The 56,702-nt window shown below is 64.3% G+C and carries 52 protein-coding genes (1 of these 52 running past the window's edge); 24 read left to right on the top strand and 28 right to left on the bottom strand.

The features are described from left to right. The first annotated feature begins 528 nt into the window (after positions 1-528). Positions 529-777 (top strand): high-potential iron-sulfur protein, encoded by a 249-nt coding sequence (locus ACZXDY_RS08735; RefSeq protein ID WP_464345199.1) that lies wholly within the window; start codon positions 529-531, stop codon positions 775-777. Between the two features lie 167 nt (positions 778-944). Here the strand turns inward: ACZXDY_RS08735 and ACZXDY_RS08740 are convergent, their stop codons facing one another. Then, a complete protein-coding gene (locus tag ACZXDY_RS08740; RefSeq protein WP_464345200.1) occupies positions 945-2,390 on the bottom strand; it encodes a helix-turn-helix domain-containing protein in 1,446 nt (481 codons plus the stop codon). 200 nt (positions 2,391-2,590) lie between these two features. Between ACZXDY_RS08740 and ACZXDY_RS08745 the strand changes: the two genes are divergently transcribed. From ACZXDY_RS08745 to ACZXDY_RS08755, 3 genes are all read left to right on the top strand, one after another. Further along, complete coding sequence (locus tag ACZXDY_RS08745) at positions 2,591-4,228, top strand: isocitrate lyase (RefSeq protein ID WP_464345201.1); 1,638 nt, start codon at positions 2,591-2,593, stop codon at positions 4,226-4,228. A gap of 25 nt (positions 4,229-4,253) precedes the next feature. Further along, entirely contained in the window at positions 4,254-4,463 is a 210-nt protein-coding gene (locus ACZXDY_RS08750; protein ID WP_028167478.1) for a DUF4170 domain-containing protein, read from the top strand. A gap of 211 nt (positions 4,464-4,674) precedes the next feature. Next, on the top strand, positions 4,675-5,232 hold the full coding sequence (locus tag ACZXDY_RS08755) for a hypothetical protein (protein ID WP_464345202.1): 558 nt from the start codon (positions 4,675-4,677) through the stop codon (positions 5,230-5,232). Positions 5,233-5,237: 5 nt separating this feature from the next. Here the strand turns inward: ACZXDY_RS08755 and ACZXDY_RS08760 are convergent, their stop codons facing one another. Continuing rightward, positions 5,238-6,125: a metallophosphoesterase family protein gene (locus ACZXDY_RS08760; RefSeq protein WP_208821660.1), complete on the bottom strand. Its 888-nt coding sequence runs from the start codon at positions 6,123-6,125 to the stop codon at positions 5,238-5,240. Between the two features lie 145 nt (positions 6,126-6,270). Here ACZXDY_RS08760 and ACZXDY_RS08765 point away from each other — a divergent pair, with 145 nt between their 5' ends. From ACZXDY_RS08765 to ACZXDY_RS08780, 4 genes are read left to right on the top strand one after another with little or no spacing between them, the layout of a single operon-like run. Beyond that, positions 6,271-6,747: an NUDIX domain-containing protein gene (locus ACZXDY_RS08765; protein ID WP_464345277.1), complete on the top strand. Its 477-nt coding sequence runs from the start codon at positions 6,271-6,273 to the stop codon at positions 6,745-6,747. A 57-nt stretch (positions 6,748-6,804) separates the two neighbouring features. Beyond that, entirely contained in the window at positions 6,805-7,950 is a 1,146-nt protein-coding gene (locus ACZXDY_RS08770) for a hypothetical protein (protein ID WP_464345203.1), read from the top strand. A gap of 17 nt (positions 7,951-7,967) precedes the next feature. After that, positions 7,968-8,927 (top strand): glycosyltransferase family 2 protein, encoded by a 960-nt coding sequence (locus ACZXDY_RS08775; RefSeq protein WP_464345204.1) that lies wholly within the window; start codon positions 7,968-7,970, stop codon positions 8,925-8,927. Between the two features lie 48 nt (positions 8,928-8,975). Continuing rightward, positions 8,976-9,488, top strand: a complete 513-nt coding sequence (locus tag ACZXDY_RS08780; protein WP_028167472.1) for a GNAT family N-acetyltransferase — start codon at positions 8,976-8,978, stop codon at positions 9,486-9,488. 58 nt (positions 9,489-9,546) lie between these two features. Here the strand turns inward: ACZXDY_RS08780 and ACZXDY_RS08785 are convergent, their stop codons facing one another. The 6 genes from ACZXDY_RS08785 to ACZXDY_RS08810 all read right to left on the bottom strand — a co-directional run bounded on the left by ACZXDY_RS08785 (position 9,547) and on the right by ACZXDY_RS08810 (position 19,654). Next, on the bottom strand, positions 9,547-11,928 hold the full coding sequence (locus ACZXDY_RS08785) for a TonB-dependent receptor (protein ID WP_028167471.1): 2,382 nt from the start codon (positions 11,926-11,928) through the stop codon (positions 9,547-9,549). Positions 11,929-12,030: 102 nt separating this feature from the next. Beyond that, a complete protein-coding gene (locus tag ACZXDY_RS08790; protein WP_464345205.1) occupies positions 12,031-12,444 on the bottom strand; it encodes a DUF2946 family protein in 414 nt (137 codons plus the stop codon). A 275-nt stretch (positions 12,445-12,719) separates the two neighbouring features. After that, positions 12,720-14,783, bottom strand: a complete 2,064-nt coding sequence (locus tag ACZXDY_RS08795) for a hypothetical protein (RefSeq protein WP_464345206.1) — start codon at positions 14,781-14,783, stop codon at positions 12,720-12,722. A gap of 133 nt (positions 14,784-14,916) precedes the next feature. Further along, positions 14,917-17,721 carry a DUF4159 domain-containing protein gene (locus tag ACZXDY_RS08800; protein ID WP_464345207.1) on the bottom strand — a complete coding sequence of 935 codons (2,805 nt, stop codon included), beginning with the start codon at positions 17,719-17,721 and terminating at the stop codon, positions 14,917-14,919. Then, positions 17,718-18,659 (bottom strand): DUF58 domain-containing protein, encoded by a 942-nt coding sequence (locus ACZXDY_RS08805; RefSeq protein ID WP_464345208.1) that lies wholly within the window; start codon positions 18,657-18,659, stop codon positions 17,718-17,720. The genes ACZXDY_RS08800 and ACZXDY_RS08805 overlap by 4 nt, the downstream gene beginning before the upstream one ends. Beyond that, a complete protein-coding gene (locus ACZXDY_RS08810; protein ID WP_028167466.1) occupies positions 18,659-19,654 on the bottom strand; it encodes an AAA family ATPase in 996 nt (331 codons plus the stop codon). The genes ACZXDY_RS08805 and ACZXDY_RS08810 overlap by 1 nt, the downstream gene beginning before the upstream one ends. A 234-nt stretch (positions 19,655-19,888) precedes the next feature. On the opposite strand from ACZXDY_RS08810, the gene ACZXDY_RS08815 reads away from it, so the two are divergent. The 5 genes from ACZXDY_RS08815 to ACZXDY_RS08835 are packed head-to-tail and all read left to right on the top strand — an operon-like array spanning position 19,889 to position 23,439. Further along, a complete protein-coding gene (locus ACZXDY_RS08815) occupies positions 19,889-20,503 on the top strand; it encodes a DUF1285 domain-containing protein (RefSeq protein WP_464345209.1) in 615 nt (204 codons plus the stop codon). Positions 20,504-20,511: 8 nt separating this feature from the next. Further along, the gene (locus ACZXDY_RS08820) at positions 20,512-21,171 is read left to right on the top strand and encodes a CoA pyrophosphatase (RefSeq protein ID WP_409334758.1); all 660 of its coding nucleotides are present in this window, start codon (positions 20,512-20,514) and stop codon (positions 21,169-21,171) included. After that, entirely contained in the window at positions 21,168-21,431 is a 264-nt protein-coding gene (locus tag ACZXDY_RS08825; RefSeq protein WP_456646215.1) for a DUF6111 family protein, read from the top strand. Before ACZXDY_RS08820 ends, ACZXDY_RS08825 begins: the two co-directional genes overlap by 4 nt. Next, entirely contained in the window at positions 21,428-22,684 is a 1,257-nt protein-coding gene (locus ACZXDY_RS08830; RefSeq protein ID WP_464345210.1) for a CCA tRNA nucleotidyltransferase, read from the top strand. The genes ACZXDY_RS08825 and ACZXDY_RS08830 overlap by 4 nt, the downstream gene beginning before the upstream one ends. Next, positions 22,681-23,439, top strand: a complete 759-nt coding sequence (locus ACZXDY_RS08835; RefSeq protein WP_464345211.1) for a TSUP family transporter — start codon at positions 22,681-22,683, stop codon at positions 23,437-23,439. Before ACZXDY_RS08830 ends, ACZXDY_RS08835 begins: the two co-directional genes overlap by 4 nt. 151 nt (positions 23,440-23,590) lie before the next feature. Here the strand turns inward: ACZXDY_RS08835 and ACZXDY_RS08840 are convergent, their stop codons facing one another. The 6 genes from ACZXDY_RS08840 to ACZXDY_RS08865 all read right to left on the bottom strand — a co-directional run bounded on the left by ACZXDY_RS08840 (position 23,591) and on the right by ACZXDY_RS08865 (position 27,094). Beyond that, entirely contained in the window at positions 23,591-23,848 is a 258-nt protein-coding gene (locus ACZXDY_RS08840) for a YodC family protein (RefSeq protein WP_464345212.1), read from the bottom strand. A gap of 129 nt (positions 23,849-23,977) precedes the next feature. After that, the gene (locus ACZXDY_RS08845; protein WP_464345213.1) at positions 23,978-24,715 is read right to left on the bottom strand and encodes an HAD family hydrolase; all 738 of its coding nucleotides are present in this window, start codon (positions 24,713-24,715) and stop codon (positions 23,978-23,980) included. 7 nt (positions 24,716-24,722) lie between these two features. Beyond that, a complete protein-coding gene (gene hemF, locus ACZXDY_RS08850) occupies positions 24,723-25,610 on the bottom strand; it encodes an oxygen-dependent coproporphyrinogen oxidase (protein WP_028167458.1) in 888 nt (295 codons plus the stop codon). Positions 25,611-25,612: 2 nt separating this feature from the next. Continuing rightward, positions 25,613-25,978 (bottom strand): 6-pyruvoyl trahydropterin synthase family protein, encoded by a 366-nt coding sequence (locus ACZXDY_RS08855; RefSeq protein WP_028167457.1) that lies wholly within the window; start codon positions 25,976-25,978, stop codon positions 25,613-25,615. Between the two features lie 16 nt (positions 25,979-25,994). Beyond that, positions 25,995-26,627: a 7-carboxy-7-deazaguanine synthase gene (queE, locus tag ACZXDY_RS08860; protein WP_208821703.1), complete on the bottom strand. Its 633-nt coding sequence runs from the start codon at positions 26,625-26,627 to the stop codon at positions 25,995-25,997. Then, positions 26,624-27,094: a tRNA (cytidine(34)-2'-O)-methyltransferase gene (locus ACZXDY_RS08865; RefSeq protein WP_464345214.1), complete on the bottom strand. Its 471-nt coding sequence runs from the start codon at positions 27,092-27,094 to the stop codon at positions 26,624-26,626. Before ACZXDY_RS08865 ends, queE begins: the two co-directional genes overlap by 4 nt. A gap of 276 nt (positions 27,095-27,370) precedes the next feature. Between ACZXDY_RS08865 and petA the strand changes: the two genes are divergently transcribed. From petA to ACZXDY_RS08885, 4 genes are all read left to right on the top strand, one after another. After that, entirely contained in the window at positions 27,371-27,901 is a 531-nt protein-coding gene (gene petA / locus ACZXDY_RS08870) for a ubiquinol-cytochrome c reductase iron-sulfur subunit (protein ID WP_028167454.1), read from the top strand. Positions 27,902-27,962: 61 nt separating this feature from the next. Continuing rightward, complete coding sequence (locus ACZXDY_RS08875; protein ID WP_464345215.1) at positions 27,963-30,035, top strand: cytochrome c1; 2,073 nt, start codon at positions 27,963-27,965, stop codon at positions 30,033-30,035. 125 nt (positions 30,036-30,160) lie between these two features. Beyond that, positions 30,161-30,835, top strand: a complete 675-nt coding sequence (locus tag ACZXDY_RS08880) for a dienelactone hydrolase family protein (protein ID WP_464345278.1) — start codon at positions 30,161-30,163, stop codon at positions 30,833-30,835. An 89-nt stretch (positions 30,836-30,924) separates the two neighbouring features. Then, complete coding sequence (locus tag ACZXDY_RS08885; RefSeq protein WP_464345216.1) at positions 30,925-31,824, top strand: NAD-dependent epimerase/dehydratase family protein; 900 nt, start codon at positions 30,925-30,927, stop codon at positions 31,822-31,824. A gap of 21 nt (positions 31,825-31,845) precedes the next feature. Here the strand turns inward: ACZXDY_RS08885 and ACZXDY_RS08890 are convergent, their stop codons facing one another. Further along, entirely contained in the window at positions 31,846-32,850 is a 1,005-nt protein-coding gene (locus ACZXDY_RS08890) for a VOC family protein (protein WP_464345217.1), read from the bottom strand. Positions 32,851-33,175: 325 nt separating this feature from the next. On the opposite strand from ACZXDY_RS08890, the gene ACZXDY_RS08895 reads away from it, so the two are divergent. Beyond that, positions 33,176-35,341 carry an anthranilate synthase component I gene (locus tag ACZXDY_RS08895; RefSeq protein ID WP_464345218.1) on the top strand — a complete coding sequence of 722 codons (2,166 nt, stop codon included), beginning with the start codon at positions 33,176-33,178 and terminating at the stop codon, positions 35,339-35,341. Between the two features lie 117 nt (positions 35,342-35,458). Next, positions 35,459-35,998, top strand: coding sequence for an adenine phosphoribosyltransferase (locus tag ACZXDY_RS08900; protein WP_028167448.1), 540 nt, complete (start codon positions 35,459-35,461; stop codon positions 35,996-35,998). Between the two features lie 135 nt (positions 35,999-36,133). Here ACZXDY_RS08900 and ACZXDY_RS08905 read toward each other — a convergent pair whose 3' ends face one another. The 8 genes from ACZXDY_RS08905 to ACZXDY_RS08940 all read right to left on the bottom strand — a co-directional run bounded on the left by ACZXDY_RS08905 (position 36,134) and on the right by ACZXDY_RS08940 (position 45,830). Beyond that, positions 36,134-36,802: a P-loop NTPase family protein gene (locus ACZXDY_RS08905; protein WP_464345219.1), complete on the bottom strand. Its 669-nt coding sequence runs from the start codon at positions 36,800-36,802 to the stop codon at positions 36,134-36,136. Between the two features lie 60 nt (positions 36,803-36,862). Then, positions 36,863-37,612 (bottom strand): P-loop NTPase family protein, encoded by a 750-nt coding sequence (locus tag ACZXDY_RS08910; RefSeq protein WP_464345220.1) that lies wholly within the window; start codon positions 37,610-37,612, stop codon positions 36,863-36,865. Between the two features lie 167 nt (positions 37,613-37,779). After that, positions 37,780-38,994, bottom strand: a complete 1,215-nt coding sequence (locus ACZXDY_RS08915) for a M48 family metallopeptidase (RefSeq protein WP_464345221.1) — start codon at positions 38,992-38,994, stop codon at positions 37,780-37,782. Between the two features lie 149 nt (positions 38,995-39,143). Beyond that, positions 39,144-39,704, bottom strand: a complete 561-nt coding sequence (locus ACZXDY_RS08920; protein WP_028167444.1) for a LemA family protein — start codon at positions 39,702-39,704, stop codon at positions 39,144-39,146. Between the two features lie 110 nt (positions 39,705-39,814). Continuing rightward, on the bottom strand, positions 39,815-40,783 hold the full coding sequence (locus ACZXDY_RS08925; RefSeq protein ID WP_464345222.1) for a small ribosomal subunit Rsm22 family protein: 969 nt from the start codon (positions 40,781-40,783) through the stop codon (positions 39,815-39,817). A gap of 127 nt (positions 40,784-40,910) precedes the next feature. Beyond that, positions 40,911-44,372, bottom strand: coding sequence for a chromosome segregation protein SMC (gene smc / locus ACZXDY_RS08930; protein WP_464345223.1), 3,462 nt, complete (start codon positions 44,370-44,372; stop codon positions 40,911-40,913). A 202-nt stretch (positions 44,373-44,574) separates the two neighbouring features. Further along, complete coding sequence (locus ACZXDY_RS08935; RefSeq protein WP_028167441.1) at positions 44,575-45,231, bottom strand: DsbA family protein; 657 nt, start codon at positions 45,229-45,231, stop codon at positions 44,575-44,577. A 119-nt stretch (positions 45,232-45,350) separates the two neighbouring features. After that, entirely contained in the window at positions 45,351-45,830 is a 480-nt protein-coding gene (locus ACZXDY_RS08940; RefSeq protein ID WP_464345224.1) for a DUF721 domain-containing protein, read from the bottom strand. 129 nt (positions 45,831-45,959) lie between these two features. On the opposite strand from ACZXDY_RS08940, the gene mutY reads away from it, so the two are divergent. From mutY to ACZXDY_RS08955, 3 genes are all read left to right on the top strand, one after another. Beyond that, positions 45,960-47,057: an A/G-specific adenine glycosylase gene (gene mutY, locus ACZXDY_RS08945; protein WP_464345225.1), complete on the top strand. Its 1,098-nt coding sequence runs from the start codon at positions 45,960-45,962 to the stop codon at positions 47,055-47,057. A gap of 61 nt (positions 47,058-47,118) precedes the next feature. Continuing rightward, complete coding sequence (locus ACZXDY_RS08950) at positions 47,119-47,535, top strand: PaaI family thioesterase (protein ID WP_464345226.1); 417 nt, start codon at positions 47,119-47,121, stop codon at positions 47,533-47,535. A gap of 77 nt (positions 47,536-47,612) precedes the next feature. Beyond that, a complete protein-coding gene (locus tag ACZXDY_RS08955) occupies positions 47,613-48,230 on the top strand; it encodes a glutathione S-transferase family protein (protein WP_464345227.1) in 618 nt (205 codons plus the stop codon). Between the two features lie 741 nt (positions 48,231-48,971). Here the strand turns inward: ACZXDY_RS08955 and ACZXDY_RS08960 are convergent. Next, positions 48,972-49,886, bottom strand: a complete 915-nt coding sequence (locus ACZXDY_RS08960) for a LysR family transcriptional regulator (RefSeq protein WP_464345279.1) — start codon at positions 49,884-49,886, stop codon at positions 48,972-48,974. A 94-nt stretch (positions 49,887-49,980) separates the two neighbouring features. On the opposite strand from ACZXDY_RS08960, the gene ACZXDY_RS08965 reads away from it, so the two are divergent. Next, entirely contained in the window at positions 49,981-50,424 is a 444-nt protein-coding gene (locus ACZXDY_RS08965; protein ID WP_464345228.1) for a nuclear transport factor 2 family protein, read from the top strand. A 129-nt stretch (positions 50,425-50,553) separates the two neighbouring features. Here ACZXDY_RS08965 and ACZXDY_RS08970 read toward each other — a convergent pair whose 3' ends face one another. Then, positions 50,554-51,417 carry a tetratricopeptide repeat protein gene (locus ACZXDY_RS08970; RefSeq protein WP_130225620.1) on the bottom strand — a complete coding sequence of 288 codons (864 nt, stop codon included), beginning with the start codon at positions 51,415-51,417 and terminating at the stop codon, positions 50,554-50,556. 112 nt (positions 51,418-51,529) lie between these two features. Beyond that, positions 51,530-52,189 carry a FecR family protein gene (locus tag ACZXDY_RS08975; RefSeq protein WP_464345229.1) on the bottom strand — a complete coding sequence of 220 codons (660 nt, stop codon included), beginning with the start codon at positions 52,187-52,189 and terminating at the stop codon, positions 51,530-51,532. Positions 52,190-52,633: 444 nt separating this feature from the next. On the opposite strand from ACZXDY_RS08975, the gene ACZXDY_RS08980 reads away from it, so the two are divergent. Then, the gene (locus tag ACZXDY_RS08980) at positions 52,634-55,675 is read left to right on the top strand and encodes a VCBS domain-containing protein (RefSeq protein ID WP_464345230.1); all 3,042 of its coding nucleotides are present in this window, start codon (positions 52,634-52,636) and stop codon (positions 55,673-55,675) included. 100 nt (positions 55,676-55,775) lie between these two features. Here the strand turns inward: ACZXDY_RS08980 and ACZXDY_RS08985 are convergent, their stop codons facing one another. Continuing rightward, positions 55,776-56,462, bottom strand: a complete 687-nt coding sequence (locus tag ACZXDY_RS08985; protein ID WP_464345231.1) for a glutathione S-transferase family protein — start codon at positions 56,460-56,462, stop codon at positions 55,776-55,778. A 135-nt stretch (positions 56,463-56,597) separates the two neighbouring features. Continuing rightward, positions 56,598-56,702, bottom strand: the final stretch of a protein-coding gene (locus ACZXDY_RS08990; RefSeq protein ID WP_130225611.1) for a hypothetical protein. The gene runs 222 nt beyond the window's last position; the window shows 105 of its 327 coding nt (coding positions 223-327); the start codon falls outside the window, past its right edge; its stop codon occupies positions 56,598-56,600.

Here is a 56,702-nt window from a genome sequence, read left to right on the forward strand (position 1 = left end):
GGTTGAACCTGTGGTCCTACCCCCGTGCTTTTTGTTGCACGGGACCCATGGGTGCAACCGGCACCCGGCTTTCCCTGTGCCCTCTGCTATCGAGGAGGGTAACGGTCACGCAAACCTCGGGCGCATCGCGCCGCGAGAACGCGGACTTATATCCTCACGCCACACTCCACCGTCATGCCCCCGAAGGCGGGGCATCCAGTATCCGGCGGCGTCTCAACTAATCTCAGCGGCCACTGGAATACTGGATCGTTCGGTCAATCCGGACGATGACAGCGGAGAGCTGTTTGACATTTGAATCAGAACTCTTGAATCAGAACTCTCCGTCCGTCGTCCCGGGCTGCGATAGTCGTAGGATGGGTAGAGCGAGGCGAAACCCATCATCGTCCCGCTTGCTCCATCGCGATGGGTTTCGCTTCGCTCTACCCATCCTACATGCCAACCACAAATGCATGCTGGTTCGCCACGTTGGGGCCGTGTTCTCTTTACTATGATCGCAGGCAATCACAGGACGATCGAAGGGCGATCAGCATGGATCAGTTGCGGCGAAAACTCATCCGCACACTTCTCGGCGCCGCGCCGGCCGCCTTGCTGATGCGCAGGTCACCGGCGAATGCGGCGGAAAAGATGACGCTGCAGCAGGCGGGCTATCAGGACACGCCGAACGGCATCTATAGCTGCGGCATGTGCACATTCTTCGACGCACCGAAATCCTGTAAGGTTGTGGCCGGCGACATCAGCCGCGACGGCTGGTGCAAGGTCTTTGCAGCGGTGGATTGAGTGCGGAGAACGCGAAGGTAGACAAAGGCGCGCTCGTCTCTATCTCCTCACCCTGAGGAGCCTGCGAAGCAGGCGTCTCGAAGGGCGAGGCCACCGGCGGGGCCTCATCCTTCGAGACGCGGCGAAGACGCCGCTCCTCGGGATGAGGAGCGAACACGGCGCACTCGTTACAACTCCCGCGCATTCGAAAACGCAAACGAACTGACCCGCCGCGTGTTCTCGTCCAGGATCAGCGTGCGCGTGATCGGCGGCTCGGCGCGCTGGGCGCAGTTCTCGCGCTCGCACAGGCGGCAGTTGACGCCGATCGGCGTGCCCTCGGCCTTCTCGAGGTCCATGCCGGCGGCGTAGACGAGGCGCGAGGCGTGGCGGATCTCGCAGCCAAGGCTGATTGCAAAGCGCGGCTGCGGCAGCGGGTGCGGGGCGATCGGCCGGCGCACCATCTGCGCGATCGAGAAATAGCGCGTGCCGTCGGGCAGCTCGATCACCTGCTTGAGCAGGCGGTCCGGGGTGTCGAAAGTCGAATGCACGTTCCACAGCGGGCAGGTGCCGCCGAATTTCGAGAACGGAAACGTGCCGGAGGAGAAGCGCTTGGACACGTTGCCGGCATTGTCGACGCGCAGCATGAAGAACGGGACGCCGCGCGCGTTCGGCCGCTGCAGCGTGGTGAGGCGATGGCAGATCTGCTCGAAGCCGGCGTTGAAGCGCTGCGCCAGCACATGCACGTCGTAGCTCAGCGCCTCGGCGGCGCTCAGGAAGGGCTGGTAGGGCATCATCACGGCGGCGGCGAAATAGTTCGCGAGCGTGATGCGGTAGAGCCGCCGCGCCGCATCGTCGAGCGGCCCGCCGCGACCGGCGATGGAATCGATGCTTGCTCCGCATTCGGCGAGCCCGATCTGCAGCGCGAGCTGGAAGGTGCGGCTCGGCGTATCGACCAGCTCGGAGATCAGGAGCTGCCGGCGATGGCGGTCGAAGCGCCGCAGCGTCTCGCGCATCACGTCAACAGGCATGATCCGGGTCACGATCGAATGCTTTTCGCGCAGCCGCGCCGAGAGCGCGGCGAACAGCCCGTCGGCAGCCACGTTCAGTTCGTCGCGCAAATTCTCCGCCGCGGTCTCGAGTTCGGGGAAATAGTTGCGGTTGGCCTCGATCAGATCGCGCACGCGCTCGATCGGATTGGCCTCGAAGCGGGCGCCCTCGTTGCGGTCGGCCATCTGGGCGGCAACCAAAGTCTCGCCGCGGCGCGCCTCGGTATAGGCGGCGTAGAGCCGCTGCAGCGCGTGCGTCACGCCCGGGCAGAGCTCGGCGAGGTCGCGCAGTTCCTGCTTGGGAATATCGATCTGGCGGAACAGCGGATCGGAGAAGATCTCGTTGAGCTCGGCGAAGAAGCGATCCTCGTCGGCGGTCGCAAGGTCCCGCAGGTCGAGGTCGTAGGTCTCCGCCAGGCGGAGCAGGATCTGGGCCGTGACCGGGCGCTGGTTGCGCTCGATCAGGTTGACGTAGCTCGGGGAAATGCCGAGCCCCTCGGCGATCTGGGTCTGCGACAGCCCCAATTGCTGCCGGATCCGGCGGAAGCGTGGGCCGACAAACAGCTTTTTTCCGGACTCGGCAGGCATGGCAGTGTTCCTGACCTATTTATTACAAAATTTACAAAATGACATCTCACACAAGAACAGATGTTACATGACATCACCATTCGAATGCAAGGTATCTGTACTAATTCAACCGCTTCGCGTTTAGCTCCTGACACGCATTTCGCAATGCACTGTCACGAATGTCGATCGAAGTACGAACGGCAAAGACAAGGATCACGGACATGAACTACCAGCCACGTGGGATCAGCGACCGGGCTATCCAGGGACCGGCTTCCTATCTGAGCGAGATTGAAGCCGCCGAAGCACTCCTCAAGACCAAGGACACGTGGAACGGTGTGACCGCCGAGGCCGTGGCGCGCATGCGGCTGCAGAACCGCTTCAAGACCGGCCTCGATATCGCCCGCTACACCGCGGCGCTGATGCGCGCCGACATGGCCGCCTATGACAGCGACCCCACCAAGTACACTCAGTCGCTGGGTTGCTGGCACGGCTTCATCGCCCAGCAGAAGCTGATTTCGGTGAAGAAGCATTTCGGCACGACCGATCGCCGTTATCTGTACCTATCCGGCTGGATGATCGCCGCGCTCCGCTCCGAGTTCGGACCGCTGCCCGACCAGTCGATGCACGAGAAGACCTCGGTGCCAGCCCTGATCGAGGAGCTCTATACCTTCCTGCGTCAAGCGGACTCGCGCGAGCTGAACGATATCTTCCGCGCGCTCGACGCTGCCCGCAAGGAAGGCGACAAGGCCAAGGAAAAGGCGCTGATCGAAAAGATCGACAACTTCCAGACCCACGTCGTGCCTGTCATCGCCGACATCGATGCCGGCTTCGGCAACGCGGAAGCGACCTATCTGCTCGCCAAGAAGATGATTGAAGCGGGCGCCTGCGCCCTGCAGATCGAAAACCAGGTCTCGGACGAGAAGCAGTGCGGCCACCAGGACGGCAAGGTCACCGTGCCGCATGAGGTCTTCCTGGCGAAGATTCGCGCCTGCCGTCACGCGTTCCTTGAGCTCGGCGTCGAAGACGGCGTCGTCGTGACCCGCACCGACTCGCTCGGCGCCGGCCTCACGCAACAGATCGCCGTGAGCCACAAGCCCGGCGACATCGGCGACCAGTACAACAGCTTCCTGGATTGCGAGGAAGTGACGGCCTCCAACGCTCGGAACGGCGATGTCATCATCAACCAGAACGGCAAGATGATGCGTCCGAAGCGGCTGCCCAGCAATCTCTATCAGTTCCGCCCCGGCACCGGCGAAGACCGCTGCGTGCTGGACTGCATCACCTCGTTGCAGAACGGCGCCGATCTGCTGTGGATCGAGACCGAGAAGCCGCATATCGAGCAGATCGCCAAGATGGTCGATCGGATCCGCAAGGTCGTTCCGAACGCGAAGCTGGCCTACAACAACTCGCCGTCCTTCAACTGGACGCTGAACTTCCGTTGGCAGGTCTACGACGCGATGAAGGAAGCCGGCAAGGACGTCAGCAAGTACAACCGTGCCGAGCTGATGAAGGCGGAATACGACGACACGCCGCTGGCAATCGAAGCCGACGAGCGCATCCGCACCTTCCAGGCCGATTCAGCCAAGCGTGCCGGCATCTTCCATCATCTGATCACGTTGCCGACCTATCACACGGCAGCTCTGTCGACTGACAATCTCGCAAGGGAGTATTTCGGCGAGCAGGGCATGCTTGGGTACGTGAAGAATGTTCAGCGCCAGGAGATCCGTCAGGGTATCGCCTGCGTCAAGCATCAGAACATGGCCGGCTCGGATATCGGCGACGATCACAAGGAATATTTCGCCGGCGAGGCCGCTCTGAAGGCGGGCGGCGTCCACAACACGATGAACCAGTTCGGCTAACGGTTGGATTGATCAGGAGATTATCATGACCACAGGCAGCAATTTCTGGGTGATCGGCGGCGAGTTCGGCTCGATGAACTTCCACAAGCTCGTCGAAGGCTCGGCCCAGGTCAAAGGTCCGTTCAAAACCCGCAAGGAAGCGGAGGACTGCTGGCGCGAAGTGTCGGAAGAGAACCGCCACAAGGCCGGCGTACGCTTCTCCATCGTGGAGGAGCCCTCCCGCGTCCCGGCCTGAGGCTGCCGACGGTCAAGCGTAGAAGAAGACGTCCAAGGACGGACGGCCCCATTCGGATTTCCGGGTGGGGCTGTCTGATTTCGGGACCCCCCTTTGAGGCCCCTTGGGGATAAGTCGCGCGATAAACCCTTGGGAACCAACGGCCTTTGCGGACGTAACGGTTACTGATAGGTTAATAGGCGTAAAACCCGTCAGGACGAGGCCGCAAGGGATGTCGGACGCCCAGAATACCGGCAATGCCGCGAGCGAGATGCGGCCGACGCTGCGCGAAGCCTTGCGCAAGGCGCGGATCGAGGCTGCGGACCGCACCGGCGTCGTCGTCGAGCTGCGCGATGCCGAGGTCGCGCGGCTGGAAATCTTGAACGAGGCGCTTGATCCCTTGTTTGCGCAGGTGCCGGAAAAGGTCGATCTGTTCGACCGCGGCATCAGCCAGGGCGAGACGCCGCGGCTGTGGATCGATGTCGTTGCCCATGTCGTGATGGGGCGCGACAAGCGGGTCTACCGCTTCGTGCAGGACACCCGCTTCGGCCGCATCGTGCTCGCCGAATCGCATGATGTGCCTGTCATCGTCGATGCCGTCACCGACTATGTTTCCCGCCGCATGATCGAGCGCGAGCATGCGATGGTGGCGACGGCGAAGGTGGCGGAGCCCGTGCCCGCCGAGAAGCCGCGGCGCCGCCGCGGGTTCGGGATGTTCCTGCTCGGCTTCATCCTCGGCGCGCTCGCGCTGTTCGGCCTCGCCCTGTTCGCGAGCCTGGGCAATCTCTAGCAGCGTCACACCAGCCGCGTGTCGCTCAGACGCCCGACGCGCAGGTCGTCGCCGATCCCGCGCACCACTTGCTCGCAGCGCCAGGCATTGCCGTCGCGCTCGATCGAAAACAGATTATACGCCGCCGCCGGATAGTGATGGCGCGGCAGCGCCGAAGCCGAGGGCACGCCGATCGCCGGGATCTTGCCGCTGGGGCCGTCGAACCACATCGTGGAATGGATGTGGTCATGGCCGTGCAGGATCAATTCCACGCCGTATCGCTTGATGAGATCGAGCAGCTTGTGCGAGTCGGTGAGCCGCTTGACGCGCGCATCCGAATGCAGGGGATGATGAACCAGCAGCACGCGGAAGGCACCTTCGGTCGACAACTCCGCCAGCATCCGCTCGAGCGCCGCGAGCTGCGCGTGGCCGAGCCATCCGGTCGCCATCAAGGGCGGCGTCGGCACCGCGGAGGATGTCCCGATCAGGGCCACCGGACCGCGCCGGCGCAGGAACGGAAACAGCGCGGCGCCGTCTGCGCCATCGCCGCGCAGATAGTCGGCGAAGGTCGTGGCGAAGCGATGCCGCGTTGCCCGCACATAGGCGTCGTGATTGCCGGGAACGACGGTCACGCGATCCGGCGGGCCGACGCTCTCGAGCCAGGCGCGTGCCGGCTTGAACTCGGTCTCCAGCGCCAGATTGACGAGATCGCCGGTAATCGCAATGTGATCCGGATGTTGCCCCTGCAGATCCGCCACCAGCGCATCCAGCACCTCGCGCCGATGGTATTTGTGCCGGTTGCGGGTCCAGTTCAGATAGCCGAAGGCGCGCTTGCCTGCGAGGTCGCGCAGCCGCGCCACCGGCAGCGGCGGCAGATGCGGATCGGACAGATGCGCCAACCGAAACGCCGCCATCATTCCGTCCCTGTTGGCCTGTCCGTGATATACAGCCGCGGCATGGTTATTCCCTGATGGTCCGCATTCTATTGGCAAGCGGGCGGCTTCCGCGCAAGGATCAAACGTCGTTGTCGTTCCAGTCGAGGTTTTCGTGACGTTCCTGATGGATTTGCGCAAGCGCTACGAGCCGCAGCTCAGGCGGGTGTTCCATCTCTATTTTCGGCTGGCACGCGGCATGACGCTCGGCGTGCGTGCGGTCGTGCTTAACCACGAGAACAAGGTGTTCCTGGTCAAGCACAGCTATGTCAGCGGCTGGTATCTGCCGGGCGGAGGCGTCGAGGTCGGCGAGACGCTAATGGAAGCGCTGCGGCGTGAGCTCGAGGAGGAGGGGCGCATCGAGCTTGCGGGCGCCCCGGTGCTGCACGGTGTCTTCCTCAACAGCCACGTCTCCCGCCGCGACCATGTCGCGGTCTATGTCATCAGGCAGTACCGCCAGGACCGCCTGCCGGAGCCGAACCATGAGATCGTGGACACCGGTTTCTTCGATCCGGCGGCATTGCCCGCCGACACCACGCCCGGTACCCGCCTGCGGATCGCCGAAGTGCTCGATGGCGGGGCGCCGATCGCCACATGGCGCTAGCGACGGCTTGTGCTAGAAGACCCAACCTTGAAGATGGAACGCCGCGACAGGGGCCGGATGAAACAATTGAAAACCGCCTTCGGCGTCGTGTTGCTGCTGATCCTGATCAGCAACGTCTGGACAATCTCGAAATGGAACGAAAGCCGCGGCGTCTACGATGACATCTGCTACCTCCGCCAGGCGCATCTGTTCCAGCGGTTCGGCGCCAGCGGCCTGGACACGAACGTCGTCAGGGATGACGACGGCTACACGCTGCGTAAACTCCAGGAGATCCACTTCCCGGATCCGGGCGATCCCGCGCGCTGGCCGTGCCACACCTTGACGGCGGCGTTGAACAAGGTCGTGCTGCAATATCCGCCGGGCACCGGCTTTGTGCTCGCGCTGTTTCCGTCGGGCTTCCAGGTGACTCCGCTCTATGCCGCCGCGTCGATCGCGATTTTCGCCGTCGCGCTGCTTGCCCTGGCCCGCGCTGCCACGCGTTCCGCTGTCGTGCTCGCCGGCCTGTTCGGTATCGTGGCGCTCTATTTGATGATCAACCCGACCAAGGCAAGCTATTCCGTGGCGCCAACCATGATCGTCTGTGCGCTGACCGGATTCCTGACCGCGCGGCTGTTTGCGAGTAGCGGCGCACGTCGCATCCTGCTTGCCGCGTCGGTCGGCTTGTTGATCGGCCTTTCCGTCAATTTCCGTCTGCCGAATCTGTTTCTGTCGGCAGGCTATGCGGTGTTCTTCCTTATCGCCTTCCTGCGCGCACGGAACATGAACACCTTTTGGCAAGGTCTTTCGTTCGGCGTCGCGTTCCTGATCGGCATGGCACCGACACTGATCGCGAATGCGATCAATGCGGGAAGCCCGTTCTCGACCACCTATGGCGGTGTCGACGCGGTGCCGCCGGCATTGGATGCGTCCGTCCTGCTGCAATATGTGCGGGATGCGCAATTCCCGCTGCTGCTGATTGCGATCGCCTGGGTGGTGGCGCTGTGGCGGTCAGGGGGACGCGTGGCGACACGACAGATTGTCGCCGTCGTCGCGCTTAACCTCGTCATCAATCTGATCTTCTTCATGAGCCATCCCGTCTTCACGCCCTATTACGTGATCCCGATTGTCATGCTGTCATTGTGGACGTTGTTGTTCGCTACCCTGGATCATTGGGCGCCGAAGCTCGCGGATGATTTTGGCATGCCGCAAAAAGCGAGTGCCTGATGGTGAGCGAGGACGTCATGGCTCGGTCAGCGACGGTGGCGATGGCGGCGTCCGCATTGCGCGTCGCGGTGCTTGTGCCGTGTTTCAACGAGGAAGCGGCGATCGGCACTGTGGTTTCCGATTTCCGCAAGGCACTGCCGGAGGCGCAGATCTTCGTCTATGACAACAACTCGCGCGACCGTACCGCCGAGATCGGGCGTGCCTCGGGTGCAGAGGTCCGCAGCGAGCGGCGCCAAGGCAAGGGGCATGTGGTGCGGCGGATGTTTGCCGACATTGACGCGGACATCTATGTTCTGGTCGATGGCGATGCGACCTATGACGCGCCGAGCGCCTCGCGCATGATCGAGATGCTGGTGAACGATCATCTCGACATGGTGGTCGGCGTCCGGATCGATCAATCCGCGGCCGCCTACAGAAGAGGCCACCGCACCGGCAACCGGATGCTGACCGGCTTCCTGTCCGCCGTGTTTGGCCACGCATTCCGCGACATCCTGTCCGGCTATCGGGTGTTCTCGCGCCGCTTCGTCAAATCCTTTCCGGTGCTGTCGGACGGCTTCGAGATCGAGACCGAGCTCAGCGTCCATGCTCTGGAATTGGCATTGCCGGTCGGCGAGATCGAGACGCCCTATTATGCTCGCCCGGAGGGATCGGTCAGCAAGCTGAACACCTGGCGCGACGGGTTTCGGATTCTCGGAACCATCCTGAGGCTTTACCGTTCAGAGAAGCCGCTGCGGTTTTTCACCGGCATCGGCGTGGTCCTCGCGCTGATCTCGATCGTGCTGGCGATCCCGATCGTCATCACCTTCATCGAAGAGGGCATCGTGCCACGGCTGCCGACGGCGGTGCTGTCGACCGGCCTCATGATCGTGGCGATGCTGTCGGTCTCATCAGGGCTGGTGCTTGACACGGTGACCCGCGGCCGCCGCGAGATGAAGCTGCTCGCGTACCTGTCCCAGCCGGCTATTAACAAGAAATGACGCGGGCGATGGACCGCGCCCGATCCAGGTGCTATCCCGCGCATCACCATGAGTGATTTGTCGCTGACCATCCTGCCGGAAACGCCGAACGACGCCCAGGCGATCGAGCGCCTGCACGAACGCACGTTCGGGCCCGGCCGTTTCGTGCTTAGCGCCTATCGGCTGCGCGAACATGTCGACCATCTGCTCGATCTGTCCTTTACCGCGCGCATCGGCACGCTCCTGGTCGGTTCGGTCAGGCAACTGCCCGTCATGATCGGCGACACGCCGGCGTTGATGCTGGGCCCATTGACCGTGGAGCCGCCTTTTCGTGACCGCGGCGTCGGCCGCGCGCTGCTCGACCGCGCGCTCTCCGATGCCAAGGCCAAAGGGCACCGCCTCGTGATCCTGGTCGGCGACGAGCCTTACTACAGCCGCGTCGGCTTCAAGGTGGTCCCGAAGGGCAGGGCGACCATGCCCGGCCCGGTTGACTACAATCGCCTGCTGGTGGCCGAACTGGTGGAGGGCGCCTTCGCCGACGTCTCCGGTCCGATCGGCCCCGATTGGAGCAAGGCACGGTAGAGGAAGTCACCGTGCTCTCCCTCTTCCGCAGCAAGCGAAAGAGGGAGCAGGAACCGGCTCAGAACTTCAGGTTCGCAAAGGCCCTGACGCCAATGCCGGGCAGCAGCACCTGGTCCTTGGTATAGGAGACGGAGTTGCGGATGTTCTCGTTGAGCAGGTTGTTGCCGACGAGGCCGACCGTCATCTCGCGTGCGCCGATCCAGGACTGGTCGAGCTTGGTGTTGTAGCTGACCTCCGCCTTTAATAGGTTGTAGCCCGCCGTCGGCGTCTCCGCGATCGGAGCGACGTCGTTCTGTGCAAACGCGTGCAGCAGGTTGACGCGCATGAACCAGTTGTCGTCGCGCCAATAGACGCCGCCACCGAGGCGCATCGGCGGAATGCGTGGCACGTTGGTGCCGTCGCTGAATGTGGCGCGGACGATGTCGAACTGGTTCTCGATGCCCCAGATGCCGCTATAGAGCGGCCCGATATCGAGCTGGCTCTGGAACTCGCCGCCGCGGAAGGTGGCGTTGCGCTGGGAATAGACCGCCTGGTTCAATTCACCGTCGGGCGCGCCGCAGGAATTGAAGTCCCCGTCACACATCACGCCGGTGAGCCGGCGAAAGATGAAATTGTCGAAATGGGTGTAGTAGGCGGTTGCCTCGAAGCGGAACGGTCCGGTCGCCTTGCGCAGGCCGATCTCGACCGATTTCGCGGTCTCGATCGTCAGGTTGGGATTGCCGATATCGAAGGTGGCGGTAGCGTCATGCGGGCCGCGCGAAAACAGTTCCGCGGGCTTTGGCGCGCGCTCGACATATTGTGCGGTGATGCTGCCGACGAGATCGTAGGGCAGGTTCTGGATCAACCCGATGCTGCCGCTTTTCGGCGTAAAGGACGGATTGCGGGCGATGTTGAACTGCGGATTGCCGTCAGGCAGGAAGTCGGGTGGGAAATTCGGTGTCGAGCCGTGCAACTCGACATGCTCGATACGGCCGGCGATCTGCGCCTTGGTGGTCTCGGAGAATTTGAACTCGTTGAAGACGTAGCCGGCGATACGGTTGTTGTTGTTCGGATTCCACAGGCCGTTGAATAGCGAACCGGGATCGTCCGGGCTCGGAGCGGTCAATTCCTGGTGGCCACCCTGCAGGCCGAACGCGGTGGTCACCTCGGCAAAGCGCGCGTTGAACGGCATCAACTGAACCTCGACGCGGGCCTCCTGCTCCTTGTTGGTGAAGGTCTGACGTACGCCGTCGCTGAAGGGATTGGCTGGATCCGCCAGCCCAAGCTCGTTGTGTCTGTAGTCGGTCGCGCCGGCCCAGAGACGGATTGCGTCGATGGCCGCGGCATCCGGCCGGTATTCGCCTTTCATGGTGATCTTGGTCTGATGTGCGTCGATCCGGGTCTGATGGTCGGCGCCGTCGATACCAGGGATGTGATAAAGTGTATCGTTTTGGGTGATTGCGGCGCCGATGAAGCCGCCATTGAAGATATACGAGCCGCCGATCGAGGCACCATCCGCCTGCATGGCCGAATTCGGCTGGCGGTAGTTCACCGGTCTCGAGTGGTCGAACAAGTAGGGATAGCTCGGGATGTCGTAATCGCCGGCCTTGCGACCAAAGGCGTCGGCGTGAAACGCGAAATTGCCTGCGCCGGTATCGAGCAGGATGCCGCCGTCGACGCCACGGTCGGCGGAGTTAACCGCTGTTCGCGTCTCGACGTTCACGCAAGGTGACGAAGGCGCGCCGGCCAGCGGCGCTTTCGCCGGCAGGCCGTAGGTTTGGAACGGCGGGGCGGCGCATGAGGGAAGGGCGTCCGGAATGCGGTTGTTGGTCGCGCTGACGATGCCTCCGATCGAAGTCGAGCCGTAACGCATCGCCGCCGGACCACGAATGACCTCGACCTGGTTGGTGGCGAGCGGATCAACCGGCACGTAATGATCCTCACCGAGATCCGAGGCGCCGCCGGCGTTATTGCCGTTCTCGATGATTCCAACGCGATTGACGTCGAGACCTCGGATAATGGGCCGGCTCGAAGCGCCCGGCGCAAAGGTTGAGCCGGTGATGCCCGGTTTGGAAAACAGGAGGTCACCGAGCTGTGCGGTGCCCTCGCGGCGAATTTCCTCGTTCGGCACCACGGTGACCGTTGCGAACTGATCAGTCACGACCTGCAGCACCCCTTGCTGTGGCGCTGGCGGCGCGGCCGGCGCGGGCTGCGGTTGTTGGGCTACGCGCTCGCGATTGCGGCCGGGCGTGCTGCGCGCGGCGCGAACGGGGGCGCGCGCCGGAGCAACGGCCCGGTGGCGCCGCACGATCGGACTTGGTGCCGTTACGTTGATGTCAGGCAGTTGCGTTGCCGGCGCCGCTGCGGGTGCATCCTGAGCGATCGCGCCGCTGCCGAGCGCGCATAGTACCAGCCAGCTTGCTCCACCGATGTGGAAAGCTCGTTTTTTCTTGAATCCCATTTTCCTGATCCTGATGTCGTCGGCCGCGCCGACGGACCCGATTGCGATGTGCTTCGCATCTCGCTTGAGCAGCGGGCGTGCGAAGGCGGTTCGGTCAATCGATCAGGAGAGGGGTGGCGCGCGCGACTGGAACGCTCGACGGGCGGTGCCGAGATAGGCGAAGCCGGCTTCGGTGGTGAGCTGGAGAAGTTCGATCGCCTGCGGCAGCAACAGCACCGGAGGCGTTGCGAACAGCATGCCGTGCGCCATCGTGATGACGGCGCAGATGGCGCAGCCGTCGGCGGGCTGCTGATGGTTATCCTGGCGCGGAGATTGTTGCTGGGGCGCGGACAGGCTCGCCGCATCCGTGACCACGAGGTCCGCGGCACGAAGGAAGTCGGTCTGCGATGTCGCGGTCTGGAGCGCGGGAGCGGCCTGCGCCGGATGGAAGTGGCCGAACGACAGCACAAACTGGACGGCGAGCGCGAACAGCGCCAGCCGCGCGCCAAGTTTGACGTGTTTTCGAATCCACTTCACGAATCTATGCCCACCCCGGGGACGGCCTACCCTGACCGGCCCGATGTTACATTATAACATCGGAAGGAGATGGCGGTGTCAACCGCGGCTCGGGCGAGCGTCGCGCGATCAGTTGAGGCTGTGTGATTGTTGCAACGGCGCGGATGATAGACCCTCATGGTGAGGAGGCGCATAGCGCCGTCTCGAACATGAGGCCCTGATCTCACTCGGAGCCCATCCCTCGAGACGCCGCTTCGCGGCTCCTCGGGATGAAGGGAGACCGTGGCCGATTTCGCCTACCGTCCCTCGCGGAGCCAGGTGGCGGCGAAAGCACCGAGCAGCAGCAACAGGCCGATCAGCCCTGCGAACATCGGCAGCACGCCGACGCCCTTGACGACGCTGGCGTCGCGCATCCTGACGCCCATCCAGCCCTCGCCGCGGAACACGCTCGACGCACGGACCGGCACGATGCGGGGCATGTCGAGGCTGGTGCCGTCGACCACGCGGCGGGCGTCGCCGCCTGTTGCCTGCGCCAGCGGCTTCAGCATCTCGGTCGTGGAGGTCACTTCCGAGAATTCCTTCGGGTTGGTCGGACCGACATTGACCAGCGCCTTCAGCGTGCCGTCGGTCGCCTGCCACAGGCCGAGCTCGTTGGCGGGCAGCGTCGCCTTCCATTCGCCCGGCTCGCCCTGGGTCAGCGTCATCTCGCGCGTGGCGCCGCTTGGCGAGGTCACGGTGACAGGCGGGACGCTGTCGCCCATGGTCTGGCGCACCACGGAGAGATCGCGGCCCTGGAGCTGCAGCCGCAACGCTTCCTCGTCCAGATCGGGCTGCTTCATCAGCCAGTGCGACATCCGCCTGAGCAGGTCGAGATGCGGACCGCCGCCCTCATAGCCGCGCGCCCACAGCCAGATGTGGTCGGAGAGCAGTAGCGCAACGCGGCCCTCGCCGAAGCGCGACAGCAGCAGCAGAGGCTTGCCGTCGGCGCCGGTCATCACAGGCTGGCCGATGGCGTTGCGCGTGTCGACGGTACGGAAGAAGCGGCTCCAATGCGGCGGCTCGCTGTTCGAGCCTTCCAGCCCGCGCGTCACCGGGTGGCGCTTTCCGGCGTCGGAGAGATGTGCATAGAACGGCTTCTCGGTGACGCCGACGGGTTCGGCCGGGAGTACCGAGTCGAGCGGCGTACGCCAGATGCTGGTGGTGGATGCATAGTCCGGACCGGCGGAGACCAGCACCGCGCCCCCCGCGCGGACGTAGCGCGCGATATTGTCGAAATAGGCGATCGGCAGCACGCCCTGGCGGGCATAGCGGTCGAAGATGATGAGCTGGAACTCGTTGATCTTCTGCTGGAACAGCTCGCGGGTCGGAAACGCGATTAGCGACAATTCATTGATCGGCGTGCCGTCCTGCTTTTCCGGCGGACGCAAAATGGTGAAATGCACGAGGTCGACGCTGGCGTCGGACTTCAGCAGGTTACGCCAAGTGCGCTCGCCGGAATGCGGCTCACCCGAGACGAGCAGCACACGCAGCTTGTCGCGCACGCCGTCAATCGCAACCACCGCGCGGTTGTTGACCAGCGTCAGTTCATTGTCGAGCGGAGATGCCTCGATCTCGACGATATTGGGTCCGGCATGCTTGATGTCGATGTCGACATTGGCGGTCTGGCCGCTCTGCAGCGTACGCTCGTTGATCACCTCGCCGTCGCGGCGCACGGTGATCCTGGCGCTCTGGCCGGTCACGCCCTGGTCGTCGAGCCGGTAGGTGATGGTCTGGGTCTGGCCGACGATGCCGAAGCGCGGCGCGGCCGAAATTGCAATCCGTCGATCACGCTCGTCCTTGCGGCCGGTGATCAGCGCGTGCACCGGCGCCTGGAAGCCGAGGCCGGCGGCATTGGCCGGGATGTCGTGCACACGGCCGTCGGTGATCAGGAAGGCACCGGCGACACGGTCGACCGGAACGTCCGACAATGCGGAGGACAATGCGCCGAACAGCTTGGTGCCGTCGGTCTCGCCGTCGGCCTGGCCGGCGTCGACGACGCGCACTTCCAGGCCCTTGATCTTCTTCAGGCTGTCGACCAAGGCCTCCTGCGCCTTCGCGGTCTCCTGGTTGCGCGTGCCGAAATTCTGGCTCGGGCTCTTGTCGATCACGACGGCGGCGACCGAGGATAAGGGTTCACGGTCCTCGCGGGTGAAGGAGGGGTTGGCAAGCGCGAGCAAAATGAGCGCCAGCGCCGCGACGCGTATCCATGCGCCGCGCGTGCGTGACAGCAGGAGAAGCGCCGCTATGACGACGATCGCCGCAAGGCCGATCCACAGCACGAGCGAGGGCACCAGCGGCGTGAAGGCAATGCCGTAATTCATAATGCGAACCTATCCGCATCGTCATGCCCGGGCTTGTCCCGGGCATCCACGTTCTTCGTGCCGAGCGGCGAGGCGTGGATGGCCGGGACAAGCCCGGCCATGACGGCGTGTGCGTGGTGAATGTCCCAGCGTATCATTGTCCCAGCCGCTCGATCAGGGCCGGCGCGTGCACCTGGTCGGCCTTGTAGTTGCCGGTCAGCGTATACATCACGATGTTCACGCCGGCGCGGAAGGCGAATTCGCGCTGGCGCGGCTCGCCGGGGGTGAGCGGCAACATCGCCTGGCCGTCGGGCCGGATCGCCCAGGCGCCGGCGAGATCGTTGGAGGTGATGATGATCGGCGAGACGCCGTCGCCGCCGCGCGCGGGCCGCTGCGCGGCTTCGTCATCGTCCTCGCGCGGGAGCGTCTCGACCCAGGTCTGGCCCGAAGTGAAGCGCCCGGGGAAGTCGCGCAACAGGTAGAACGTCTTGGTCAGCACGTGCTCACGCGGCACCGGCTCGAGCTCGGGCACGTCGAGCGAGGACAGAATCTCGCGCAGCGCCTGCATGCCCGGCGTCTGCGAGCTGCCATTGTCGCCGGGCGGCGCCTCGACGGCGTCGCGGGTGTCGAACAGCACGGTGCCGCCCTGCTTCATATAGGCGTCGATCTTGTTGATCGCGTCCTGCGGAGGCTTTGGCGCGCCGGGCACGATCGGCCAGTAGATCAGCGGGAAGAAGGCGAGTTCGTCGCGCGCGGGGTCGACGCCGACGGGATCGCCGGCTTCCAGCGCGGTGCGTTGCGCCAGGAACAGTGTCAGCCCGGACATGCCGGCTTTCACGATGGAGTCGACGTCGGCATTGCCGGTGACGACATAAGCGAGCCGCGTCTGCGAAACCGCCTTCATGGCGAAGTCGTCGCTGTTCTCGGCGCGCGTGGCGGACGGCGCCATCGATGCCAGCAGGAAGGCGAGCGCCAGCGCCGCAGGTGCCGCGCGCCGCCGCCACAGCGCGGCAAGGCCGGCGCCGAGCATGGCCACCACGATGGCATCGAGCAGGAACAGGCCGAGCGCCGATGACAGCAGGATGCCGCGGAGGTCGCGTGGCTCGGCATTGGTGTAGCTCGCCCGCCGTGCACGCAGGGCAGACGTGTCGAGCGGGGCGATGCGGTCGGCGGTCGCCAGCGTGTTGACGGCGATCGGGGCGTCAGCCGGGCCGTAGAGGCCGGGCGGGTGATCCGGTGTCGCGCGGTCGCGATAGTCGGCCAGCATTGGTTTGGCGGTCGACGGCGGCGGACCGAACGCGCCAAAGCCATCCAGCGTGCGGAGCGGGGCCACGGTCTCGGCCTTGGCTTCGCCGGCCACTCCAGCACCAGGCGTCGAGGTGTAGCCGGACATGTCGACCAGCCGCCGCAGCATCTCGACGAAAGTGCCGGACATCGGCAGGTCCGACCAGCGTGAGTCCGCGCCGACGTGGAATAGGCTGACCACGCCCTTGCCGCGATGCTCGCCGGTGACGAGCGGCGTGCCGTCTTCCAGCGACGCCCAGCTCTTAGTGGCGAGCACGGCATCCGGCTCGGCCAGCACCTGCCGGCTCACGGTAACGTCCTTCGGCACTGGAAGACCGGCGAACGGGCCCTCGGCTGTGAACGACGCCAGATGCTGCGGCTTCTCCCAGGTCAGGCTGCCGCCGAGGACGCGGCCACCGCGGCGCAGCTTCACCGGCACCAGATCGTCATCGGCTTGCGCCAGCCGTGGGCCGGCGAAACGCACCAGCACGCCGCCCTGGTCGATCCAGGCATTCAGCCGCTCGCGGATATCCGGCGACAGCGTGCCGACATCGGCCATCACGATCATCGGCAGCCGCTGGTCGAGGAATTGGGCGATCGCCTGCTGAGGCGCGCCGCGGTCGCCAAGACGCACATCGGCGAATGGCGACAATGCGCGGGAAAGGTAGAAGGTTGAGGCGAGCAGCGGCTGCGCGGTGTCGTTGGTCGCGCCGGAGACGACGCCGACCGCACGGCGCCGCCACCTCTTGTCGAGGAGCTGCACCGCGCCGGCGGAGCGCTCGCCTGATATCTCCAGCCGGGCGATGTCGTTGCGCAGTTCGACCGGGAGATCGAACGATGCCTCGGTCTCGCGATCCTGCGGGGCGAAGGCGTAGCGCGCCTCGCCGATCGGCGAGCCCTTGGCATCCAGCGCGCGAACCGTCCCGGAAGTGATGCCGGTCTCGGTGCGCAGGACCTTCACGGTCATCTTGGCCGCGGCGTTCTCGGCGGCAACGAGCGCCTGCGCGGACGGCGCACCGCCCTCGTAGATCGTCAGCGTGCGGTTTTCGACCAGCTTGCCGAGCCCTTCGGTGAATTCTGTGCCGCGCCCGGTGTCGACGCCGTCGGACAGCCAGGCGATCTCGGCATCGCCGGTGGCTTTCAGGAACCGATCGATGACCGGCAGCGTGTCGACGCGGTCGATCGAATAGGGCTTTGGCGCGAGCTGCCGCAGCGCGACGCGCGCGGTGCCGGCCGGCATCAGCGTGATGTCGCGCGCGGGCTCCGACAGCGGCACCAGCGCTACGCCGCGGCGGTCATTGTCCGCACTGGCGATCAGTTCGTCGGCGGCCCTGATCCGGGCGTCCCAGCTCGAGGCCGAGCTCCAGCCGTCGTCGAGCAGGATCACGAGCGGCGCCTTGGAGGATGCAAGCCCGGTCTGCGGATTCCAGATCGGCCCGGCCGCGGCGAAGATGACGAGCGCAGCGGCGAGGAGGCGCAGCAGCGTCAGCCACCATGGCGTGCGCGAGGGTGTTTCTTCCCTGGGCTGGATGTCGAACAGCAATCTGGTCGGCGGAAATTCGATACGCCGCGGCCGTGGCGGCATCACGCGGAGCAGCCACCAAAGGGCCGGCAGGCTCAGAAGGCCGAGCAGCAGCATCGGTTCGGCAAAGGACAGCGGCAGGCCTGCGATCATGCGCCGAGCCCCACTTTGACGGTGGACCGAACACTGGCCTTGCTCACCGTCATGCCGTTATGCAGGAACAATAGCAGCTCCGCCGCGGAGCGGCTGGTGGTGTGGGTCGAGAACAGCCAGTCGAGCCGGTTGGTCTCGGCGCGGATCTCGTCACGATGCAGCGCGACGCGCGCGACATAGTCGCTGGCCCAGCTCTCGGCGCGGCCCGCGGTAATCGCAGTGCCCGCTTCCGGTTCGACGAATTCGATGCGGCCGGAATAGGGAAATGTTTCCTCGGCGGGATCGACGACCTGGATCACCGTGCCGTGCGCGCCCGAGGCCGACAGCCCGGCGAGCGTGGTTCGGATTTCCGAAATGGGCGACCAGAAGTCCGACAGCACCACGATCTCGGAAAGCGCCGACGGCACGAAGGACGGCGGCAGGCTGGCGCGGGTCGCATCGTCATGCAGCATCGCCTGCGCCATCTTGTCGATGACCGTGCGGCTCGCGGTCGGGTTCATCAGGCCGGGAATGCCGACGCGTTCGCCGCCGGCGACCAATAACTCGGCCAGCGCAAAGGCGACGATCAGGCCGCGCTCGAGCTTGGAATCGCGCGCCTGCTTGGACGCGAACGCCATCGACGGCGAGCGGTCGGGCCAGATCCAGACAGTGTGCGCCGCCTCCCACTCCTGCTCGCGGACGTAGAGATGATCGTCGCGCGCCGAGCGCCGCCAGTCGACATTCTGCGACGGCTCGCCGGAGACGAAGCGGCGATATTGCCAGAAGCTCTCGCCGGCGCCTGCGCGGCGGCGGCCGTGCAAGCCATGGATGACGTTGTTGGCAATGCGGCGGGCCTCGAGCACCAGGCGCGGCAGCGACGCGGCGAGCGATCGGCTTTCGCCATCGGCACGTCGGACTGCGAGGATCTCCTCGTCCAGGCGCTTGTTCTCCGCGGCCATCAAGCGATCCGCGTCTTCAATTGCTTGATCACGTCAGGAATGGTGCGGCCTTCGGCGCGCGCAGTGAACGTCAGCGCCATGCGGTGCTTGAGCACGGGTTCGGCGAGATCGAGCACGTCGTCGATCGAGGGCGCGAGCCGCCCGTCGAGCAGGGCGCGGGCGCGGACGGCGAGCATCAAGGCCTGGCTGGCGCGCGGGCCCGGTCCCCAGGCGATCAGCTTCTCGCCTTCCGGATTGGGCCGCGCGGCGCGCACCAGCGACAGGATGGCGTCGACGACGGAATCGCCGACCGGCAGCCTTCGCACCAGTCGTTGCGCGCTGAGCAGCAGTTCCGCGTTCATCGCAGCCTTCGCCAGCGTTTCTTCCGCGCCGGTGGTTTCGAACAGGATGCGACGTTCGGCCTCACGGTCGGGGTAGTCGACATCGATCTCCATCAGGAAACGGTCGAGCTGCGCCTCGGGCAGCGGATAGGTGCCTTCCTGTTCCAGCGGGTTCTGCGTCGCCAGCACATGGAATGGCTTGGGAAGGTCATGGCGGGCGCCCGCAACCGTGATGTGCTGCTCCTGCATGGCTTGCAGCAGCGCCGATTGGGTGCGCGGGCTGGCGCGGTTGATCTCATCCGCCATCAGAAGCTGCGCGAATACCGGACCTGCGATAAAGCGGAACGAGCGCTTGCCCGTGTTGCTCTCGTCTAGCACCTCCGCGCCGAGGATATCCGACGGCATCAGGTCCGGGGTGAACTGGATGCGCTTGGTGTCGAGGCCGAGCGTGATGCCGAGCGTCTCCACGAGCTTGGTCTTGGCAAGGCCGGGAACCCCGATCAGCAGCGCATGCCCGCCGGAAAGGATCGTCACCAAGGTATTCTCGATCACCCGGTCCTGGCCGAAAATAACCGTGGAAATCGCCTCTTTCGCCGTACGGATCTGGCCGGCAACCTGCTCGGCCGAGCGGACGATCACGTCTTCCAGTTTTTCGACACTGTCTGCACCAGCCATTCCGTGCTCCTATCGACGGCGCAACCTTCACATCGTCACGCCATGGGCCCCAAGCTAAGCATAAGCGAAGGCCATGTATTCGTTGAATTAAACTATCCCCACCTTAGCGGCTTTTCAGGGTATGAACGCCATCACGATGTGGCGAGAACGGCATACCTACGCACATCTGAAAGATGTACGTAAGAAACGTGCACCAATCGTGCCAGATTGAAGCTCTCAACCTTAAGGCAAACCATGGCGAACGAAGGGCAAACAAGCCGTCAGGGCCTCGAAGGATTGACCGTCGCGGCCACCAATGCCGCAAAAACAAATCCGGCCGGCGGCAAGGGCCTTCCACCCGTGCATTTATGGAATCCGCCGTTCTGCGGCGATCTCGATATACGAATCGGCGCCGACGGCACATGGTACTATATGGGAACACCGATCGGCCGGCCGGCGCTGGTGCGGCTGTTCTCCACCATCCTGAAACGCGAAGACGGCAAGCATTTCCTGGTGACGCCGGTGGAGAAGGTCGGCATCCGCGTCGACGATGCGCCCTTCCTTGCGGTCGAGATGCAAAAGGATGGGGACGCGCGCGGGCGGCTGCTCAGGTTCCGCACCAATGTCGACGACTGGGTCGATTGCGACGCCGCGCACGGCCTTCGTTTCGAGCCGGGCAATGACGGCGGGCTCATGCCCTATCTGCATGTCCGCGCCGATCTCTGGGCCAAGGTCACCCGTCCGCTCTACTACGATCTGGTTGACATGGGGGAAGAGCGGATGGTCGATGGTCGTCCGATGTTCGGAATCGAGTCCGGCGGCGCATTCTTCGCGATGGCGGATGCGAAAGAGGTGAGGGACGCGCTTTGAACGAGCCGATGCTGAAGACGGAGCCGGCGGCGATCAGCTCGGCGGAGTTTTTCGCGCGCAGCCATGCGCGGCTGAATTTCGACGTCCCGCCCGGCCTGGTCGATCCGAACATCATTCCAAGGACCGGCGACTCCGGCAATGACCGCATGCTCGAGATCGTCGCGCACGAACAGCCGGTGCGGCCGGCCGCGGTGCTGATCCCGGTGGTCGACCGCGATGAGCCGACGGTGCTGCTGACGCAGCGCTCGGAGCATTTGAGCAGCCATGCCGGCCAGATCTCATTCCCCGGCGGCAAGATCGACGCGACGGATGCCTCTCCGCTCGATGCCGCGCTGCGCGAGGCCAATGAGGAAGTCGGGCTCACGCGCGACTTCATCGAGCCGCTCGGCTATCTCGATCTCTACGGCACGGCATTTGGTTTTCGTATCCTGCCGACGGTGGCGCGGGTGAAGCCCGGCTTCAGGCTCAAGATCAACGAGGGTGAAGTCGTCGACGCGTTCGAGGTCCCGCTTTCGTTCCTGATGAACCCGGCGAACCATCAGCGCCACAGCAAGGAATTCCGCGGCATCGAGCGCTCCTATTATGCGATGCCCTTTGCCGAACGTTACATCTGGGGCGCGACCGCCGGGATCCTGCGCGTATTGTACGAACGGATCTACCTGCCATGATCCGTCCGGTATTGACCGAGATCGGAATCTTCCTCATCCCTTTTGCAGTCTATGCCGTGTTCCTCATTGCAACGCGCTCCGGCGTCTTGGCGAAATCTTCCTGGCCTTTGCCTTTGATTGCGAAGCTGGTGCTGGGTGCGCTGCTGCTGGTCGTGGTCAGTTTCGTGCTGCTCGCCCATTTCTCCGGTGCGCCGCCGAATTCGACCTATGTCCCCGCTCATATCGAGAATGGCAGGCTCGTGCCCGGAGTTGAGAAATGACGCATGCACGCGCGCTGGAGCAGGCGCCTTGGCTGAGATCGGGACCCACGGCACGCGTGCTCGCGCTGCTCAACGCCGACGGTGAGGAAGCGCGTGTGGTCGGCGGCGCGGTGCGCAACGCGCTGCTGCACAGGCCGATCGGCGACATCGATCTCGCGACCACGGCAGTCCCTGAGGAGGTGATGCGCCGCGCCAAGGCCGCAGGAATCAAGAGCGTGCCGACCGGCATCGAGCATGGCACGGTGACGCTGGTCGTCGACAAGCATCCGTTCGAGGTCACGACCCTGCGCGAGGATACCGAAACCTATGGCCGCAAGGCCAAGGTCGCATTCGGCCGCGACTGGGCGCGCGATGCCGAGCGGCGCGACTTCACCATCAACGGCCTTTCGGTCGATGCGGCCGGCGTGGTGCACGACCATGTCGGCGGGCTCGATGATATCGCCGCTCGCCGCGTGCGCTTCATCGGCGATCCCGCTCAGCGCATCGCCGAGGACTACTTGCGCATCCTGCGCTTCTTTCGCATGCATGCGGCCTACGGCGCCGGCGATCCCGATCGCGCCGGCTATCTTGCCTGCATCGCCGGCCGTGCCGGCCTGGCGCAGCTTTCGGCGGAGCGCGTGCGCATGGAAGTGCTCAAGCTCGTGGTCGCCGACGGCGCGGTGACCGCGGTCACCGCGATGGCCGATGGCGGCCTGCTGCAGATGATCCTTGGCAGCGTCGGCTATACCGGGCCGTTCGCAGTCATGATCGCGGCCGAGCGCGAGCTCGGGCTCGAGGCGAGCGCGGTGCGCCGGCTCGGTGCGCTGGCGCTTGCCATCACCGAGGACGCAAGGCGCGTTGCCTCCAAGCTGCGGCTCACCAATGCCGAGGCGAAGGCGCTGGAAGCGATGGCGGATCGCTGGTGGCAGCTCGCCGGCATCGACGAGGCGGCGGCACGCCGCTGGCTCTACCGTCTCGGTGGGGCGGCCTATCTCGACCGGATGATGCTGGCCTGGGCGCGGATGAGCGATGGCCGCGACATTGCTCGTTGGCGCGAACTGGCGCGCCTGCCGCAGCGCTGGCAGGCGCCGAAATTTCCGCTGAAGGCGGCCGATTTCATTTCGCGCGGGATTGCCGAGGGGCCTGCGCTCGGCCATGTGCTGGCACAAGCCGAGCAGGCGTGGCTCGCCGCGGAGTTTCCTCTTGACCAGACGGCGCTCTCGGCAATCGCCGATGAGACCGTCGCCCGCTTCACCCACGACCACCGATTGTGAACATCCTCGCCAGCCTTTCCGATATCTCCGTGCTCCGACTTCTGCTGGTCGCCGGTGTCGCGTTGCTCGCTTCGGCCGTCGGAGGGCTCGCGGGCTATGGCACCGGCGCCCTGATGCCGTTGGTGCTGGTGCCGCTGGTCGGTGCCGAGCCGGTGGTGCCGATCATCGCGATCTCCTCGATCTTCACCAATCTGAGCCGCTTCGTCGCCTATGTCAGCTATGCCGACCGCCGCCGCGCGCTGATCGTGATCGCGGCTGCGATCCTGACGACCGCGCTCGGTGCCTACGGCTACACACGGCTCTCCGGTGCCGGTGCTTCGATCGTGATCGGCAGCATGCTGATCCTGAGCGTGCCGCTGCGGCGGCTGCTCAAGCGCCATGATGTCAGGATCGGCGACACTGGCCTTGCCGCGGGCGCGGTTGGTTACGGTGTCGTGGTCGGCGGCACGGCGGGCTCGGGTGTGATCCTGCTGTCGCTGCTGATGGCGGCCGGCCTCGACGGTGCCGCTGTCATCGCAACCGATGCGGTGATCTCGCTGGCGACCAGCATCGTGAAGATTTCGGTGTTCGGGCTTGCCGGCGTGGTTACTGCGCAGGTGCTCGCCTTTGCGATCCTGATCGGTGTGGTCGCGATCCCCGGCGCATTCCTGGCGAAAGCGTTCGTCGAGCGCATGCCCGTGCACGTCCACACCGCAATCCTGGATATCGCCGTGATCACGGGCGGTATCGTGATGATCTCATCGGCGCTGAGATAGTGCTGTAGCCCGGGTGAAGCGCAGCGTAACCCGGGAGCGCTCGTCAACATCGATTGAGCTGTCCCGGGTTGCGCTGCGCTCCACCCGGGCTACGAGATTTCTCGCCGACGCCGCCAGGTCTTGTGAACCGGGCCGCATCGCAGGAAGGGACTTACGCGACCTTGCCCTTGCGGTCGTCTTCGTCCTCGTCTTCTTCCTCGTCGTCGTCGTCGTCGTCTTCCTCGTCGTCGTCCTCTTCCTCGTCATCGGGATTGGCGGCTTCGAGGACGGCAACGGGAAGCGTTTCCCGAAACAGATCGCCGTCGATACCCATCCAAACACACTCGACAGAGTCCTCGTTCACTTCCGCCACCGTAATCGGGTGCCCGCCCGATTTCAGCATCACCACATCGCCTGGTTTCAGTTCCATGGTCCACCCATCCTTCGCGTTGATCGACGCGCCGGCACGTTACAGAGCTGTCATGACAGTCCGATCACGAAGGAACGTCCCCACAGGATTTTGACGGGGATTGATCTGCGCGGCGAAGCGCGGGCGCCGTTACCGGTCTGCGCCGGGAAGCAGTTCCGTCAGGGAGCGGATGATGCGATTCGGCCTGACGGTCGATCCCGTGGGAAGACCATCCCCGTGCACGTCGATCCAGATCGCGTAAATGCCGAGCCGTTGCGGTGCGACGACCTCCCATTCCAGATTGTCGCCGATCATCCAGGTGTCCGCTGCGCTGACGCCGAGCGCATCCATGGCGTGCAGATAAGCGCGCTCTTCCGGCTTGCCGAAGCCGTGCTCGCCTTCGATCTGGATGTGATCGAAGCGGTGCGTCAGTGCGAAGCGCTCGATCTTGGCGCGTTGCATCAGCGCAGCGCCGTTGGTGACAAGCGCGAGCTTGATGCCGAGCGACCGCAGCCCGTCTATGGCGTCGTGCGCGCCGGGAAAGACAAAGATGCTTTCCTCGCGAAACGTCGTGAAGCGGTCGGCGATCCGGACCGCGAGGTCGTCTGAAAGGGGCGGGTGGCCGCTTGCACGAAGCGTGGCGAAGCCGCCCCTGACCGTTTCGCGGCGCGCTTCCTCAAGTTTCAGGCGCCAGATCGGCTCCGCCGTGGACCAGAATTTCCGGGCGAAAGCGAGGATCGCGGCGGCAACGACCGACGGATCCAGCGGCGCCAACTCATCGGCGAATTCGGCCGCGATCGTGTTCCAGGCGATCTCGGGCCGGGCATAGGCCGACAGGATGGTGTCGTCCATGTCGATCAGCATGGCGCGAGGGAGTTTGGTCACCATGGCGATCTCACGGCCATTTCGCATGCGGCGGCATCGACGACAGGATCGAGTCGACATTGCCGCCGGTCTTCAGGCCGAAAATCGTGCCGCGGTCGTAGAGCAGATTGAACTCGACATAGCGGCCGCGCCGGACCAGTTGCTCCTCGCGATCGTCGGCGGTCCATGCCGTCGCAAAATTGCTCCGGACCAGTTCGGGATAGATCTTCAGGAACGCGCGACCGACATCCTGGGTGAAGGCGAGGTCGGCGTCCCAGTCGCCGCTATCGTGCCAATCGTAGAAGATGCCGCCGATGCCGCGCGCCTCCTTGCGGTGCGGCAGGTAGAAATAGTCGTCGCACCATTTCTTGTATTTTTCATACGGCGCGATCCGCGCATGCGCATCGCAGGCCGACTGCATCGCGGCATGGAAGGCGAGCGCATCCGGATCGTCCTGCGTGCGCCGCCGGTCCAGCACCGGCGTGAGGTCGGCGCCGCCGCCGAACCACGCCTTGGTGGTGACGACGAAGCGGGTGTTCATATGCACCGCCGGCACGTTCGGATTGTGCAGATGCGCGATCAGCGAGATGCCCGAGGCCCAGAAGCGCGGATCATCCGCCGCGCCCGGAATCTGGGCGCGGAATTCGGGAGCGAACTCGCCATGCACGGTCGAACAGTGCACGCCGACCTTCTCGAACAAGCGCCCACGCATCATCGCCATCACACCGCCGCCGCCGGGCTTGCCGGTGTGGTCGGTGCGTTCCCACGGCGTGCGCACGAAGCGCCCGGCTTCGCCTGGATAGAGCCAAGCAGGCGCGTCATCCTCCAGCCGCTCAAAGGCCGCGCAGATATCGTCGCGCAGTATTTCAAACCAGGTTTTCGCGCGCGCCTTGCGCTGTTCGATGGCGGATTTGTCCATGCTCAAGCTTCCGGTCCGAAATAGGTGCAGCTCTCGTTGCAACTGTCGCGGTGCACGCTGACGCGGGTGACCTTGCCCGCATGCTGCACCCGTTCGAAGATGAATCGCGACAGGTTTTCAAGGGTGGGCAGTCCAAGCGCCTCGATCTTGTTGAGGAACTTGTGGTCGAGCGTCTTCTGCACCTCGGCGATGCGGCGTTCGAGGAGGCCGAGGTCAAGCACCATCCCGGTCGCTGGGTCAGGTGTCCCGCGCACCGTCACTTCCGCACGAAACGAATGGCCATGGATCTCCTGGCTGCTCGCGCCAAGGGTCGTTCCGGTGAGCGCGTGCGCCGCCTCGAAGCGGAACGATTTCGTCAATTCCCACATCCTGAAAGTCCAACTCCTATCTGATGCCCAGCGTCTTGTGCGTCTGCACGCTCAGCCGCCATTGCGGGTGTTGCAAGCAATACTCGACCGCGCGCGCGGTGTTTTGAATCGCATCAGGCCCATCCATCGGCTGCAGCGAGAAGCGCTCGAAATCCAGATCGACGAAGCGCTCCGGCGCGGCATCCTGCTGCGGATAGACCAGCTTCAACTCATTCCCCTTCCGCACCACGAGTTCCGCGCCGGCCTTCGGGCTGACGCAGACCCAGTCCAGCCCGTCCGGCGGTGTGATCGTGCCATTGGTCTCGACGCCGATGGCAAAGCCGCGCGCATGCAGCGCATCGATCAACTCGGCGTCGACCTGCAGCAGCGGCTCGCCACCGGTCAGCACGACATAGCGGCCGACATTATCGCCCGTCCATTGCGCGGCGATGATGTCGGCAAGTGCTGCGGCACTCGCATAGCGGCCGCCGAGCGTGCCGTCGGTGCCGACAAAATCGGTGTCGCAGAATTGGCAGGTTGCGCTGGCGCGGTCCTGCTCGCGGCCGCTCCAGAGGTTGCAGCCGGCAAAGCGGCAGAACACCGACGCACGGCCGGCATGCGCGCCTTCGCCCTGCAGGGTCAGAAAAATCTCCTTGACCGCGTAGCTCACGGAATCTCCTTCAACGGCAGGCTGCGGGTCTGTCGCAAGGCCTCGCCGATCGCCATCGCCGCTGACATTGCGACATTGAGCGAGCGCATGGGCGGCTTGATCGGGATCACCAGCCGTGCATCGGCCGCTGCCGCCACCGCGTCGGTGACCCCAGCGGATTCGCGCCCGAAGATGAGTATATCGGAAGCGGCATAGCGAAAATCGAGGTAGGAACCGGCGACCTTGGTCGTGAACAGGATCAGCCGATAGCCAGCCTCGCGGCGCCATTCCTCGAATTTCGTCCAGGAATCATGGCGCATCAAACGGACGTGGTCGAGATAGTCCATTCCCGCCCGGCGGAAATGCCGGTCGGAGGTCGGGAAGCCTGCCGGCTCGATGATATGGGCCGCCACATCCAGGCAGGCGCACAGCCGCAGGATGGTGCCGGTGTTCTGTGGGATATCGGGCTGGAAGAGCGCGATCTGCATGGCCGTGGCGCTGGGTTAGGTACCGACGAAATGTCTCAAGAAAACAACGTTCGTCGCTCATTTAGTGCATTGCACGCCTGCGAGCCGATAGCGGGCTTGCGCTCGTCCGGCAAGGGTGCCAATAGAACGATTCTGGACTGCTATTCCGCCAGTAGGGAGGAGGGATAGTGGTTTTCTGCCGCCGCGGGGGGCCGCGGGCGCCGGCAGACCTCCCGGTTGCAATGGGCGCCACCGGGGCGGTTCCACCGGCTGCAGACAAGGAAAGGGCTTGGAATCGTGACGACAGCGTCTTCGGCGGACCATCCGACACGCCGTGATTTCCTTTATGTTGCAACGGGTGCTGCTGCTGCGGTGGGTGTAGCGGCGACGGTTTGGCCGCTCATCGACCAGATGAATCCGGACGCGGCGACCATCGCCGCCGGTGCGCCGATCGAGGTCGATCTGACGCCGATCGCCGAGGGGCAGGACATCAAGGTGTTCTGGCGCGGCAAGCCGATCTATATCAGCCACCGCACCAAGAAGCAGATCGACGAGGCGCGCAGCGTTCCGCTCTCGAGCCTGCCCGACCCGCAGACCGATGAGGCCCGCGTCAAGTCCGGCCATGACCAATGGCTGGTCGTGATCGGCATCTGCACCCATCTCGGCTGTATCCCGATCGCCCATGAGGGCAATTACGACGGATTTTTCTGCCCCTGCCATGGCTCGCAATACGACACCTCCGGTCGTATCCGCCAGGGGCCTGCGCCCGCCAATCTGGCGGTGCCGCCGTATCAGTTCGTTTCCGACACCAAAATCCAGATCGGCTAAGTCTCGGCCCAGCCCGAGGCTTCGACCGATCGCGTCGTCTTTACTTCTCAGGATCGCATCAATGAGCGGACCATCCGATTTTCAGCCGACCAATCCAGCTTTGAGGTGGATCGAGCGGCGACTGCCGATCTTCGGCCTCGTGCACTCCTCCTTCGTGGCCTATCCGACGCCGCGCAACCTGAACTACTGGTGGACCTTCGGCGCCATTCTCTCGATGATGCTGGCAGTGCAGATTCTGACCGGCGTGATCCTGGCGATGCACTATACGCCGCACGCCGATCTCGCCTTCCGCTCGGTCGAGCTGATCGTGCGTGACGTCAATTACGGCTGGCTGCTCCGCAACATGCACGCCTGCGGCGCGTCGATGTTCTTCTTCGCCGTCTACATCCACATGTTCCGCGGCCTTTACTACGGGTCGTACAAGGAGCCGCGCGAGGTGCTGTGGATCCTCGGCGTCATCATCTATCTCTTGATGATGGCGACCGGCTTCATGGGTTACGTGCTGCCGTGGGGCCAGATGAGCTTCTGGGGCGCCACCGTCATCACCAACCTGTTCTCCGCCGTGCCCTATTTCGGCGAGAGCATCGTGACGCTGTTGTGGGGCGGCTACGCCGTCGGCAACCCGACGCTGAATCGCTTCTTCTCGCTGCACTATCTGTTGCCCTTCGTGATCGCCGGCGTCGTCGTGCTGCACGTCTGGGCGCTGCATGTGGCGGGTCAGAACAACCCGGCCGGCGTCGAGGCCAAGACCGAGAAGGACACGGTCGCCTTCACGCCCTACGCGACGATCAAGGACCTGTTCGGCGTCTCCTGCTTCCTGATCTTCTATTCCTGGTTCATCTTCTACATGCCGAACTATCTCGGCGATGCCGAGAACTACGTTCCGGCGAATCCCGGCGTGACGCCGGCGCATATCGTGCCGGAATGGTATTACCTGCCTTTCTACGCCATCCTGCGTTCGATCCCGAACAAGCTTGCGGGCGTGATCGCGATGTTCTCGGCGATCATCATCCTCTGCTTCCTGCCCTGGCTCGACAGCGCCAAGACCAGGTCGTCGAAGTACCGTCCGCTGGCCAAGCAGTTCTTCTGGATGTTCGTCGTCGTCTGCATCCTGCTCGGCTATCTCGGCGCGCAGCCGCCGGAAGGCATCTATGTGATCGCCGGCCGCATCCTGACGGTCTGCTACTTCGCCTACTTCCTGATCGTGCTGCCGCTGCTCTCGCGGATCGAGACGCCGAGGCCGGTACCGAACTCGATCGCCGACGACGTGTTGGCGAAGACGGGCAGCAAGGCCGCGCCGATGGTCTCGACCGTGATCGCAATCATGGTTGCGGGCGGGCTCTTGGTCGGCGGTGCGCAAAGCGCCAAGGCCGAGGGGGGCGAGGTCGCACCGCCGGCGCAGAAATGGTCGTTCTCAGGCCCGTTTGGCACGTTTGACCGCGGCGCGGTGCAGCGCGGGTTGCAGGTGTACAAGGAGGTCTGCGCGACCTGCCACAGCCTCTCCTTCGTCGCGTTCCGCAACCTCGCCGATCCCGGCGGACCCGGCTATTCGACGGCCCAGGCCGCCGCGTTTGCCTCCGAGTACAAGATCAAGGACGGCCCGAACGACCAGGGCGAGATGTTCGAGCGCCCGGGCCGGCCGGCCGACTACTTCCCGTCGCCGTTCCCGAACGAGCAGGCGGCCCGTGCGGCCAACGGTGGCGCGGCTCCGCCGGATCTGTCGCTGATCACCAAGGCCCGTTCCTACAAGCGCGGCTTCCCCTGGTTCATCATCGACTTCTTCACCCAGTACCAGGAGCAGGGCCCGGATTACGTCTCCGCAATCCTTCAGGGTTTTGAGGAGAAACCGCCGGCCGGCGTGACCATTCCCGAGGGCTCCTACTACAACACGTATTTCCCGGGCCACGCCATCAAGATGCCGAAACCGCTGAGCGACGGTCAGGTCGCCTACACCGACGGTTCGCCGACCACGGTCGCGCAATATGCCCATGACGTCACGACCTTCCTGATGTGGACCGCGGAACCGCATATGGAAGCGCGCAAGCGGCTCGGGCTTCAGGTGTTCGTGTTCCTGATCCTGTTCTCGATCCTGATGTACTTCACCAAGAAGAAGGTCTGGGCCAACGCCCACTGATCGCGCTTTCGGCAACGTGATTTGAAAAAGCCCCCGCGGGGGCTTTTTTGCTGCCGCGATTGCGTCACGCGCGGTGAGCCGCCACAATGGCCGCCAATCTCCCCCTAAACATTCCGGAGGAATTCATGGGCACCACCATCACCTTCAAACGTCCGGACGGCAAGGATGCCAACGGTTACCTCGCGAACGCGGCGCGCGGCGATGCACCGGGCGTGGTCGTGATCCAGGAATGGTGGGGCCTGCAGGACCAGATCAAAGGTATGTGCGACCGCTTTGCGCGGGCCGGCTTCGACGCGCTGGCGCCTGATCTCTATAAGGGTACGGTGGTGCCGTATCACGACACCGATGCCGCGGGTCGCGAGATGAACTCGCTCGACTTCATGGACGCCACCACGCAGACCGTGCGCGGCGCCGCGCAATACGTGGCGCGGAACGGCGCCAAGGTCGGCCTCACCGGCTTCTGCCTCGGCGGCGCGGTGACCATCATCGGCGCCACCAAGATTCCGGAACTGACTGCCGGTGTCGTGTTCTACGGCATCCCGCCGGAGCAGGCGGCAAAGCCGGCCGACGTGAAGATCCCGCTGCAGGCGCATTTCGCCAACAAGGACGACTGGTGCACGCCGCAACTGGTCGACGCCTTCGAGAAGGCCATGAAGGCCGCCGGCAAGTCGCTCGAGCTGTTCCGCTATGACGCCGAGCACGCCTTCGTCAACGAGCAGCGCATGTCGGTGCATGACCGCCAGGCTGCCGAACTCGCTTGGGGAAGGGCAACGGAGTTCTTCAAGAAACATCTGGGCTGATCTTGCCCGTCCGCTTGTCGGAAAAGAGGGCGGAGCGATGAGGCGGCGAGGCCCTCACCGACCGCGAACTCCTCGGTGGAGAGACCGGGATGAAAGTCTTTTGCACGGGCGCATCGGGCTATATCGGCGGATCGGTTGCGGCTCATCTTGTCGCCGCCGGACATCATGTGACCGGGCTGGTTCGCTCCCCGGAAAAAGCCGATGCGGTTCGCATCCACGGCATCCAGCCGCTGTTCGGAACGCTGGATGACGAGGAATGTCTGGTGCAGGCGGCGCAAGCCGCTGACATCGTTATCAATGCGGCCAGCGCCGATCACAAAGGTGCCGTCGTTGCCTTGACCGGCGCTCTGGCTGGAACGGGCAAGCTGTTCATACACACCTCGGGATCGAGCATTGTCGGCACGCGTGCCAAGGGCCACCGATCCGACGAGATCTTCGACGAAGATACGCCGATCACCCCGTCGCCAGCCCGCGCAGCACGGGTTGCGCTTAACGAATACATTCTCTCTCACCGCGAGAAGGGAAGCCATCCGGTCATCATCTGTCCGAGCCTGATCTACGGTCTCGGTCATGGCGCCGAACCGCACAGCATGCAGGTTCCCCTGCTCATCGCACTTGCCAGAAAGCGTGGTTGTGCGGCACATGCCGGACCCGGCGAGAACGTGTGGTCGAACGTCCACATCGACGATCTGGTGACGCTCTACGCGCTCGCCATCGAGAAGGCCCCGGCCGGGGCTTTCTATTTCGCCGAGAACGGCGAGAACTCGATGCGCGAAATCTGCGAGGCCATCAATACCATGCTGGCGTTTGATCGGCCGCCGTCGGCGATGTCGATGGAAGAGGCTGCCTCCGAATGGGGGGAGGGCGTCGCCGAGGACACGATGGGCTCGAACAGCCGGGTGCGAGGCGTGCGTGCGCGGCGGCAGCTCGACTGGGAGCCGAGGGCCCGCGATCTGCTCGAAGAGATCGAACAGGGGTGTTATCGGTAACCGGAATCCGAGAGACGATTGTCAGACCGTTCCTTTGCGGATCCCGTCCCACCACGGGCAGGTGCCCGACATCAGCTTGTAGTTGCCCTGCATCACCTGCACCGGCGCGCGGCGGCCTTGGGCGGCGGCGTGCATCCGCATCTCGCGGGCGAGCTCGCGGTCCCTGGCCGGCAGCCAGACGCGCTCATGACCCCACAGGCTCGGACCGTCCTGCATCTCGTAAGGCTGCCACGTCGCCGGATCGATCTCGCGGCCGCCCCAGCCGCATTCGATCATGAAGGATGACGGCGTCCTCGCGTAGAACGAGGTCATGAAGTCGTTGGTGTGGCGGCCGAGCGAGGTGCCGATGCGGTCGGGCTGGCTCAGCGCGACGTCGTAAGCTCGCCCGACATCGTCGAGCGAGAACATCTCGACCATCAGATGATGCATGCCGCTCTTCCCGGTCTCGATCAGCGCCAGGCTATGATGTCGCGGGTTGACGTGGAAGAAGTAGGCGCGAAACGGTTTCAGGATGTAGTCGGAGAGCCCGAAGCCGAGCACGTCGACATAGAACGCCAGCATCGGATCGATGCGCTCGACCGTCAGCACGGCGTGCCCGAGTCCGAGCGGTCCGGTGCGGAAGCCCGAGATCGCGCGGCCCGGCTTGAACGGCGCGGCATCGACCTCGGCGCCATAAAACGCTTCCAGCCGGTTGCCTTCGGGATCGTGGAAGGAGATCAGGCCGCGCACATGCCTGGCATCGGCGAGCGCTTGCGGCTCGGCGGTCACCGCGACGCCGGCTTGCTCGAGCCGGGCGGCGAGCTCATCCAGTGCCGCCGCATCCGCCACCTCCCAGCCGAAGAAGCGCGATCCTTCCGGAGCGGCGCGATCGATCACGATGCGTTGTTTGCGATCGTCCATCCGGAAGGCGAGCAGGGAGTTGCCGCGCTCGACGGCCTGCAGGCCGACGAGCGTGGTGCCGAATTCCCGCCAGTCGTCGAGCTCGGCCGCGCCGAACCCGGCATATCCGAGACCCAATAGCCCCATATGTGCCTCCCTTGTTGTCCATCGGGGCGGTTGGCCTGCCCTTCTTGGGGATCAAACTTACGCGAATTCGCAGGCCTTCAAACCCCAAAGATGGGTTTTTGAGCAGGCCGCCGGCCGCGCCCATACCTTGACATCGCTCCCGCCGGGTGGTGTTTAGCGGGTTATGAGCACCGTTGCCCGCCCATCCTGTCTTTGGTGGCCCACCTCCTCATAGGTGGCCGGTGCGATTTCATTTAAAATATCGTCGAAGGTCGCCATCGCAGTGCGACGGTCCCTTCGGTTGTCCTGTGTGGCGCTCCCTCGTTAAGTCTCGTAAGAGGAACACATGAACAGGACAGTCTTCTCCCTGCCGGCGAAAAGCGAGTACCGCACCAGTGGCGGGCTTGCGGTCACCCGTGTGGTCGAACAGTTCAGCGGCAATGCCGGCCGGCTCGATGACCTCATTGATCTGCTCGACCGCCACCGCGGCGTCGTGCTGTCCTCGGGCACAACCGTGCCCGGGCGCTACGAGAGTTTCGATCTCGGCTTCTCCGACCCGCCGCTGGCGCTGGAGACGTCAGGCACGAACTTCTCGCTAGCAGCGCTGAACAAGCGTGGCGAGGTGCTGATCGCCTTCCTCGGCGACGTCCTGCGTGAGCCCTGCATCGTCATCACCGAAAAGAGCGCGGCGCGCCTCGCCGGCCGTATCATCCGCGGCGAAGCCCCAATCGAAGAAGACCAGCGCACCCGGCGCGCCAGCGTGATGTCGCTGGTGCGCGACCTCGTGGCGGCCTTCTCGTCCAATGCGGATCCGCTGCTCGGTCTGTTCGGCGCCTTCGCCTACGACCTCGTGTTCCAGATCGAGGACCTCGTGCAGAAACGGCCGCGCGAGGCCGACCAGCGCGACATCGTGCTGTACGTGCCCGATCGGCTGCTTGCCTATGACCGCGCCACCGGCCGCGGCGTGGTGCTGACTTACGATTTCGCCTGGAACGGCCAATCGACCGAGGGCCTGCCGCGCGAGACCGCCGAGAGCCGTTACGTCAAGACGGATCGGCAAGGTTTTGCGGATCACGCGCCCGGCGAGTATCAGGCGACGGTGGAGGTCGCGCGCGCGGCGTTCGCCCGCGGCGATCTGTTCGAGGCGGTGCCCGGCCAGCTCTTCGCCGAGCCCTGCGAGCGTTCCCCGGCGGAAGTGTTTCAACGGCTGTGCCGCATCAACCCGTCGCCCTATGGCGCGCTGATGAATCTGGGCGAGGGCGAATTCCTGGTGTCGGCTTCGCCGGAAATGTTCGTTCGCTCCGACGGCCGGCGCGTGGAGACCTGTCCGATCTCGGGCACCATCGCCCGCGGCAGCGACGCGATCGGCGATGCCGAGCAGATCCGCCAGCTCCTGAACTCGGAGAAGGACGAGTTCGAGCTCAACATGTGCACCGATGTCGACCGCAACGACAAGGCGCGCATATGCGTGCCCGGCACCATCAAGGTGCTGGCGCGCCGCCAGATCGAGACCTACTCAAAACTGTTCCATACGGTCGATCACGTCGAGGGCATGCTGCGTCCGGGCTTCGATGCGCTCGATGCCTTCCTCACCCATGCCTGGGCGGTGACCGTGACCGGCGCGCCGAAATTGTGGGCGATGCAGTTCGTGGAAGACCACGAGCGCTCGCCGCGGCGCTGGTATGCCGGCGCGATCGGCTGCGTGAATTTCGACGGCAGCATCAATACCGGGCTCACCATCCGCACCATCCGCATGAAGGATGGGCTGGCGGAGGTTCGCGTCGGCGCCACCTGTCTCTTCGATTCGGACCCGGCGGCTGAAGACCGCGAATGCCAGGTGAAGGCCGCAGCCCTGTTTCAGGCGTTGCGTGGCGATCCGCCGAAGCGGCTCTCCAGCATTGCCCCCGATGCCACCGGCTCCGGCAAGAAGGTGCTTCTGATCGACCACGACGACAGCTTCGTGCATATGCTGGCGGATTATTTCCGCCAGGTCGGCGCCGCCGTCACCGTGGTCCGGCACATCCATGCCCAGGAGATGCTGAAGCAGAAGAGCTGGGACCTGCTGGTGCTCTCGCCCGGTCCGGGGCGGCCGGAGGATTTCGGGATCGGAAAGACCATCGGCACCGCGATCGAGAAGAAGCTGCCGATCTTCGGCGTGTGCCTGGGCGTGCAGGCGATCGGCGAATATTTCGGCGGCCAGCTTGGCCAGCTCGGCCAGCCCGCCCACGGCCGTCCCTCGCGCATCCAGGTCCGGGGCGGCCGGTTAATGCAAAATTTGCCGAACGAGATCGTGATTGGCCGCTACCATTCGCTTTATGTCGAGCGCCAGAGCGTGCCTGATGTATTGTCGGTGACGGCGACCACGGAGGACGGCATCGCGATGGCGATCGAGCACAAGACCTTGCCGGTCGGCGGCGTGCAGTTCCACCCGGAATCGCTGATGTCGCTTGGCGGCGAGGTAGGCCTGCGCATCGTGGAAAACGCGTTCCGGCTGGATGCGGAGGCGAATTGAGGGGACCGGTCATTGCGAGCGAAGCGAAGTAATCCATATCTCCACCTGCGGAGACATGGATTGCTTCGTCGCTATCGCTCCTCGCAATGACGGTGGAGACACGAAAGCGAGACAGCAATGACATTTGACCTCGACCTGAAGGCCGCCGTTCGCACCATTCCGGACTATCCGAAGCCCGGCATCCTGTTCCGCGATATCACCACGCTGCTTGCGGACGCCCGCGCGTTCCGTCGGGCGGTGGATGAATTGGTGCATCCATGGGCTGGCTCGAAGATCGACAAGGTCGCCGGCATCGAGGCCCGCGGCTTCATCCTCGGCGGCGCGGTGGCGCACCAGGTTTCCGCCGGCTTCGTGCCGATCCGCAAGAAGGGCAAGCTGCCGCACACCACAGTGCGGATCGCCTATTCGCTGGAGTACGGCCTGGACGAAATGGAGATGCATGCCGATGCCGTGCATCCCGGCGAGCGCGTGATCCTGGTCGATGATCTCATCGCCACCGGCGGCACTGCGGAGGGCGCGGTCAAGCTCCTGCGCCAGATCGGTGCCAACGTCGTCGCCGCCTGCTTCATCGTCGACCTGCCCGAACTCGGCGGTGCCGCCAAGCTGCGCGCGATGGATGTCCCGGTGCGGACGCTGATGGCTTTCGAAGGGCATTGACGCTGCCCTCGCGTAGAGGCCGTAGGGTGGGCAAAGCGAAGCGTGCCCACCCTCGCGAGCGCGGTGCTGGATGGTGGGCACGGCGCCAGTGCGCCTTTGCCCACCCTACGGCACTGTAGCCCTACGGCTACGAAGCTATGACCGCTGCAGCATCACGCTTAGTTCGAGATCGCGGAAGATCGTGTAATTGCGCCGGATCCACTGATGCAACTCGGTGGACGAGTCCTTCTCGTGCCGGAGATAGCCGGTGAAGGAGAAGTTCAGCCGGTCGATATAGGTCTTCAGGAACACCGGCAGCGCGCTGAAGCGGAGCACCCGGCCTCGGCCCATGGCCGCGGGCAGTTCGCCGCGCACCACGAATTCGTTGTCAATGGTCATCAGCGCCCGCGGCGGGATCTGCTGGCGTAGCATCTCGTAGCTGCGTGCGGAGGCACGGTCGGTATCGGCGACGAACAGGATGACCGGCGCGACGTGGCGGCGCAGCGCTTCCTTCATGAAGCCGATTTCGTCGATCATCTTGAAGAATTCGTCGAAGGCGTGGTAGCCGAGGTCGATCACCTTCGCCACCCCGTCATTGACGATCAGCCGGTCCATCAACTGCATCTTGCCATAGGTGTCGATGACATCTGCGGTCTCGGTGGTCCTGGGCAGGTAGTCGAGCAGCGACGGCTCCTTCAGGTTGATGTCGAAGGAAACCACGTCGCCGTTCTTCAGCAGCAGAAATTCGCTCAAGAGCCGCGCGACCAGGGTCTTGCCGACCTGGGGGCGGGGCGAGCAAATGATGTAGACGGGCGTAGCTGACATCGCCTGCTATATCAGGCGATTTTCCTGCCTAATCCAGCCCCGCATCCCCCGGAGGCGCGACTATTTTTCGCTGCCGCGCGTCACCGACTTGGCGCCGACCAGGTCGGTCAGCTTGATGCGGTCGAACTCGCTCCAGACATTGGCGAGCCAGTGCCGGACATAGCCGCGGAGCACGAACGAATAGTTCGCGGCTTCGTCGTGCGGGCCCTTGTTGGCGACGAATTTGAGGAACGGGACGGAAGCGACCTCGACCTGCTCATAGGCCATCTCGTTCAGCTTCGGGATGGTCAGGTCGGTGGCATCCTTGATGCGGTGGAAATAGGAATTGTAGGTCGACTGGTCCCACTGGAAGAACTGGGTGTCGTTGATGAAGTTCTTCACCAGGAAGTATTTCGCGCCGCTCATGAAATTGGCGGTTTCGGCGATCTCGTCCAGCGAAGCGATCGAGGGGCCGAGGATATGGAACACCGCAAAGGTAATCTGGCCGGACCGGGCGGCATCCAAAAAGCCGATGTCGCGCAGCGAAGCGAGCGCGGGTGACAAAAGGCCGGCGCGGACGTCGATCACGGTGACCATGGGGCCGGAATTCAGGGTGTCGAAGATCTTCATCTGATCCGCGGTCGTCGTCATATCGACGATCTCGGTGATCTCAGGATGGAAGCGCTTCAGCGTTCCCCGCGGGGATTCGGTGTCGAAGGCCCGAGTCCCGACGTTGTTCGCGTTGAAATAATCCAGAAGCGTCCGAGATACGGTCGTCTTGCCGACCCCGCCCTTGTCCGCGCCCACCACAATCACGACTGGCTTTGCCATGGAAATCCCTTAAGACACGCCCCCGACCGCGAGGGCGCGATCGGCAAGTCCCCATTCCTGCTTTGGGCGCGAACATGGCAGAAACAAGGGAGAATTCAATTCCTTGAATGCCAAGTGACGCGTTTGGTGGGGATTTTCTTAATGAGTTGAAGGGCGTTAGGCCACAATCAAAAATGTCGGCCCCAAGGCCCCTGAAGCGGACCCTGACCAGGCTGTTGCTGCGACGGGCCGGCCGGCTCGGCTGCGTCGTCCCAGGGGCCGCGCGAAGGGCCGCGCGGAGCGGGAGGCGGAAGTTCGCCTTGTGCCGACGGTTCCTGGGCACCTTCTTCGGGACTAGCTGCGGGATCGTCCGGCAGGGCGATCGGCCCGGGATCATGGCCGCCGGCGAACTTCACCAATGCGTCCACCCGCGATTGTACCGACGGATGGGTCGCAAACAGGTCGGCGAAGCCCTCCCGCGGATTGTCCACGCATAGTTCCATCACCGCCGAAGTCGCACCCGGCAATTCGCCGCGATTTTCGATCTTGCGCAGGGCCGAGATCATCGCATCGGGGTTCTTGGTCAGTTCCACCGACCCGGCATCCGCCAGATACTCGCGCGATCGCGACAGCGCCAGCTTGACGACCTGCGACAACAGCCACGCCGCCACGATCAGGACGATGGCGATGATGATCACGATGATCGCGCCGCCGCCCGAGCCCTTGCGATCGGACGAAGATGAGGAGGAGGATGACGACGATGAAGAGGAGGACGACCAGCCGCCGCTGGAATTCCAGGACAGGTTGGTGAACATCCGGAAGAACAGTTCGCCGAAGAAGCCGACCGCGCCGGCGATGATGACCGCGATCACCATCAACTGCACGTCGCCGTTGCGGATGTGGGTGAGTTCGTGGCCGAGCACGGCCTCGATCTCCTGGTCGTTCAACGCCTGCAACAGCCCCGTGGTGACCGTGACGGAATATTGGCGCCGGTTCAGCCCGCTCGCGAAGGCGTTCAGCGCGGGGCTGTTCATGATCTTCAGCTTGGGCATCGAGATGCCGCGGGAGATGCAGAGATTTTCCAGGAGATTATAGAGCCGCGGCTCTTGCTGCCGCGTCACGCTCTGGCCGCCGGTGACGGCGTCGATCATGTTCTGGTGGAAGAAATACGCGATCACGATCCACAGCGCCGCGCCGATAGTGGCATAGGGGAAAGCCGAAACCAGGTCGTGCAGCGCCCGCGTCAGGTAATCGTCGACTGAGCGGCCGCCGTCGATCATGACCTCCGCGACCAGCGCGCCGGCATAGACCAGCACGTAGATCAGGACGAACAGCCCAGCAAGCAGAAGCATCGAACGAAACTTGTTCGACGCGATATGGGTGTAGAGACCGTAGGCGGCCATGCTGGACGTCCGCTAACCACCGTCATTCCGGGGCGCGCGAAGCGCGAGCCCGGAATCCATCGTGCCGCAGGCGATGCGGTGAAATGGATTCCGGGCTTGCGCCTTGCGGCGCATCCCGGAATGACGGAGAAGATGTAGTGTCATCTCGCCTAGAACTTCACGCTCGGCGCGGTCTCGACCTCGGCGCGGCTGGCGCCGAGGTCGAAGAAATCCTTGCGGGTGAAGCCGAACATCCCGGCGAACAAAGCGGCCGGCATCTGCTGGATGCCGGTGTTGTATTCCTGGACCGCGTTGTTGAAGAAGCGGCGGCTGGCCGCGATCTTGTTCTCGAGGTCGGAGAGCTCGCTTGCGAGCTGCTGGAAATTGGCGTTGGCCTTCAGGTCCGGATAGGCTTCCGACAGCGCGATCAGGCGGCCGAGGGCGCCGCTTAGCTGGTTCTCGGCGGCGGAGACCTGCGCCGGTCCCTGCGCTGAGATCGCGGAGTTGCGCGCCTTGATCACATCATCCAGCGTGCCGCGCTCGTGCGACGCATAGCCCTTCACGGTCTCGACCAGGTTCGGCACCAGGTCGTGGCGCTGCTTGAGCTGGACGTCAATGTCGGCAAACGCCTGGTTGACGCGCTGGCTCAGCGCCACCAAACGGTTGTAGGCGGCAAACGCAAACAGCACGAGGACGACGATGACGCCGAGAACGATCCAGCCGGTCGACATAAAAAAACTCCTGATGGGATCAACCCGCGAAACCTAGACGAAAATCGGCGCGCGCGTCGACCTGCCCCCAGCGGCAGGCATGTGTTGGTCGGATCGGGCAGGGAATTAGTTCAAGCGTTCGGCACGGCATCGCCCCATCGCCAGCGCCGGGCGTGGGCATAGTCGGCCTTGGCGCGGCGGGGGATCTTTGCAAACGAGAGGCCGGTCGGTGTGCAGAGCTTTGCAGTCACTTCCGCTTTGCCGACGACGGGTTGCGCCAGTACGCGGGACGGGCGGTTCGCGCTGGGTGTCCGTGTCAGCACGACATAGGCAAACCGCTCGTCCTCGAACGGCACCTCCGCGCCCTTCACCTGCATGTGCGCGCGCGAGCGGGAGAGCCGCTGGCTGAAATGGCACCAGTCTGGCGCCTGAAGCGGGCATTGTTCGTCGTGCGGGCAGGGCGCTGCGACATGTGCGCCGGCCGCGATCAGTTCCGCCCGCAGCGCGATGATCCGCGCATAGCCCGCGGGCGTGCCGGGTTCGACGATCACAAGCGCCTCGCCCGCCTTTTCCCACATCAGGCGTGCGAGCGCGGCTCGCTCGGTCTCATCGATCTCGCCGACCATGTAGCTCGCGACGACAATATCCGCCCGTTCGGCGTCGGCGAGCAGCTTCCGCGCCGGCCCCAACTCATAGCGCGCGCCGCGCAGCCGCGTGCCGGCGAGCTCAAGCGCCAGTGTGCGCAAGCTGGCGTTGGCATCGAGCAGGACGAAGCGTTGCAGCGACGAGAAGGCTTGCGCCGCCGCCCAGCTCGCCGTAGCCGGCCCGGCGCCGATATCGAGCAGCGACGTCGGCGCGAAATCCGGCCTGATTTCGACGAGCGCATTCAGGCTGGCGGCGACGGCCGCGTAGGTCGCGGGCATCCGCGCCAGCGCATAGGCGAGCGCATCGGTCTCTGATTTGATCGTGCCCGAGCCGCCGCCGTCGCGGTAGGTCCGCGAGATCGCGGCGGCGCGACTTGCTGCCTCATTGCGCGAAACCCCCTGCAGCCTCGCGTCGAGTGCCGCTTTCAGTTCGGCGGGAAGGTCGGGCGAGATCATCTCTTCTTGTCATGCCCCGCGCAGGCGGGACATCCAGTACGCCTGAGGCAGATGTGAGATTCACGAACGGCACCGCCTACTGGATCATCCGCCTTCGCGGATGATGACGTCAATGGGGCGGGCGAGATCACGCCACGTGCTGATCCAGGATGCCGACTGCGCCTTCGAGGTCGACCGAGACCAGTTGCGACACGCCGCGCTCGGCCATGGTGACGCCGAACAGCCGGTTCATGCGCGCCATGGTGATCGGGTTGTGCGTGATGACGATGAAGCGCGTCTCGGTCGAGGCCGTCATCTCGTGCAACAGGTTGCAGCAGCGCTCCACGTTGTGGTCGTCGAGCGGCGCGTCGACCTCGTCCAGCACGCAGATCGGCGAAGGGTTGGTCAGGAACACCGCGAAGATCAGCGCCAGCGCGGTCAGCGCCTGCTCGCCGCCCGAGAGCAGCGACAGCGACTGCGGCTTCTTGCCAGGGGGCTTTGCGATGATCTCGAGACCGGCCTCGAGCGGATCGTCGCTCTCGATCAGGTGCAGCGCGGCCTCGCCGCCGCCGAACAGCTCGACGAACAAGCGCTTGAAGTGGCTGTTGACGGTCTCGAACGAGGTGAGAAGCCGCTCGCGTGCTTCGCGGTTGAGGCTCTGGATGCCCTGGCGCAGGCGCTTGATCGCTTCGACCAAGTCGTCGCGCTCGGTGGTGAGCCCGGTGTGCTGGGTCTCCACCTCGCGCAGCTCTTCCTCGGCGCGCAGATTGACGGCGCCGAGGCGTTCGCGATCGCGGCGCATCTTTTCGAGCTCTTCCTCGATCTGGCCGACCGGCGGCAGTTCGGCGCCCGGCTCGATCTCGGCGAGGCCGGCCAACGCCTGCGGCTCAACCTCGAGCATGTCATGGACCTCGCGCTCGATGTCGGCGAGCCGACGCCGAGTTCCTTCCATCCGCTCCTCGGCGCGGGCGGTCGCCTCGCGGGCGCTCGACAGCGCTTCCAGCGAGGCCTTGGCGGTGCGGTCGGTCTCCGCCATCGCGGTCTCGGCAGCGGCGAGCGCGTCGGCGGCGCCGCGGCGATCGTTCTCGGCGTACTCGATCTCGCTGATCAGCGCGCTGCGCTTCTCCGCAAACACCTCCGGCGCATTGACGAGCTCCTCGCGCTCTGCGGTCAGCTCGGTGATGCGGGCCTCAATCGTTCCGATCTGCGAGGCGCCGCTTGCTTTGCGGTTCTGCCACTCATTGCGCTCGGCGAGGATCGCCTGCACGCGGCGGTCGGCGAGCTCGGCTTCACGAGCCAGCGCCTGCGCTTCGGCGCGCACCTGGGCGGCCACGCGGCGCCGGTTCTCGATCTCGCTGCGGACCGCGCCGAGTTGGCTTTCAGCCTCGATGCTCGGCGGCAATTCGGCGAGGGCCGCATCGGCGTTCTCGTGCGCGGCCTCGGCTTCGGCACGGTCGGCGGCGAGGCGGTTGTGCGCTTCCGTCAGCGCGGATTTGCGCGCGGCGTGGCGGTTGATCTCGCGCTCGGCTGCGGCATGACGCTCGCGCGCGGCATCGCCCTCGCGACGCGCGGCACGCACCGCCTCGCGCGCGGCGGTCTCGGCGGCGGAGGCGGCGCGCAATTCGGCTTCCGCATTCTCCAGCGCCTGCCGCTTGGTGATCACCTCGTTGCGCGCCTGCTCGAGTTCATGCTCGATGTCGACGAGGCGGGCACGCTCGGCGAGGCGCCGCGCCGCGCCGGTCGGCGCGTGAGCGGCGGTGACAAAACCGTCCCAGCGCCAGACGTCGCCCTCGAGCGACACCAGCCGCTGGCCGGTCTTCAGTCGCGACACCAGCTCCGCGCCGCGCTCCTTTGCCACGACGCCGATCTGGGCGAGGCGGCGCGCCAGTTCCGGCGGTGCCTGCACATGATTGGCAAGGCAATCGACGCCTTCGGGCAGCGCCGGGTCCTCGCTAGCGGGGACATTGGTCCAGCGCATCGGTGCCGAGGGATCGACGGGAGCATCGAGATCGTCGCCGAGCGCGGCGCCGATCGCCTTCTCATAACCCTTGGCGACCGTGATGCCGTCGATGATCGGCGGCCACAGATTCTTGGTTTCGCCATTGAGGATCTTGGAGATGGTGCGCGCCTCGGTCTCGAGCCGCTGCACGCGCTTCTCTGCTTCGGTCAGCGGGCTGCGCGAAGCTTCGAGCGTCTGCCGCGCGACCACGTGACCGGTTTCGCTCGCCTGCACGGTGGCTTCGGCCTCGGCCAGCGTCTGCTGCGCGGTCTCGACCGCGGCGGCGAGCACATCGATATCGCCCAGCGAACCGGTTTCCTGCGCGAGGCGCTCCTCCTCGGCCTGGACGCTTGCGATCTCATGGTCGAGCCGGGCGAGCCGGTCGCGATGGGTGCGCACGCCGGCTTCGAGCTGGTTGCGCTTGGCGGTGAGGTCGGCAAGCTCCGTGGTCAGCTCGGCGAACCGGCGCTCGGTTTCGGCAAGCATGGCTTCCGCTTCCGCGACGCGCTCGTCGACGCCGGAGCGCTGCTCGACCCGAGACTTGATCTCTTCCTTCAGCTCGGCGTCCTCGGTGTCGAGCCGCTGCAGCGCGACGTCGGCGTCTGCCGTCTGTTGTTGCTCGCGCGCGATGTCGGCAACGAACTGCGCCAGGCGCCGGTCGAGTTCGGAAACGCGTTCCTTGGCACGCTCCTCCTCGCGATCGAGCATCTCGCGCGCATTGTTGAGCCGCTGCAGGCCTGCGGCGGCGCGGGCTTCCGCCTCGCGCAGCGCCGGCAGTTCGGCCGCGCGGATTGCCTGGATGCGCGCGGATTCCGCCTGCTCGCGGGTGCGCTCGGCCGCCTCGCGAACGGCGAGATCATGCGTCTGCGCGGCATCGTTGACGTCAGCGTGAGCCTCGATCCAGCGCAGGTGGAACAGCATCGCCTCGGACTTGCGGACCTTCGCGGCGACCTCGCGGTAGCGGATCGCCTGCCGCGCCTGCTTCTTCAGCCCGTCCATCTGGCCGGTGAGCTGGCCGATCACGTCCTCGACGCGGGTGAGGTTGGTCTCGGCTGCCTTCAACCGCAGTTCCGCTTCATGGCGGCGGGCATGCAGGCCGGCGACGCCGGCGGCATCTTCGAGGATGCGGCGGCGCTGTTCCGGCTTGGCCTGGATGATCTCGCCGACCTTGCCTTGGTGCACCAGTGCCGGCGACCGCGCGCCAGTCGCGGCATCGGCGAACAGGAGCTGCACGTCCCGCGCGCGCACGTCACGTCCGTTGATGCGATAGGCGGAACCCGCATCGCGCTCGATGCGGCGGGAGATTTCCAGGAGCTGGCTGTCATTGACAGCGGCCGGCGCCGTGCGATCGGAATTGTCGATCGTCATCACAACTTCGGCGTGGTTGCGCGCCGGGCGATTGCCGGAACCGGCGAAGATCACCGCGTCCATGTCGGCGGCGCGCAGTGACTTGTGCGAGGTTTCGCCCATCGCCCACCGCAGCGCTTCCACCAGGTTGGACTTGCCGCAGCCGTTCGGTCCGACCACGCCGGTCAGGCCCGGCTCGATCATGAAGTCGGTGGGTTCAACGAACGATTTGAAACCGTGGAGGCGTAGGCGCGTGAGCTTCATGAACACAAATCTCTGTTGGCCGGGCGCGAATCTCCCAGCCGTGACAGTACCATGAAAGGCAATGTCGGTAATGCAGGCGGACCGCTCGCTGCGGCTGTGGCCGCGACAATGGCGAGGCCGGAGCGCACCGGCAACCGCCGCCTCGGGCTTTTCCCAAGGCTTTTGCTTGGTTTATCTGATGTTGCGAATAGCTGTGGACGAATCAGCTTTTCAACAATGAATTGATGCGCTTGCTGAATTCATCGAACGAGGTCTCGCCCTTCAGCATCTCGCCGTTGATGAAGAAGGTCGGCGTCGAATTCACCTTCAGCACGTCGTTGGCGTATTTCTGGTCAGCGGCGATCTTGTCGAGCAGCGCCTGGTCCTTCAGGCAATCCTCGACCTGCTGCTGGCTGAGGCCCGCCTGCTTGCCGATTCGCGTCAGCGTCTCCGTGGTGTTCTTCATCACCCAGTCGTTCTGCTGGCGGAACAGGAGGTCGATGACTGCGAAATATTTCGGCGCGTCATCCTTGGCGATGCAGCGCGCCAGCATCGAACCGGCGGCGGCCTTGATGTCGAGCGGGAATTCGCGGAACACGTAGCGGATCTTGCCGGTGTCGATGTATTCCGACTTGATCTTCGGGAATACCGTGTCGTTGAAGTTCGCGCAGTGCGGGCAGGTCATCGAGGCGTATTCGGTGATGGTCACCGGGGCGTTCTGCGGGCCGAGCGCCATGTCCGGTAGCGATTGCGGCTTGGCGACATCGGCGGCGGTCTGCGCCATCGCCTCCGAAATCAGGCGCAGCGGCGAGAGACCGATCAGGGCGGCAAGACCAGTCAGTGACAAAGCGGCGGTGAAGGCGCGGCGCGTGATGATCAAGGTCGGCTCCCGGATTGGCGCATGCACGCCTAAAAGAGGTCTAAAAAAGCGAGCTTTCGCTAGCTTGAAATGGTGATTGTGGCAATGCTGCGCTCCAAGGCCCGCCACGCAAAAAAGTCTCAATTTCGCTTGATCGAGGCCCCCAATCGCGCCAGTGCGGCACGCAGTGCCTCGTCCTCTACGGCGGACAGGGTCTTTTCGACCGCCGCCACCGCCTTGGGGTCCGGCGGCCGCGGCCGCACCGGGCGCCCCCGCCGGGACAGAGGCGCCTGCCGCAGCGCCAGCCGGCCGACCGCGTGCCAGCCGAAGAAGCGGTTGACCCGCTCCACGATGCGGTCGGAGGAATGCTGGATCTCCAGCGCCATCGGCCCCTCGACCCGGAGCACCAATGTTGCCGGCTCCTGCGGCTGCCCCTCCACCGGCCGCGGCCATTGCATCTTCATCGGCTCCGAATACCGCGCGATCTCGGTCCCCGCGATCTCCGCCCACCGCGTCACCAGCTCGCGCGCGGCGAATCCCTGCTTGGCATAGGCGTCGGAGAAGACGTCGTTGAGCAGGATAGAGAGCGGCTTTGCGCTGATCGGGCCGGGTTTTGACATGGGTCCTTATAGCACTTCGGGATTGACCCCAGGAACCACCCCGATTCCGGTGCGAAGAAAGGCGTGGATGGTCGGGACAAGCCCGGGCATGACGTGGAGAGATTCGGGCGCCAACATTAAAGTCATCGCATGAGGTCTCGCGCAGCCGCCACAAAATCACGACAACCGCCTGACGCGGTCGCCGCACGTCCCGCCCTGCTGCTGGCCTGGTATGACCGGCATCGCCGCCGGCTGCCGTGGCGAGCGCCTGCCGGTGAGCGGGCCGATCCGTACCGGGTGTGGCTGTCGGAGATCATGTTGCAGCAGACGACGGTCAAGGCGGTCGGGCCGTACTTCGAGAAATTCGTCTCGCGCTGGCCGGATGTCGGTTCGCTGGCGCGCGCCTCGCTGGACGATGTGCTGCGGATGTGGGCCGGGCTCGGTTACTATTCCCGGGCGCGCAACCTGCACGCCTGCGCGGTGGCGGTGCTGCGCGATCATGGCGGCATCTTTCCCGATGATGAGGAAGGGCTTCGCACGCTGCCGGGGATCGGGCCGTACACGGCCGCCGCAATCGCTGCGATCGCCTTCGACCGCCGCACCATGCCGGTCGACGGCAATATCGAGCGCGTGGTATCGCGGCTGTTCGCGGTCGAGGAGGCGTTGCCGCAGGCCAAGCCGCTGATCCAGCAATTGGCGAGCACGCTGCTCGGTCCTTCTCGCGCCGGCGACAGTGCGCAAGCGCTGATGGATCTGGGCTCCTCGATCTGCACGCCGAAGAAGCCGGCCTGCGCGCTGTGCCCGCTCAACGACGATTGCGCAGCGCGCGCCCGCGGCGACCAGGAGAGCTTTCCGCGCAAGGCGCCGAAGAAGACCGGCTTGCTGCGCTCGGGCGCGGCCTTTGTCGTCATCCGCGGCGATGAGCTCCTGGTCCGCACCCGCCCCGAGAAAGGCCTGCTCGGCGGCATGACGGAAGTGCCGACCTCCGACTGGCTGGCCGGGCAGGACGATGCGGCTGCACTCGAGCAGGCGCCATCTCTGAAGGGCGTGACGCGCTGGCACCGCAAGGCCGGCGTCGTCACCCACGTCTTCACGCATTTTCCACTCGAGCTTGCGGTCTATACCGCAACCGTTACGCCGCGCACGCGGGCGCCAGAGGGGATGCGCTGGGTGCCGGTCGCCACCCTCGCGGACGAAGCGTTCCCGAACGTGATGCGCAAGGTGGTCGCGCATGGGCTCGGCACGTGAGGTTGCTGACAGCATGCTGGCAGCAGCCTTGCGTTAGGGAGGAGCACCAACGGAGGCTCCCATGATCGCGACCGCGCTTGACCGACTTGCCAAGCCGCCCTGCTCGAAGCTGCTTGGCTGGCACCTGCTCGATGCGCGCCCGGACGAAGGCTGGATCCGGATCGGCTTCGAGGGCAAGCCGGAGTTCTGCAACCCGGCCGGCTTTATCCAGGGCGGCATGTTGTCGGCGATGCTCGACGACACGATGGGCCCGGCGGTGTTCGTCATGACCGATGGCAAGCTCTACACTGCAACCATCACGATGACGGTGAATTTCCTGGCGCCGGCGAAGCCGGGACCGATCATCGGCGAGGCCAGGGTCACCCAGCTCGGCAAGACCGTCGCCTTCGTGGAGGGCAGGCTGTTGGAAGACGGCGTCGTGCTCGCGACGGCATCGACCAGCGCACGCCTGGTGGAGACGGCAAAGGCCGTTCGCTGAGCCAGCCAGTCGGCGCGGGGATGGACGGGGCAAGAGCGCGCCGTTAACTTCGTATCCCTCTGAATGAGGGATGAAACATGCTCAAGCTCTATTACACCCCCGGCACCTGCGCGCTCGCCTCGCACATCGCGCTCGAAGAGGCCGGCGCGCCCTATACGATCGAACGGATCGACTTCAAGACCAACCAGCAGAACAGCCCGGACTATCTCAAGGTCAACCCGAAGGGACGGGTGCCGGCGCTGGTCACCGATCGTGGCGTCCTCACCGAGACACCCGCGCTGCTCGCTTTTATCGCGCAGAGTTTTCCGCAGGCGAAACTGGCGCCGCTCGATGACGCCTTTGCGTTCGCGCAGGTGCAGGCGTTCAACAGCTATCTCTGCTCGACGCTGCATGTCGCGCATGCCCACAAGATGCGCGGTTATCGCTGGGCTGCGGACGAATCCTCCTTTGCCGACATGAAGCGCATGATCCCGAAAACGGTCGGCGCCAGTTTCGCGCTGGTCGAACGCGACATGCTGAAAGGCCCGTGGGTGATGGGCGAGGCCTTCACGATCTGCGACATCTATCTCTTCACGATGGCGCAGTGGCTGGAGGGCGACGGCGTCGATCTGGCGGCACTGCCGAAAGTGGTCGATCACCGGCGCCGCATGGCCGCGCGGCCCGCGGTGAAGAAGGTGCTGGACGCGGAGGCGTGAGCGGTTTGTGGTGCTTTCGCAATGACGCGGTGGCTTTCTGATTCAAATGTCAAACAGCTTTCCGCTGTCATCGTCCGGCTTGACCGGACGATCCAGTATTCCAGAGACGGCGGTGCTTGAGCCGAGAGGCTGCCGGATACTGGATGCCCGCCTTCGCGGGCATGACGGTGGAGTGTGAGGAGACGATGTGAGTTCGCGTTCTCGCGGCGCTTTACGCCCGAGCTTTGCATCTCGTTTCACCCTCCTCGATAGCAGAGGGCGCAGGGAAAGCCGGGTGCTGGTTGCACCCGTGGGTCCCGTGCAACAAAAAGCACGGGGGTAGGACCACAGGTTCAACCGAAGCATTCCGGCTTTCCCTGCGCGATGGTTTACGGCTTACTTCGTGCTCTCCCCGGTGACCGGGCTCTTTTGCCACCGTCACCCTCAGGGATGTTTCCATCCCCCAGGACTTAGCGCCAGCGTCGGGGCGCCAGGACCACACGACTTCGCCGTCCGTGATGTGTGCGCTCGTCAGTCGCACGCATCGCGTCCACCGCATCTCATCGCAACGTTCGTGACGATCGCGAGCCGCCCCTCATTCGGATGAGACGCGCGGAGTTAAATCATTGATTTGCCCGACGGCGGAAGCGGAATGTTTTTCGCGGCTGGGCTGGACGAGGCAAATCACGTTGATTGGATTAAGGAAAATCGCGCGCGCGATATGACGGAGCAAGTGCTGAACTTCACCGTGCTCTACCCATCCTACATTTTTCGCCTGTCCAACTCCCGTCCCGTCTCCAGCATCAATTGGCGGAGCCAGATCGAGCCGGGGTCCATCTGGGCGCGGGTGGGATAGAACATGTATTGTTCGTCGATGCCGGGATCGAGCGGCGGCGTCACGGTCAGCAATGACAATTGCCTGGCGAGCGCTGCGATCAGGCGGCGCGGCACGAAGGCGACGAGGTCGGTGCGGGCTGTGACATGCAGCGCCTCGATATAGCCAGGCACGACAAGAGCGATGCGCCGCTCGATGCCCTTGGAGCGCAGCCAGCCATCGATCAGGTCCTCGTTCTGGCCGCGGATCACGACGGCGACATGCCTCGCCGCCAGGAACGCTTCGCGCTTCTTCAACCTCGCGCCCACGGGATGGCCGCAGCGCACCGCGAGCGCGTCGCTGTCGACATAGAGGCGCTGGCGGTGGAAGCCCTTGAAGGCGTCGCCGATCGAGATCACGAGATCGATGGTGCGAGCGAACTCGGCGGTGAAGATCGCGGGCCCCCGCCACGGCACCACGTCGATCGTCACATGCGGCGCGATCCGTGTGATCTTCTCCATCAATGGCGGCATCAGGAGTTCGACCGCGAGGTCCGGCATCATCAGCCGGAAGTGCCGGTCGCTGCTGATGGCATCGAACGCGTCGGGAACGAACAGCGCGCGCACCTGGTCCAGCGCCTGCGCCAGGGGCGCGCGCAACGCCTGCGCCCGCGGCGTCAGCTCCATGCGCGCGCCGCTCCGCACCAGGAGTGGATCGCCGATCAGGTCGCGCAGGCGCTGCAGCGCGTGGCTTGTGGCCGGCTGTGACAGACGAAGCCGCATCGCGGCGCGGCTGACACTGGCTTCTCGCAGCAGCGCGTCGAGCGCGATCAGGAGATTGAGGTCGAGCGAATTGAAATTCATCTGACGAATAGATATCATATCGGCTATCGATTTGAAGAATGATCTCTGTCGCGGCACAAGGAGGTGTATTCAGTCAGCCACCGGAGCAGCCGCCATGAGCGCAGCCGACAACAAGAAATTGATGCAGCAGATCTTTGCCGCCGCCGGAAATCCCGATCCCGCGGCGCGCGACCGCGCGCTGTTCACCGCGAGCCTTGCCGAGGATGCGACATGGACGGTGACCGGACAGTATTCCTGGTCGCGCACCTTCAGCGGCAAGCAGTCGATTCTCAACGACCTGCACGGCCACGTCCGTTCGCTATTGGCGGAACGGGCGCGCACCGTCGCCCACCGCTTCATCGCCGACGGCGACCATGTCGTGGTCGAAGGCAAGGGCGACAACGTCACCAAGGAAGGCGTTCGCTACGACAATGACTATTGCCTGGTGTTCCGGCTCGAGGACGGCAAGATCAAGGAGATCAGGGAATATTGCGATTCGGTGTTGACCGAGAAGGCGTTGGGGCAGTTTCCGGCGCCGCAGGTTCGTGCGGTGCGTTGAGGCTTCCTCCGCCGTCATTCGCGGGTTCTCGCTTCGCGAGCCCCGGAATGACAGAAGCAATTGGTTGGGGTGGCAGGGCACGGCGCGGTCCGCCTTTGCCCACTCTACGATGCTAACCGTCGCTGGTGCCTACCGCACACCATAGCGCGTGAAGTCGCTGCCGATCTTGACCTGGATCGTCTTTGCCGATGCGATATCGGCGTTGCTGCCCGCTTTGTCGCCCGTCTTCAGCCTGGCAAGCCCGCGCCCATAGAGTGCGCTCGCCAGCTTCGGATCGAGTTGCAGCGCAGAGCTGTAATCATCGATAGCCGCGTCGAATTTGCCCATTTTGAGATAGATCAGCCCGCGTGAGTCATATGTCGCGGCGTTGTTCGACGCTAGTTGAAGCGCCTTGTTGCAGTCCTCCAGTGCCGCCTCCAGTGCGCCGAGGATGGCCTGCGTCCAACAGCGTCCGCTCCACACGGCTTCCAAATCGGGTTCGAGACGAATTGCCTCGTCATAGTCCCGCGCCGCGCGATCGTATTCGTGCTTTTTCAGGTAGGCTCTGGCACGGTTGGCGAAAGCGCTGCCGTAGCTGGGATTGAGCTGGATCGCGCCATCGAGAGCTTTGATGGCGAGATCGTATTCGCCTTTCTTCAAATAAGCCGCGCCGCGATTGTTGAAGGCCTTGACGTAGGTTGGATTGAGCTGGATCGATTGATCGAAATCCTGGATGGCGCGGTCGTAGTCTCCCTTTGCCGCATAGGCGTTGCCACGATTGTTGTAGGCGATTGCCAAGGCAGCTGTCTTGCCGTGACCGGAAGCGATGAGCGCCGTACAGCCATTGACACGGGCTTCAAGCGAGGCGTGATCCGTGCCGTTGCACAACGCAATGTCGGTCAGATAGTTGCTCTTCTTCGCATCCTCCTGCGCCGCCGCGGGTGAGCCGAGCAGCAGCAGGATGAGCATGCATGCGACGCCGTCAACGATGCCTCCCCTCGTACTGGCGTCCATATCAGGCTTCCTGATTGTGGAAATGGAGGAATCCGCGGTCATCAGCTTTCCGCGGAAAGGCGTCACGTCCTGCTGGGGCCCTGCGCCGAGACTGACTTCGGAATAAATCGGTCTAGCACCCTCGGCAGATATTCAGATTGGACTTGCGATTGGCTTTCTGTTCGGACTGCTGCGCTGCAGATGGGCCGGACTTTTTCGTAAGCTTGTTCTTGCCCTCTTCGATAAGGGTTGAAAACTTGACTGTCCCGTCATCCGAAATTTCGACATGTGGAGTCGTGCCCCGAATACCCATCGTTGCGACGGGGGTATCGACCTTCATGTCGCCGGACTTCGCGATATTGCCGGCGACAAACGTAAGTGTTCCGTTGGTCAGATTGAACAAGGTCGAGTTGGATTTCCCATTCGGGTCGTACACGAATTCGTCCAACGCCATGCGGGCGTTGCTCGATAGTTTGAACGAACTGCCGTCGGCAAAGTTGATCCCGACCCGGCCATCGGCTCCGGTCCGCACCACATCGCCGAGGTAAACGATATCACCCACCTTCGTCTGGACGATCTGGCCGGCGACATTTGCCTGAATGACCATCGCACCCGCGTGTTCGATCGTCACCGAGCCGGTCGTGGTTACAACTGTTCCGATGGGTTTCGCTGATGCGAGATCCTGAACGGCGGGCCCGGGAGGATTGGTCTGCGCATCGGCTGCATCAACCAAAAGGCTGGCCAACGCCAGAGTCAAACTCGCCACCAACGCGATAATCGTATGCGTGCGCATGATCCCCTTCCTGAGAAGATCCCTTTTGCCGCGTGACAGTCCGCTGACTTCAATGGTCAGCCAGGTCGCTATAATCCATGCAGTACGTACGGTGTCAGGGCGGCCATGGCTGGCCACCTCATTTAAATTTTCGTCATATTAGGCCCCGAGCCGGTTCAATGCTACCAAAAGGTTTCATCTTGAGGGGCAGGCCGCCAGAGCAGGAAAACGACGCGCTCCCGGGAAAAGTGATTTAATTCCTGCACCGGAAGATTTAATTCATGCATTGAATGCATCGGATGTTACGGATAGGTTTGATTAAATTTGGATCAGGATGTTGCGGCGGGCTAGCCTAGGGTTGCCGACGCCAGGATTGTTTTGACTTGATGGCGTAGGCAAAGCCAGAGCAAGAAAAGTGCGGCACCACGCTGGGCCTGAAAGTACTCAGCAGGCGAGGTCGAAGCCATGTTCGTTGCGTCTTGCGTCGAGTCCGGGGGCGACCGCAACGCCATTGTCGCCCAGCTTCGCCAGATCATAGGCCATGTTCAGATCGCGATCGGTTGCTGCACCCTCAGCCGTGCGACCGGCATCGCCGTTCAACTCACGGCTGGCGATCCCGTTTATCAGGGAGACGTGATCGAGACGGCGGACGACGCGCAGGTCGGACTTCGCTTTATCGACGGCACTGTGTTCAACCTCTCTTCCGGCACCCGTCTGGTGTTGAACGAATTGATCTGTGACGCCGACGGCACCTCGCGCTCGGCCCTGTTTGGCGTGACCAGAGGCACCTTCGCTTTCGTTGCCGGACGGGTGGCAACGACCGGTTGCCTCACGGTTGATACGCCTGTTGGAAGCATTCGGGGCCGCGCTCATGGCGGCGGGATCGGCACCTTGACGCTCGCGGCGCTGGCCTTCGCCGTCATGAACGAAGTCCATGCCGCAGAGCCGGACGTCACATATCTCGATGACGACAGCATCGCATACAAGGATCTCGAGCATGGCGTATTCGAGCTCGTGACCAAAGAGCCGATCCCGCGACACATCATTGTCGAGGATCCCGGAGAGACGACCACCCTGAGCAGGAGAGGGTCCTCGGTCAGCGTCAACCAGACCGCGAATAGTGCGACTCGCATGGAGGAGTTGCATGCCGCCCAGCAGGACGTGCTTGCCAATTTCGCGAAGGAACAGGTGGCGCCCGGGTCGAGCACGCCTCCCTCGACGATCAATGTGCTGCCGGTGCAGCCGATCAATTTTATTCAGACCGACATTCTCCAGATCCATAATTCGCTCCCGCCGCTGCCATCGTCGACGGTAGTTCCTGATCTGTTTGTCCTGCGTTCGCCGCCGGTGTTCACCCTCGCGGCGGGACCGACGGAAATCGATACATCGGTGTTTGACCACTTCTCCGCAACGAGCGGCGCTTTCGTTGCCAGCAGCTCCAACGGTGCTGCCCTGACCTTCGGCATCAGTGGCGGAATCGCCGGCAGCACGGTGCTGGGAGGGGTGACATACGATGTATCGAGCGCCGGTCCCTATGGCAGGCTCTACCTCAACAGCGCGACGGGCGCCTACACTTTCGTTCCGGACAGCGGCGCGATCAATGCGCTGACCGCGCCGACGACCGCGAGCTTCATTATCACGGTGTCAGACGGCACACTCTCGTCCAATCAGGTCTTCACGATCGCCATCGATGGCGTCAACGACGCGGCCATCATTTCGGGCTCCACGACCGGCGCGGTGATCGAGGCGGGCGGCGCTGGGTCCGGTATGCCTGCCGCAACCGGCACGCTTACGGACGTTGACGTCGACAATCCGCCGAATACCTTCACGGTGGTCAGCTCGAAGGCGAGCGCCGGCGGCTACGGCACCTTCACGGTGACGGCGGCCGGCGTGTGGACCTACACGGTCAACGAGGCCAACCACGCGGTGCAGGCGCTCAATGTTGGCGACCATCTGACCGACACCTTCATCGTGACCACCGTGGATGGCACCCCTCAGGTGGTGACGATCACCATCAACGGCACCAATGACGCCGCCATCATTTCCGGCGCGACGACCGGCTCGGTGATCGAGGCGCCGGGCAAGCTGACCACGACCGGCACGCTCACCGATAGCGATGTCGACAATGCGCCCAACACCTTCACGGCGGTCACTTCGCCGACGGCAAGTCATGGCGGCTATGGCACTTTCACGATGACCGCGGCCGGTGTCTGGACCTATACGCTCAACGACGCCAACCACGCGGTGCAGGCGCTCAATGTCGGCGACCACCTGACCGACACCTTCACGGTGACCACCGCGGACGGCACCGCGCAAGTGGTGACGATCACCATCAACGGCACCAACGACGCGGCCGTCATTTCCGGCGCCACCACCGGCTGCGTGATCGAGGCCGGGGGCGTCGCCAATGCCAAGCCGGGCGTGCCGACCGCGACCGGCGCGCTCGCCGCCACCGACGTCGACAATCCGCCCGATCTTTTCACGGCGGTCAGTTCGCCGACGGCAAGTCATGGCGGCTACGGCACCTTCACGATGACGGCGGCCGGCGTGTGGACCTACACGCTCGACAACGCCAACGGCGCGGTGCAGGCGCTCAACGTGTGCGACCACCTGACCGACACCTTCACGGTGACCAGCATCGACGGCACCGCGCAGGTGGTGACGATCACCATCCACGGCACCAACGACGCGGCCGTGGTTTCGGGCACGACGACCGGCACGGTGATCGAAGCTGGCTGCGATACGCCCGGCACGCCAACCGCGACCGGTACGCTTACCGATACCGACGTTGACAATCCAGCGAATACCTTCACCGCGGTCTGCTCGCCGATGAAGAGCGATGGCGGCTATGGCACTTTCACGATGACGGCGGCCGGCGTGTGGACCTACACGCTCGACAATAGCAACTGCACGGTGCGGGCGCTCGACGCCTGCGACCGCCTGACCGACACCTTCACGGTGAAGACCATAGATGGCACCACGCAGGTGGTGACGATCACCATCAAGGGCGCCAGTGATGCAGACCCCAGGGATTTCGACCATTTGGCCACGGGGAAGATCGAAGGGGCACTGAGTTCCACCGTTGCATTGAATGACAAAACCGACAAGGAGCTACCGACGAACGGCGGCTCTTCTGATGCCGCCGGGACTCATGGCAATGCAATCGATGGCGGCTCAACCGGCGGGTCCTCGGGTTTGGCGCCATCCTCTGTTGCCGAGGGGGTGTTTGGCTCAGGGCCGGCCGGTGCGCGGCTCGGAGACTCATTCCACTTCAAGGAGACGAGCTACGATCCTGGAGCTTCGAAGGGCTTCGACCTCGGAAATGTGGGCCACGGCCCGGCATCGAGCAGTCATCCCGAAGACGCTGCAGCAATCCACGGACCGGAGGCGGCACAAGCAATCGAGGCGTTGCTGCATGGACAACACACGGCCGATCATTATGGCCCGGCTTCCGAGCTTGTCGGGAGCGCCGCGGTCACCCACGGGATGCACGATCTGATGATCTGACGGAATTAGGTGGGCACGGCGCGCGGTTTCCTTGCTCCCGCACGCCTGTCCACCTGGCCGACCTCGCGCGCCGGCATACGCCGGCGCGCCGGAAGGGCGGTTAAGCCACCTTGGTTTTGAGGTGGCCGAACATGAAGTTCTTCGCTTCCTCGTCCAGTTCGGCCTTGAAGGTGAACTTGTCCTTCAATGCGATCGCGCGTGCGGCGGCCGGCCGGGCTGAAATCTCGTCGACCAGGCGCTTGACGTTCGGGTACTTGGCGTAAGCTTCCTCGCCGAGCACGAACGACCCCAGCCGTGCCCAGCCCCAGAGCGCCATGTCGACGATCGTGTAGGTGTCGCCGACCATGTAGCGGCTCTTGGCGAGGTGGTCGTCGAGAATCTTGTAGTGGCGGTTCGCCTCGTACTGGTAGCGGTTATGCGCGTATTCCAGTTCCTTTGGCGCCACCGTCTTGAAATGCACTGCCTGACCCGAATAGGGGCCGAGGCCGGTGGCGATGAACATCAGCCAGGACAGCATCTGCGCGCGGCTCGCCGGCGTATTGGCGGGCAGGAATTTTCCGGTCTTCTCGGCAAGGTAGAGCAGGATCGCGTTGGAATCGAACACGAACACGCCGTCATCGTCGATCGCCGGCACCTTGGCGTTCGGATTGACCTTCAAAAATTCCGGCTTGAACTGCTCGCCCTTGCGGGTGTCGACCGGTATTGCCTCGAAAGCGAGGCCGGACTCTTCCAGGAACAGTGCGACCTTGTTCGGGTTCGGTGCTCCGTTGAAGTAGAATTTGAGCATCTCAAAGGCTCCGTTTGTTTTGTTGCCGACCAAATCGGGACGCGAGCCGCATGGGCCGCGGGCCGCACTCATGCGCCACATCGGGCGGAGCGCGCAAGCGATGAATTTGTGAAAGCGCCTCGGGCGGCTTGGCGATCAGCCGAAGTACATAAAGCCAACCGCGCTGGCGACGATCAGCGCAATCCCTGCTGCGTCCAGCAGCGCGGCGAAGCGCGTCGCGGTTTGCAGATCGGTGGCGTG

The sequence above is a fragment of the Bradyrhizobium sp. LeoB3 genome (assembly GCF_055456055.1).

Bases quoted from the DNA above. Each gene is read 5' to 3' on its own strand.
- ACZXDY_RS08970 (WP_130225620.1), bottom strand. From the start codon at position 51,417: ATGGACGCCAGTACGAGGGGAGGCATCGTTGACGGCGTCGCATGCATG.
- smc (WP_464345223.1), bottom strand. From the start codon at position 44,372: ATGAAGCTCACGCGCCTACGCCTCCACGGTTTCAAATCGTTCGTTGAA.
- ACZXDY_RS08955 (WP_464345227.1), top strand. From the start codon at position 47,613: ATGCTCAAGCTCTATTACACCCCCGGCACCTGCGCGCTCGCCTCGCAC.
- ACZXDY_RS08885 (WP_464345216.1), top strand. From the start codon at position 30,925: ATGAAAGTCTTTTGCACGGGCGCATCGGGCTATATCGGCGGATCGGTT.
- ACZXDY_RS08770 (WP_464345203.1), top strand. From the start codon at position 6,805: ATGAAACAATTGAAAACCGCCTTCGGCGTCGTGTTGCTGCTGATCCTG.
- ACZXDY_RS08975 (WP_464345229.1), bottom strand. From the start codon at position 52,189: ATGCGCACGCATACGATTATCGCGTTGGTGGCGAGTTTGACTCTGGCG.
- ACZXDY_RS08900 (WP_028167448.1), top strand. From the start codon at position 35,459: ATGACATTTGACCTCGACCTGAAGGCCGCCGTTCGCACCATTCCGGAC.
- ACZXDY_RS08985 (WP_464345231.1), bottom strand. From the start codon at position 56,462: ATGCTCAAATTCTACTTCAACGGAGCACCGAACCCGAACAAGGTCGCA.
- ACZXDY_RS08840 (WP_464345212.1), bottom strand. From the start codon at position 23,848: ATGGAACTGAAACCAGGCGATGTGGTGATGCTGAAATCGGGCGGGCAC.
- ACZXDY_RS08760 (WP_208821660.1), bottom strand. From the start codon at position 6,125: ATGGCGGCGTTTCGGTTGGCGCATCTGTCCGATCCGCATCTGCCGCCG.
- ACZXDY_RS08765 (WP_464345277.1), top strand. From the start codon at position 6,271: ATGGATTTGCGCAAGCGCTACGAGCCGCAGCTCAGGCGGGTGTTCCAT.
- ACZXDY_RS08740 (WP_464345200.1), bottom strand. From the start codon at position 2,390: ATGCCTGCCGAGTCCGGAAAAAAGCTGTTTGTCGGCCCACGCTTCCGC.
- ACZXDY_RS08795 (WP_464345206.1), bottom strand. From the start codon at position 14,783: ATGAATTACGGCATTGCCTTCACGCCGCTGGTGCCCTCGCTCGTGCTG.
- ACZXDY_RS08805 (WP_464345208.1), bottom strand. From the start codon at position 18,659: ATGGCCGCGGAGAACAAGCGCCTGGACGAGGAGATCCTCGCAGTCCGA.
- ACZXDY_RS08895 (WP_464345218.1), top strand. From the start codon at position 33,176: ATGAACAGGACAGTCTTCTCCCTGCCGGCGAAAAGCGAGTACCGCACC.
- ACZXDY_RS08810 (WP_028167466.1), bottom strand. From the start codon at position 19,654: ATGGCTGGTGCAGACAGTGTCGAAAAACTGGAAGACGTGATCGTCCGC.
- ACZXDY_RS08940 (WP_464345224.1), bottom strand. From the start codon at position 45,830: ATGTCAAAACCCGGCCCGATCAGCGCAAAGCCGCTCTCTATCCTGCTC.
- ACZXDY_RS08845 (WP_464345213.1), bottom strand. From the start codon at position 24,715: ATGGTGACCAAACTCCCTCGCGCCATGCTGATCGACATGGACGACACC.
- ACZXDY_RS08920 (WP_028167444.1), bottom strand. From the start codon at position 39,704: ATGTCGACCGGCTGGATCGTTCTCGGCGTCATCGTCGTCCTCGTGCTG.
- ACZXDY_RS08965 (WP_464345228.1), top strand. From the start codon at position 49,981: ATGAGCGCAGCCGACAACAAGAAATTGATGCAGCAGATCTTTGCCGCC.
- ACZXDY_RS08820 (WP_409334758.1), top strand. From the start codon at position 20,512: ATGCTGAAGACGGAGCCGGCGGCGATCAGCTCGGCGGAGTTTTTCGCG.
- ACZXDY_RS08915 (WP_464345221.1), bottom strand. From the start codon at position 38,994: ATGGCCGCCTACGGTCTCTACACCCATATCGCGTCGAACAAGTTTCGT.
- ACZXDY_RS08780 (WP_028167472.1), top strand. From the start codon at position 8,976: ATGAGTGATTTGTCGCTGACCATCCTGCCGGAAACGCCGAACGACGCC.
- ACZXDY_RS08980 (WP_464345230.1), top strand. From the start codon at position 52,634: ATGTTCGTTGCGTCTTGCGTCGAGTCCGGGGGCGACCGCAACGCCATT.
- ACZXDY_RS08800 (WP_464345207.1), bottom strand. From the start codon at position 17,721: ATGATCGCAGGCCTGCCGCTGTCCTTTGCCGAACCGATGCTGCTGCTC.
- ACZXDY_RS08855 (WP_028167457.1), bottom strand. From the start codon at position 25,978: ATGTGGGAATTGACGAAATCGTTCCGCTTCGAGGCGGCGCACGCGCTC.
- ACZXDY_RS08875 (WP_464345215.1), top strand. From the start codon at position 27,963: ATGAGCGGACCATCCGATTTTCAGCCGACCAATCCAGCTTTGAGGTGG.
- ACZXDY_RS08735 (WP_464345199.1), top strand. From the start codon at position 529: ATGGATCAGTTGCGGCGAAAACTCATCCGCACACTTCTCGGCGCCGCG.
- mutY (WP_464345225.1), top strand. From the start codon at position 45,960: ATGAGGTCTCGCGCAGCCGCCACAAAATCACGACAACCGCCTGACGCG.
- ACZXDY_RS08890 (WP_464345217.1), bottom strand. From the start codon at position 32,850: ATGGGGCTATTGGGTCTCGGATATGCCGGGTTCGGCGCGGCCGAGCTC.
- ACZXDY_RS08880 (WP_464345278.1), top strand. From the start codon at position 30,161: ATGGGCACCACCATCACCTTCAAACGTCCGGACGGCAAGGATGCCAAC.
- ACZXDY_RS08775 (WP_464345204.1), top strand. From the start codon at position 7,968: ATGGCTCGGTCAGCGACGGTGGCGATGGCGGCGTCCGCATTGCGCGTC.
- ACZXDY_RS08815 (WP_464345209.1), top strand. From the start codon at position 19,889: ATGGCGAACGAAGGGCAAACAAGCCGTCAGGGCCTCGAAGGATTGACC.
- ACZXDY_RS08830 (WP_464345210.1), top strand. From the start codon at position 21,428: ATGACGCATGCACGCGCGCTGGAGCAGGCGCCTTGGCTGAGATCGGGA.
- ACZXDY_RS08910 (WP_464345220.1), bottom strand. From the start codon at position 37,612: ATGGCAAAGCCAGTCGTGATTGTGGTGGGCGCGGACAAGGGCGGGGTC.
- ACZXDY_RS08825 (WP_456646215.1), top strand. From the start codon at position 21,168: ATGATCCGTCCGGTATTGACCGAGATCGGAATCTTCCTCATCCCTTTT.
- ACZXDY_RS08785 (WP_028167471.1), bottom strand. From the start codon at position 11,928: ATGGGATTCAAGAAAAAACGAGCTTTCCACATCGGTGGAGCAAGCTGG.
- ACZXDY_RS08905 (WP_464345219.1), bottom strand. From the start codon at position 36,802: ATGTCAGCTACGCCCGTCTACATCATTTGCTCGCCCCGCCCCCAGGTC.
- ACZXDY_RS08755 (WP_464345202.1), top strand. From the start codon at position 4,675: ATGTCGGACGCCCAGAATACCGGCAATGCCGCGAGCGAGATGCGGCCG.
- ACZXDY_RS08925 (WP_464345222.1), bottom strand. From the start codon at position 40,783: ATGATCTCGCCCGACCTTCCCGCCGAACTGAAAGCGGCACTCGACGCG.
- ACZXDY_RS08950 (WP_464345226.1), top strand. From the start codon at position 47,119: ATGATCGCGACCGCGCTTGACCGACTTGCCAAGCCGCCCTGCTCGAAG.
- ACZXDY_RS08745 (WP_464345201.1), top strand. From the start codon at position 2,591: ATGAACTACCAGCCACGTGGGATCAGCGACCGGGCTATCCAGGGACCG.
- ACZXDY_RS08960 (WP_464345279.1), bottom strand. From the start codon at position 49,886: ATGAATTTCAATTCGCTCGACCTCAATCTCCTGATCGCGCTCGACGCG.
- ACZXDY_RS08865 (WP_464345214.1), bottom strand. From the start codon at position 27,094: ATGCAGATCGCGCTCTTCCAGCCCGATATCCCACAGAACACCGGCACC.
- hemF (WP_028167458.1), bottom strand. From the start codon at position 25,610: ATGGACAAATCCGCCATCGAACAGCGCAAGGCGCGCGCGAAAACCTGG.
- ACZXDY_RS08750 (WP_028167478.1), top strand. From the start codon at position 4,254: ATGACCACAGGCAGCAATTTCTGGGTGATCGGCGGCGAGTTCGGCTCG.